Consider the following 55,177-nt stretch of genomic DNA (forward strand, 5'->3'; position numbering starts at 1 on the left):
GCACCGGGCTTCACCATGTCTGCGGTAACGAAACCGGGGCGGCCAATCGCTGCGACCAGAATGTCCGCTTCGCGCGTGAACTTTGCGAGGTCCTTCGTACGCGAGTGGCACACGGTGACCGTGGCGCTTGCGTTGATCAGCATCGCCGCCGCAGGCTTGCCCACGATGTTCGAGCGGCCAACGACGACCGCGTTCGCACCCGCAACGGGGATGCCGCTACGCTGCAGCACTTCCATGATGCCGGCGGGCGTGCACGGTGCCAGCAGGTCCTTCGGGTCGGTGCCGTTCATCAAGCGGCCCGCGTTCAGCGGATGAAAACCGTCGACGTCCTTTGACGCATGAACCGCGTCGAGCAGGCGCTGCGTGTCCACGTGCTTCGGCAAAGGAAGCTGAATGAGGATGCCGTCGATCTCAGGGCGCGCGTTCAGCTCTTCGACGAGCTTCAGCAGTTCCTCGGTCGTCACGCTCTCATCGGGCGTGTGCATCTCGGAGTAGATACCGAGCTCAGCGCAGGTCTTCACCTTGCTGCGCACGTAGATCTGCGAAGCAGCTACATTGCCGACAAGCACTACGGCCAGGCCCGGCGTATAGCCAGCAGCGACGGCGCGCTTTACTTCTTCGGCCACTTCGGCCTTGATTTCAGCGGCGATCTTTACGCCGTCCAACACGCGAGGCGAAGCCTTCGCATTCACATCAGCCACGGGCAGGGAAGCAGTCTCACTCATGCTTCTAGGGTATCCCAGCCGATGGTGGTCTTTGCGCAGGGCAAAACATTCTGCGCGGGCATCGCACAACCTCCTGATACCGCCCTGTTTCTAATCCTGAAACGCCGCAACCAGCGGAAGAGGCCGTCGCGATGACCCAGGAACGCAAGTCCGAGCACACCACGACCGATACCTGTGCGGTAGAGAAGTTCACGCCGTCTGATCTGATCGCCCTGCGCAGTGACCTGCTGCAGAGCGGCATCGACAGCTTTCAGGCGGCGGAAATCGTCGCCAATTTCCTTTCAGGCCGAGGCTACGGCGTCTCTTCGCATGAGGCGCGTGGAATCGCGACCGCCATCGAAAGCCCCGGCATCACGCCCGAGCGTATCCAGCTGGAGCTGGAGCGCGTCGCGCGTGTGATGTAGCTACTGAATCTCGCCTTCGGCTTGGTCGGTGGGCGAGTCGATCTCCGCGTCAAAGCCGTCCACAAGGCGGTCCAGAAAATCTTCGCGATCGAGATTCTTATCGCGCAGGGCTTCTGCATTCACGATATGGCGGGCAAGATCGGCGAGCACCACCCCCCAGGCTGCGGGGTCCTGCCACATGCCGGTGCGAAGGCTTACATGCTGGCCGGACTCAGCCACCCACACGCGCAGAAGCTCAAAAGCTGCGGAGTCGCGGTCGGCTGCAGGAGGGGGATTCAGGGACTTCGTGCTCATCGTGCGCTCGTTTCAGGCCACTCGGGCCACTGAAGTTGCAACATCCAAAAGTATTCGCAAAACGTTCATCTTGCATATCGCGAAAAGACCGCAAACTCACAGGCAAGGGACCCAAACGCATATGATCTTCGCCTACGTCGCGCTTAAGGTCGGTTTTCTGTCGATTGCGGTCTATCGCAAGGTCAACTGGTCGGATCTGCCAGGGCAGCTTCAATCGCTGCATTCACATCTGCTTGCGCAAACTCCGCAGCCACTCGAATCCCATTCATAATGGCGCGGTCGTTTGAGCTGCCGTGGCCGACGATGGCCACGCCGCGAACACCCAGCAGCGGTGCTCCACCGTACTCCGAGTAGTCGAGCCGCTTGCGGAAGGCCTTGAACGCCTTCTGGCTGAGCAGAGCTCCTACCGTAGAGGTCACCGTGGATTTCAGGCTGGCCTTCAGGCTCTCGTTTACCAGCTTCGCAATACCTTCCGACGTCTTCAGCGCGACGTTGCCCACAAAACCATCGCAGACGACCACATCGGCCGCGCCGTTGTAGAGGTCGCGTCCCTCGACGTTGCCGAGGAAGTTGATCACACCGCGCTCGCCGAGTTCGCGCAGCAACGGCAGCGTCTCCTTGGTCAGCGTATTGCCCTTGGAGTCCTCTTCGCCGATGGAGAGCAGGCCGACGCGCGGATTGTGCACGTGCAGCACGTTCTTCGCGTATTCGCTGCCCATTACGGCAAACTGCAGCAGATTCGTCGGATCGGAGTCCACGTTGGCGCCCACGTCGAGCAGGACGCATGGGCCACCACTGGAGGTGGGCAGAATGCTCGCCAGCGCCGGACGGTCAATGCCACCGAGCGAACCCAGCACCATCTTCGCCGTCGCCATCGCCGCGCCGGTGTTGCCCGCCGTCACAAAGCCCGCAGCCTTGCCTTCGCGGACCATCTTCAGGCCGACGCGCATAGAGGAATCGCGCTTGGAGCGCACCGCCAAAGCGGCCTTGTCCTCCATGGAGATCCATTCACTGGCTTGCGAAATGAAGATGGGCAGCTTGGCGCGCTTGGCCGGAACCCCCGGGAAGCTGGGGCCGGCGGCGTTCTTCAGCGCCTCGCGGAGCTTGGGGCGCAGAATCTCCTCCGGCCCAACGAGATGAACGCGAACGTCCAGCGTACGAGCTGCCAGGATTGCTCCCTTGATTTCTGGATCGGGAGCTTTATCGCTTCCCATCGCATCGAGCACGATGTCTATCGGCATAGTCAGGAGTAGTTTACCGGCAGTTCTCTAGGAGTTTTCCGCAAGACACGGAATTTTCACGACAAACAGGAATGGCACGGCCGAAGCCGTGCTGTTCCCAAGGAGTTCTTTGCAGGAAGGACTTAGGCTGCGGTTGCAGTCTTGTCCGGGCCGTACTGACGGCCCTTGTACTGTCCGCACGAAGCGCAAACAGTGTGGGGCACGCGCTTGGCGCCGCAGTTGGGGCAGTTGCCAACACCAGTGTTGGGCGTCAGGAAGTCGTGCGAGCGGCGCTTGGCGGTACGCTGCTTGGAGTGGCGGCGCTTAGGATTCGGCATGGTGTTCCTCTCAAACGTCTTTTGACCGCAGCTTGTCGCGTAACCACCGCAGACTTGAACTGGAAGTCATCAGTACGGGAAATTCAAAATTTGTTGCAGCCGCGTGTGCTGCTAAGCCTTGGGCGGAAGCGAAATTCCAGCCAACGCATTCCAGCGCTGATCGGAAGGAGCTTCGCTGCAATTGCATTCCGTGGTGTTGCGGTTCACGCCGCACGACGGGCAAAGGCCTTTGCAGTCTTCACGACATAGGATCCGTCCGGGCAGGCCTAAAAGCACCTGTTCACGCACGGCGTCCTCGAGTCGCAGGCCGCTTTCTTCATAATAACCGATTTCTGTCTCATCTTCAGTAATTGCGTGTTCGCCTGCTTCAGCGTCCACTCCGCCGGGGCGGAAGATGAGGTCGAACTTGCCCGAAAGCGTGTCGTCGATCGGCTCCAGACAGCGTCCGCAGGTCAGCTCGAACGGGCCTTCGAACTTGCCCCGAAGTCGAATGTCTTCAACGACTTCCTTGCCGCCGCGATGCTCTTCCAGCAGGTCGGCCTGGCCCTTTACGACCAGTGGTCCGGTCTGCTGCACGTCGGGCGCGTACTCAATTTCACCCGCCGCGATCGCCATATCAAAAAAATACGGTTCATCGGCAATCAACTCTGGCGTGATCAACATCGGTCTGCGCCCTCCTGGAAGTATTTTCTCACGCGAGGTCGGCAAAAAGGCGAATCCCGGCGATTCCCGCCGCTCCTGCCTGCAGACAGAGATGCTGATTCACGGCGTTTACCCCGCCCAGCGCGAGCACCGGAACGTCCGCCGCCATGCGGCAGGCTGCTGCGAGCATCGGCAGTCCTGTCCCGTTTTGTACCAGCGCGCCGTCGACCCGCTTCTCAAAGACCGGGCCAAAGACGATGAGATCGGCGCCACCGTTGATGGCGCGCTCGACCTCGGACAAAGAATGCGCGCTCGCGCTGACGAAAGCTCCGGGCATGAGCGCCCGGACCTGCGATGCGGTCAACTCCCCCTTGCGGGCCGTGAGGTGCACTCCATCTGCCCCCGAGGCCTTCGCGATATCGGCCCGGCCGTTCACCACAAGCCTGGTGGCCGACCCCCATAGCGCCTCGCGCCACAGCTCGGCGACCTGGAGGATCGCACCGGCGTCGAGCTCTTTCTCACGCAACTGCACTACATCGATACCAGCCGCAGACCAGCGTAAAACCTGATCAATCGTTGTCCTCGCGTCTGCGATGGCCATGCGTTTCATAGGCACTCAGTGTACGTGTCACGACTCTTCCACCGCCTCACTGGACAAAGAAGCATAGAATAGATAACGGTCCCGCCTGCGCGTTTCAAGGTTTGGGCGTTTGGGCCGATTGATTCCCGGGAGTGCTTTCTCGCAAGGTATGGCTACTGTTTACGATCTCATCGTCATCGGCTCGGGTCCTGCAGGACAACGTGCCGCCATCTACGCCGCCAAGCTCGGCAAGAAAGTCGCACTCGTTGAAAACCGCGAAGTCGTTGGCGGAGCCTGTATCAATACGGGAACCATTCCTTCCAAGACGATGCGCGAAGCGGTGCTGCACCTCTCCGGCTATAACTACAAGTCCATCTATGGCATGAATTACCGGGTGAAGGAACGCATCACGATGGCGGACCTCGCGTTCCGCATTCAGCACGTGATCAAGACCGAGATCGACGTGACCGAAGCGCAGCTTTCGCGCAACAACGTCGAGATGCTCACCGGCACGGCCTCCTTCGATGACCCCACCCACATTCGCGTGTCTAACTCCCGCGGCTCGACGGTGTACGAAGGCAAGAATGTTCTGATCGCCACCGGCACCAAGCCGGCAAGCAGCCCCAAGGTGCCGATCAACGGCACGACGATCATCAACTCCGACCTCATCCTGAACCTGACGAACCTGCCGCAGACGATGATCGTCGTCGGTGGCGGTGTCATCGGCGTTGAGTACTGCTGCATGTTTGCTGCGCTTGGCGTTCGCGTCACGCTCATCGAGCGCCGTCCGCGCCTGCTCGAGTTTGCCGACAGCGAAATCGTGGAAGCGCTGAGCTATCACCTGCGCGATGCGCGCGTGACCATGCGCCTGAACGAAGAAGTAGAGTCTGTCGAAGAGATCGACGGCAAGGTCGTCGCGAACCTCGAATCCAAGAAGAAGCTGCAGGGCGATGTGCTGCTCTACGCCGTCGGCCGCCAGGGCAACGTGGACGAGTTGAACCTCGCGAACGCTGGTGTTGAAGCCGATCCGCGCGGCCGTATCCCGGTCGACAAGGACTTCCGCACCAAGTGCCCGACGGTCTTCGCTGCAGGCGACGTTATCGGATTCCCGTCGCTGGCTTCGGTGTCGATGGAGCAGGGCCGCATCGCTGCGGCGCGCGCCTTTGGCGACGAGACGATCGTTTCCAACCCGAGCTTCTATCCCTACGGCATCTACACGATCCCCGAGATCAGCTTCATCGGCAAGACGGAAGAGCAGCTTACGGAAGAGGATGTGCCGTATGAAGTTGGCCTTGCGTACTACCGCGAGATCGCGCGCGGCCAGATCCGTGGCGATACGAGCGGTCGTCTGAAGCTCATCTTCCACCGCGAGACGCACTCAATTCTTGGCGTACACATCATCGGCGAAGGTGCCAGCGAGCTGCTGCACATCGGCCAGGCCGTGATGGCGCTCGGCGGCAAGATCGACTACTTCGTCGAGACGGTCTTCAACTATCCGACACTTGCAGAAGCGTATAAGGTTGCGGCCTTCAATGGTTTGAACCGCGTTTCCCGCCTCGATTAAGAGGGTGTAAGGGGTACGTTTTACGGTATAGCGCGCAGAGGCACCTAGAGATAGGTGCCTCTGCTAGTTGAGGTCGGTGTTGTTCCTAAACGCTACACCCTGAACGCTGGATCTCCGCTTCAGCGACATAGTGATTGACGACCGCAGTATTTATTCGCTAACGTCACAAAACCCCGCAGCTTCAGCGGTGTTTCCAGCGTCAAACTCAGCAAGCTCAGGGAAAGGAGATCGACCCCCATGTCGACTTCAACCGCATTTGCCGCCGAACCCTCTATTGCCACCGGCACCACCATTGGTGTCATCCTCAGCCAGCGCATCTACGCAGGGCTGCTCGAGGATGGTCGACTCTCCGGTGAACTGAAGGTTTTCCCCGCGACTCCGCTGCCCGACCCTGAGGACGAAGATGACGACATGAGCCTCGTCGAACTGCCGACCGAGTCGATCGTCGAAGCGATCTGCGACAGTGTGCTGTCGCTGGCGAAGTCGCACGAAGCGGAGCTCGCGGCGATAGGCGTGGCGATCCCCGGACTCGTGCGCAATGGCGTCATCGACGAAGCACCGAACTTTCCGCAGCTCAAGGGCGCGAACCTCGAAAGCCGCCTCGAAGGTGCGCTGGCGGAGCGTGGCATCAAGACGCGTGTCTGCATCGTGAACGACGCCGACGCGATGGCAGCGGGGCTTGCGTCGACGCATGGCAAGCTCGACAGCCACATTCGCGTCTGGACGCTCGGCACCGGTATCGGCTACGGCGTGTATCCCTTCATGAAGGGGGTTTGGGAGGCTGGGCACACGGTCGTCACGCTGGATGACCGCGAGAACTACTGCGGTTGCGGCGGACGTGGCCACCTGGAAGGCATCATGGGCCAGCGCGCCATGCGTCTGCGGTTCCTCGACATGGAGCCGGAAGAGGTTTTCGAAGCGGCGAATCGCAAGTCCGATCCTGATCCGCGCTGCCTTGAGTTCAAGAAGCTCTGGCACAAGGCACTGGCGGCGGCGACCTCGAATGCGCTGCATGTTTCTGGCCCCGGCAAGTTCTTCGTCACGGGCTTCAACACCCGCTTCCTCGACACGAATATGCTGCGCCACTACATCGGCGAGATGGTGAAGATGAGTTCGCTGCAGAGCTACTCGCTGGAGGTCGTTGACGACGACCAGTCCGTGCGCGTGATCGGGGCTGCGGTGGCCGCCATGCAGATGTGCGGCGCACAGTAGTTCTCTTCTTTCCAAGCAACAATGTTGGATGCCCACGGCACCCTTGCGCGTTCTGTTTTAGTGCATGGGAACGAAGTCGATGGGGGGACCCGCGTCGGGGTCGGACATCATCGTGCGGTCCATATGCCGTGCCCAGAAGACCATCAGCACCACGACGAACGCCACGAGTGCGCCTGCTGGTGCAAGCCTGCGGTAGTGCAGGCCTTCGCCCAGCAGTACGCCGCCGAGGCTCGCCCCGAGCGCGTTGCCGAGGTTGAACGCACCTTGATTCAGCGTGGAGGCGAGGTTCGGTGCGCGGCGCGCTTTCTCCACAATCCGAGCCTGCAGCGGAGCGCCCGCCGCGAAGTGCACCAGCCCCCAGACGAAGACACAGATCATCATGGGCACGCCGTAGGGGAGTACCACACCCATCACCAGCAGCGACGTGCCTACGGCCGCGTAGCCACCGACGAGCGTGGCGAGTTGACGCCAATCGCTGAGGCGTCCGCCGAGTAGATTGCCCACGGTGATGCCCGCGCCGAAGATGACGAGCACCCAGGTGATCGTGTTCTCTCTCATGTGTGTTTCGGCGGCGAGCATGGGCGCGATGTACGTGAAGACCGTGAAGAGCGAGACCGAGCTGAGCGTCGAGAGCGCGAGCACCAGCAGCACCTTCGGGTTCATCACGGCAGAGATTTCGTGGCGTAGTTCCACCGGTTCGGCGTCCTGCCTGGGCACGAGGAAGATCAGGCCGAGCATCGCGATGAGGCCGATGGGCAGCAGGAAAAGAAAGGTGGAACGCCAACCCAGCGCATGGCCGATGGCTGTGCCTGCGGGCACGCCCAGCACGTTCGCCAGCGTCAGCCCGGTGAACATCGTGGCGATGGCTTGCGCGCGCTTGTTCTTCGGCACGAGGTTTGCGGCGACGATCGCGCCGGTGCCGAAGAAGGCTCCGTGGCAGAGCGCGGTGAGCAGACGTGCAGCAATCATCAACTCAAAGTTCGGGGCAAACGCGCAGCAGAGATTGCCGACGAGGAAGATGCTCATCAGCAGAATGAGCGTGCGTTTGCGCTCGGTTTTGGAGAGCGCGATGGCCACCAGCGGCGAACCGAAGGTGACGCTCAGCGCGTAGGCGGAGACGATCACGCCCGCCTTGGGAATGCTGATGTTGAAGGAGTGCGCCAGGTCCGGCAGCAGGCCCATGATGACGAACTCGGACGTGCCGATGCCGAAGGCCGCAACCGTCAGCGCAAGAATTGCTTTCCGCATAAAGCTCATCGTAGCGCGAATGCGGCTACTTCTGGCACTTTGCGCAATACACCGTGGTTCGTCCGCCCACAACGATCTTCTTCAGCGTGGATCCGCAGTCCTTGCACGGCTCGCCGCTGCGCGAATACACCTTGTGCTCAAGCTGAAAGAAACCTCGTACACCGTCGGCATCTACGTAGTCGGAGACCGACGAGCCGCCGAGTTGGATGGCGTGCGCCAGCACCGCTTGCAGCGCGGCGTGAAGTTTGGCGAGCTCGACTTTTGTGAGTTTGCCTGCGGGCTTCGTCGGTCGAATGCCGGCGCGGAAGAGGCTCTCGTCCGCGTAGATGTTGCCCACGCCGTGCAGGATCGACTGATTGAGCAGTGCGGCTTTGATCGCGATCTTGCGGCCTTTGAAGAGCTGTGAAAACTCTTCCACGGACACGGTCGTCGGCTCGACGCCGGGGCCCTCATAGCCGGTCGCGAGTGACAGGCGACCGAAGCGACGCGGGTCGACGAAGCGCACCTCGCGGCCATCGCCGAGCGAGAGCACGGCGTGCGTGTGCGGAGGCAGCGGCACTTCCGCCTTGGAGACGAGCAGACGTCCGGTCATGCCGAGGTGCACGAGAAACTGGCCGGTGTGCTCGCTTTTGCGTGTGAGTTCAACCGCGATCGTCTTGCCGACGCGGTGCACTTTGTCGATGGTCGTTCCGGTGAGAGCTTCGGCAATCTCGTGCTCAGGCGTCTTGAAGGTTTGCGGCTTGCCGCTGGTCCATACTTTCGCGATGCGCTGCCCGCGCACGCGCTCATTCACGCCATTGGCTACGGTTTCGACTTCCGGTAGTTCGGGCATCGCTGTTTAGATGCTCGCAGATTCGCGGAGGCGCATAGCCGCCGCGCTATAGTGGAGGCACCCATGCATTCTCTGCGAGTCCTCAGCCTGTTTGTTGCGGCGACGTGCACGCCGTTGCTCAGCCGCGCGCAAAACGCCTCTCTTCCCGACGCCCCTTTGGCGCCAGCGCCCGCTGCTTCTTTCACACTTCCGTCTGCGAAGAGCATCCTGCAGCCGCCTTCGCCGGATAACGACGAGCCGGGCGCGAAGAAGCCGAAGCTCCTCTGCGGCGCGGAGATTGATGAGGTCTATCAGCAATCGAAGCCGGTGGAGGAGGCTTTTCGCGGGCCTTATGTCGAGTACCTGCGCAACGTCGGTGGCCGCGTTTCCGCGACATGGAACGCGCGGAAGAAGCACGACTTCTCCAACCATATAGGGCGCGAACATGGTGGGCGCGTGCGCATCCTCATCTTTCCGGACGGCACCTTCACGCCACCGCAGTTGACCAAAAGCAGCGGCAACGCCATGGACGATGAACGCTTCCTCGCGGCGATTCGGCACAATGCACCGCTACCGCCCTTGCCTGCGGGCATCCATCATCCCGTCACCTTCTGTCTGAACTTCGAATACAACGGCGATGCCACCGGGATGCAGATCGGAACCGGCGAAGACTGGCTGGACAAGGCCGCCAAGCGACCGGCGCAGCCGTAGCCTAGGCCTTTTTGGTGCGCATGGCGTAGAACGCGTAGCCGAGCGCGTTGACGGCGACGGTGGTGACGATGATCTTTACCGCAAATCCCCACGGGCTGCCGACCGAGACGAACGGGTACGCATTCAGCGCGATGGCGAAGAGCGTCGCCACGGTGCCGAGACCGCAGAGCAAGGCGGCCCAGCGCGGCATCGTGTAGCGTACGCTTGCTGCACCGCAGATGGGGATGAGGAACATCGCGAGGTAGGCGAGGTTGTAGAACTCGCTCGAGGCGTCGTTGAGGATATTGAATGCCTCCGCCGCATGCACGCCTGTGGAGGCGAGCAGCAGCAACGCGACGATGACGAGGCTCGTCAGCAGGATCGAGTTCGCCGGGATCTTGCGATCGTTCAGCTTGGCAAACCATGCGGGGATCAGGTGGTCCCAGCCTGCGGTCATGGGCAGGCGCGTGGCGCCGGTGAAGAGATAGCTCGATGCGCCGATGATGCGGATCTGCAGCAGCAGGATGATGAGTTTCGACACCCACGCCATCGGGCCGTGCTCGCCGAACGCCTGTGCGAGCGTCTGCGGAATGGGCGCGACGTAGTTGATCGGCTCATGCGGATGCAGGCCATGAAAGCTCAGCACCGATGCGGTGCCGAGCGTGAACATCAGGAAAACGATCGGCGTCGCGATGATGACCGAGCGGCTGATCGCACTTTCGGCGGCGTGCGTTTCGCCGGCCATGATGGCGATGTACTCGAGTCCCGCCGCGGCGAAGATCACCTGGCCGAAGAGCGAGAGCGAGGTGGGATCATGCGGCGGCAGATGCAGCGGCGCGGGGTGGTAAGTGATCGGCGCACCGTGCATCCACGCCCACAGCGGCGCGACAATGAGCAGCGCGAAGGCGGCGATCATCGCGGCACCGGAGAGATTGTGGAGCCACTTGCCGAAGCCAAGTCCGCGCAGCGCGGTCCACGTCAGCGCGAGCACGATGACCGCGAGGATCGCATAGACGAGCAGATGGTTTTCCGGCAGAGACGCGGCGCGCGGGCCAATCATGAAGGCCATCTCACTCGGAATCTGGAAGAGGATCGCGGCGATGGAGCTGATCGCATACGCCCAGACGTTGAACGCGACCATGAACCCCATCGCATCGCCGAACGCGCGCTTGGCCCACACGTAGAGGCCGCCTTCGAGCGGCATCGCGCGATTGAGGTAGAAGACCGCCACGGCCATCGGCGCATAGAACGCGGCGAAGGCGACGATCCATGCCACGAACGCGCCGCGCCCCAGGCCTGCGGCGATGCCGACCCACGCGCTGCCGACAACCGTGAGCACCTGCGCGAGCACAAGGTCGCGCATACTCATCTGGCGCTTCAGGCCGTGGTCGCTGGCTTCAGGGGCATGGGTCGCAGAGTCCATTGCCGATATCGTCGCACAGGCGGCGTACGATGGCTGCATGTCTGCGGATGCCAATGACCTTGCCCGAACCTTCATCGACTCTTCGCTTGCCAGCCTTGCACGCAGCGAAATGCAGATCGCGAAGTGCCTGCCACGCTTGAGCGAAGAGCAGATGCGCCATCGCGGCGGGGAACACGAGAACTCCGTGCTCAACCTGCTGCTGCATCTGGAAGGCAACATGCGACAGTGGTTCATCCACGGTGTGGGCGGGCAGCCTGACGTCCGCAAGCGCGACAGCGAATTCTCGCTGGAGCCGTCGATCAGCTCCGCGGAAGCATGGAGGCAACTGCAGCAGGTCATCGCGGAAAGCCGAGAAGTGCTGTCAGCCGTCGGCGCCGAGCGCCTGCTGGAGACGATCGACCCGCAGCCGACAGGAACGCTGCGCCACCCTACGGTGATGGCGGCGATCGTGAAGATCACCGAGCACCTGAGTCATCACGCGGGACAGATCATCCTGCTCACCAAGCAGATGGCCGCCACCGACCTCGACCTGAGCCTGCCCCGGAAACGTTAGGGGCGGATTCTTCGTCTGGCGCGGCTGAGGCGGTATAATGACACAAAGGCGCGGTGGTTTTTCCCGCGTACTTTGTCCCTCGGAGCCTATCCGCTCGTGATCACCAAAACTCTGCCGAAGTCCGCCGTTATCCTTGGAGCCCAGTGGGGCGACGAAGGCAAGGGCAAGATTGTCGACGTCCTCAGCGAGAAGTTCGACATCGTTGCCCGCTATGCGGGCGGCCATAACGCCGGACACACGGTCATCATCGAGGGCAAGAAGATTGTTCTCCAGCTCATCCCCTGCGGCGTGCTGCGCCCCAGCTGCGTGGGCGTTATCGGCAACGGCGTCGTGCTCGACCCCGCCGCCTTCCTCGCGGAAGTGAAGAAGCTGAAGGACGCTGGCCTGCCTGCGCATGACCCCGCAGCCAAGCAGCTCTTCATCTCGAACCGCGCACAGGTCATTCTGCCGTACCACCGCATGATCGAACTCGCTGCAGAGACCGCTCCCGGCCGCCAGACCATCGGCACCACGCGTCGCGGCATCGGCCCAGCGTACGAAGACAAGATTCACCGCAACGGCCTGCGCGTCGCTGACCTGCTGAACACCTCGCTGTTGCGCACGCACATCAACAACGCCTGCCACGAGAAGAACACCATTGCCGCGGCGCTCTTCGGCACGGAGCCGCTCGATCCGAAGCAGATGTACGAGGAGTACGTTCGCTACGCCGAGCAAATCGCTCCCTACGTGACCGACACCGCCGAGCTTCTCAACAAGGCACTCGACAACGGCAAGAGCGTGATGTTCGAAGGCGCACAGGGTGCACTGCTCGACATCGACCACGGTACGTATCCGTTCGTCACCAGCTCCAACTGCACCTCGGGCGGCGCGGTCACCGGTACGGGCGTTGGCCCGACGAAGATCGGCACCGTCATCGGCGTCAGCAAGGCGTACGTCACGCGCGTGGGCGAAGGCCCGTTCCCGACCGAAGACTTCGGTGCGGACGGCGAACTGCTTGCTCGTCGCGGTAATGAGTTCGGCGCTGTGACGGGTCGCCCGCGCCGCTGCGGCTGGCTGGATCTGCCGCTGCTGCGTTACTCGAACATGATCAACTCCACCGAGTGGCTCGTCGTCACGAAGATGGACGTCATGGACGAGCTGCAGGAGATCAAGGTCTGCACGCACTACAAGATCGACGGCAAGCTGACCGACACGATCCCCGGCGACATCCGCGGCTTCAAGACTATTGAGCCGGTTTACACGACCGTCAAGGGCTGGAACTCGTCGACCGCCGGCATCACCGAGTACGACAAGCTGCCGAAGCTCGCGCAGGAGTATCTGGAGTTCATCGCGAAGGAGTCGGGCGTGAAGATCGGCATGATCTCCACCGGTCCGGACCGCGCGGAGACCTTCTCGATGCCCGAGTTCGACGCAATGCTCGCCTAAACGATCCCCACGCATCCCGAGTCCACGTGGCTCGGGATGCGTTTTTCTTTTTGCAAGAAGGATTCCCCGATGATCAGCTTTACCGTCCAGCTCCGCTTCCGCCCTGAAGACCACGCGGAGATTCACAGCATCCTCGAGGAGCTGACGCGTCTTTCGCGCCAGGAGCCCGGCTGCGTTTCTTATATCCCGCACTGGGTCGAAGGCCAGCCCGATACTGTGCTGATCTACGAGCAGTATCAGGACGACGCGGCGACTGAGTTTCACCGCAGCACGGAGCACTTCAAGAAGTACGCGATCGGCGGCCTCTACCAGAAGATGCTCGATCGTCAGGTAGAAACGCTGCACGCCATCGCTTAAGGCGATGTGTAGCTCACCTCTCTGCGCGTTTTCAATCTAAGACTTTGACGCGAGGCCGCAGTTGGGGCTAACATCCGCGTACTGTTGATGGATTCGCCTATGTCCAACTCGCGCATTCGATCCTTCGTCCTGATAGCGATGCTGGTCTCGCTTTGTCTGCCTGCCAGCGCATGGTGGCAGCACGGCAAAAAGACCGGCAAGCGCGACTTGCGTGCCGAAGTTTCGGCGGCGGACACGCAGTGGCGCAACGCGATGCTGAACAGCGACGCGGTGGCGCTCGAGAAGATGCTCTCCGAGGACTACATCGGCATCACCAGCAACGGTCAGGTGATGACGAAGATCCAGTGGATGGACCGCATGCGCAGCCATGCCATGCAGGTGAAGAGCCTCACGGTCGATGACATGAAGGTGAAGCTCGTCGGTCAGCGCGTCGCGATCGTGACCTCGTCGCTCGACCTCGAAGGCGACTTTGATGACCACAAAGTGCATGGTCGCTTCCAGTCCACGCGCGTGTTTCAGCGCATCGACGGCACGTGGAAGATCACGAACTTCGAGTCCACTCGTCAGCGCCCCTACTCGCACAACCAGCAGACCGACTAATCTCGGCGTATGAAGCTTTCTCTGCGTTGGCTGGCTCCGTTCCTGCTCTTCTGCGGTGCCGCGCGCACGCAGTCCATGCCTGCCGCGCCGCAGCAGGTCATCGTCGACACGGATATCGGCGACGATCTGGACGATGCGTATGCGCTGGGCCTGTTGCTGCAGAGTCCTTCGATCCAGCTGCTCGGAGTCACCGCAGACTGGGGCGATACGAAGCTACGCGCGCGTATGCTCGACCGCTTCCTCGCCGAGACAGGGCACGCTGAAATCCCCGTTTTCATCGGGCCTGAGAAGACCTCGCTCGGTATGGCGAGCTTTACGCAAAGGGCCTGGGCGGAGCGTGGCCCGTCGCGTCCGCATGGCGATGCGATCGGCTTTATCATCGACACGGCAAAGCAGCATCCTGGTGAAGTAACGCTCATCGCGCTTGGGCCGATGACGAACCTTGCGGCTGCACTGAAGCGCGATCCGGAGAGCTTCCACAAGCTGCGCCGCATCGTGATGATGGGCGGCTCGGTGCGGCGTGGTTATGGAGAGCCGAGCTTTCTGCCACCAGTGAACCGGCCCTCCGCCGAGTACAACATCAAGATGGACATTGCCAGCGCGCAGGCGGTGTTCAAGAGCGGCGTGCCGATCGCCATGATGCCGCTCGACAGCACGCAGATCATGATGGATGAGACGAAGCGGTCGCTGATCTTCGCCGCCGGCACGCCGCTCACCGACGTTCTCGCTTCGCTGACCGCCGAGTGGTTCGCCAATCAATACTGGCCTGTACCGACCGCCTTCGACGCCGTCGCGGCCCTCTATGCGATCGACCCGGCAAGCTGCCCGGTGACTCCGCTGCGGATCGAGGTCAACGCAGACGGCTTCACGCGGGAGGTTGCCGGGAAGCCGAACGCCGATGTCTGCCTGTCAAACGACCCCGACCGCTTCTTCCAGAGCGCGCTTCCACTCTGGCTGCGGGAAATCCCCGCCAAGCGGTAGCGGCGAAGACGCTATCGGCCGATTTTGCGCAAAAAAGATGCGGCCCGAAGGCCGCCCTGCAAAACACTCGTTGGTTGTTCGCGTTAGGCGACGCGGCTGGCACGCGGAGTCAGCATCTGTACCGGAGCGATCTTCTTCGGCGCAGCGGGCGAGAGAACGTTCAAGCCCATCACGCGGCGGAAGAGCGAACGCGTCATGCCGGTGAGCGCGGCATCCTCCGGCTCCACCTGCTGGCTGCGGTCGTGCGGCTTCATGGTGACTACGGAGGCCTGCATGGCGCCATCCTGCGGCTGAATGTGGTTCGGCTCAGACGCGAAGGCCATGCTGCCGTGGCTGATGCGACGCGAAGCGTTGCGGCTGTTGAGGGGAAGAATCGCTGTGGCGCTCGTCATGGAAAGATCTCCTCATCAGGGTTGGAGCGCCAGGGAAGTCTGGCTGGCTCACTTGGGAAGGGATACCTCAGGTCTCGGCGGCTTGCGCTCGCAGTAGAGGTGATCACTAGTAACTCTGATGGAGAAACTTTCGGGGGAGTTGCACGCGGGGATACCTGAGACGCAGAAAAACCCGCGTGCGGATTACCAGAATCTACGCGGGTTTCATGCAATCAATGAGTCAAAGCTTTGACTGGTTGTAAAGCCGACTCGGTCGGGTCCACCGCGAGCGCGGCACGCAGCTTCCCCCAGCTTTCGGCGAGCATCTCGGGCAACACACGGGTCTCTCCGATCACGGTCATGAAGTTCGTATCGCCGCTCCAGCGGGGCAGCGCGTGCAGATGAATATGCTCGGCCACGCCCGCGCCGGCTGCTTCGCCGAGGTTCAGGCCCATATTGATGCCGTTGGGTCGATACACCGCGCGGAGCACCCGCTCGACGCGCCGTGCGAGGCGCATCATTTCTTCGGCGACCTCCAGCGGGACAGCCGCCAGCGACGAGGCGTGTTGGTAGGGCACGACCATCACGTGGCCGCCGTTGTAGGGATAGGCGTTCAGCACGACAAAGCAGTGTTCGCGGCGCTCGAGAATCCATACGGCTTTTTCTGCTTCGTCGGTGGGCATCCCATGCTCGATTGCCCAGTCGGCCGCGGCGAGCAGGTTGCAGAAGACGCAATGCTTGTCGCCGGGCCACGCGTCCAGCGCCTCGGGAACGCCGCGGCGAGAGGTCTTTTGTTCCGCGCCGGTGACGTACGCATAGCGCCAGGGAGTCCAAAGCCGATCCATCCCCTGAGTATAGAGACAGCGGTGTCGCGGGTATCGGGCGATTACCAGCAGAAATCTTTCGAACGGAAAATCGTTCTGCGACGAAATGGATATTGCTTGCGTCTAACGAAAAGGCAACCGAAAAACGCTGTTTTTCGCGGCAAAGCTCGTCGTCAAAGAGCTTGTCGGCCTGACCTGGAAAATTGACCGCATCATTTTGCGGCTGTACACTTGAGAAGTAGCCCATGCGTGCGGGATCCAATGACGCGATGGGTTTTTGAGCAACACCTTACTCCCGCCCTGACATCATCGACCTGCAGTGCCGGCCTTCGAGGCCGCGTGTCGTCACGCCGCCCGGAAAGCTCGCCCACTGTGAGCCGCGTTGTGCGAGCCCTCTCGCGCAGCAACGATGCGGAGGCCCGAGCGAGCAAACGGATCCCGGAGATATTCATCACTCATGTCCGACCACACTACATCCACCGAGAGCACAGCCCTGAACACCACACTTGAACCCACCTCTAACGACGCGACGACCGAGACCTCGGCGTCGACCGAAACCACCACCACCAACATTGCCGATGAGCAGACCAAGCCGGTCGCCGCTGTAGCCGTCGACGAAGAGCCCGAGTACGACGCGGATGATTTCGCGAAGGCCCTCGAGAACTTCGATCGCGAGCAGGCTGCCGAGAAGGACGCTGCGCAGGCCATGACGAGCGAAGAAGCGATCGTCATCGGTACCGTCGTCAAGATCACCGATAAGTACGTTGTCGTCGACATCGGCCTGAAGAGCGAGGGATTGATTCCCCTGGATCAGGTTGTCGACCACACCGGCGCGCCGAAGTTCAACGTCGGCGACACGGTGGAAGTGGTTGTGGAGCGTGAGGAGTCGGAAGGCGGCTATCTCGTTTCGCACGAGAAGGCACTGCGCCACAAGGTTTGGGACAAGCTGGAAGAGGCTTGCAACTCCAAGACGCCGGTAAAGGGCATGGTCCTTTCGCGCGTCAAGGGTGGCCTGACCGTGGACATCGGCATCAAGGCGTTCTTGCCTGGTTCGCAGGTTGAAGTTCGCCCCGTCCGCAACCTCGATGGCTACATCGGCCAGGAACTCGAAGTTCGCGTGATCAAGCTGAACAAGAAGCGCGGCAACGTCGTGATCTCGCGCAAGGAAATCCTCGAGGAAGAGCAGAACGCCAAGAAGGACGTGACGCTCCAGAACCTCGAAGAGGGCGCAGTCTTCACCGGCGTCGTCAAGAACCTGACCGACTACGGCGCATTCGTGGACATGGGCGGCCTTGATGGCCTGCTGCACATCACCGACATGAGCTGGGGTCGTCTCACCCACCCGCGTGACCTCGTCAACGTGGGCGATGAGATCCAGGTCAAGGTCCTCAAGTTCGACAAGGAAAAGCAGCGCGTATCGCTTGGCTTCAAGCAGCTCACGCCTGATCCGTGGCTCGATGCCGTGGAGCGTTACCCCGTGGGCGCTCAGGTTCGTGGCCGCGTTCTCTCGGTCACCGACTACGGTGCATTCGTGGAGCTCGAGCAGGGTATCGAAGGCCTCGTTCACGTCAGCGAAATGACGTGGTCGAAGCGCATGAAGCACCCGTCGAAGATGGTCAAGCCGGGCGACGAAGTCGACACGGTCATCATCTCGGTGAACCCGAACGATCGCCGCATCTCGCTGGGCATGAAGCAGCTCCAGGAAAACCCCTGGGAAGAGCTCGAAGGCAAGTATCCGGTGGGCATGGAAGTGGAAGGTCGCGTTCGCAACCTCACCGACTTCGGTGCGTTCATCGAGATCGAAGACGGCATCGACGGCCTGGTTCACGTTTCGAACCTGTCGTGGACCAAGCGCATCAAGCATCCGTCGGAAGTGCTCAAGAAGGGTGAGAAGGTCAAGGCTGTTGTTCTCGGCGTTGAGCCGGAGAACCGTCGCCTTTCGCTCGGCATCAAGCAGCTCCAGCCGGACGTTTGGGACACCTTCTTTGCACAGCACCGCGTTGGCGATGTGGTGAAGGGTAAGGTTCTGCGCACCGCTCAGTTTGGCGCATTCGTCGAGCTGGCTGAGGGCGTCGAAGGTCTCTGCCACGTGTCGGAAGCTGTGGACGAGAGCGGCCGTCAGGTCGAGCTCAACGCAGGCGACGAGCACGAGTTCAAGATCGTGAAGATGAGCCAGGACGAGAAGAAGGTTGGTCTGTCGATCAAGGCTGTTGGCGAAGAAGCATCGCGCCAGGAGATCGAGTCGTACAAGGCTGACAACCGTGGTTCGAAGAACCAGGGTGGATCGAACTCCTCCTCGAACGCATCGAACTCCGGTTCGACCACGCTGGGCGACCTGCTCAAGTGGAAGCAGAGCGAGAACGAGTAACTCTCGATCAAGCATCGAAAAAGGCCACCCTTCGGGGTGGCCTTTTCGTTGCTGCGAGGTCGGCGGAGCGAGGAAGTCGTTCGGCGGCGCGGACGGTGTTAGATTTGCAGGATTTCGCCGCGTGCGGAGCTTCGCGTTCAAGGAGCGAGCGGAGCCGCAGCAGAGCGATTGCGCTGAAGCAGCAGCAAGGTCGCGGCGACGATCACTGGCCCGAGGACGAAGCCCGAAATTCCAAACATCGCCAGCCCTCCAAAGATTGCCACGAAGATCACCGCAGTATGCAGTTCTGTCCGTCTGCCGACAAGCGCGGGGTAGAGCAGGTTATCGAGGTTGCTGACGATGACGCCACCCCAGATGGCCAGGATGATCGCGCGCGTCCAACTCTCTGCGAAGCCGAGGTAGATCGTCACCGGTACCCAGATGAGAAACGCCCCGAACGCCGGGATCAGGCAGAGGATCGCCGTAAGCGTACCCCACAGCAGCGCTCCGGGGACGCCGAGCAGCCAGTAGGCGATACCCGAGAGCGCGCCCTGTATTCCGGCGATGAGGAAGCGGCCCAGGAAGATCGCGTGCGTGACCTCGCCGAGCTTGCGCAGAAACGGCAGCGCATCTTCCTCTGGCATCGGCATCATCGACACCAGTGCGCGATGGGCTTTGTCGGAGTCCCGCAGCAGGAAGAAGAGCAGGAAGAGCATCAATACCATCTGCACGATGAACGTAATGAAGTGCCGCAGCCCGAGAGCCGCCCATCCTGCGGCCATTTCGGCCAGGCGCTTGCCCTCGGCATCGGGCGCAAGCTGATCGAGCCCCTGCTGCACCATGCCGCCGAGCTTCTGGTGCTTCACCGCGAAGAGTCGCACGTCGAAAGCGGCATCCCCGCTCACGATGTAGCGTGCGATGTGGATCACCTCGTGCACCAGCGTCTTCACGACGAGAAAGCTGGGCAGTACGACAGCGATGATCACTGCGGCCAGCAACAGCCACGCTGCCATCGTTGAGCTCATCCGCCGGCACAGCCATAGCCGCGCTCGGTGGAGCACTACAGCGAGCGCGACCGCGCCCGTGAGCGGGAAGATGAGCGTGTGCATAAAGCACAGGCACAGCACGACCCCGGTCAGCACCGCGAGATACAGGGTGATCGTCCGCCCGAGCGATTTCGTAGGTTCGGGTTGGAGGTCTGGAGTCAACATGCCTTCCTGCGTTGGATTGATTCGCGCGCGGTGGAGTTGGCTCCTGTGGCTAAAGCTCCGCGCTGCGCGGGCATTTGGAGCGACGACTCGCTGGCCGCTTCGTCATCACGGAAGATGTTGCCCTCGCTCGAGAATCTGTACAGAACGACGCGCTTGCCTGCGCGTGAGAGCTTCAGCGCCAGCAGCACGCCGACGGCTTCTGCGCCAACGATGCGAACATCCGTACGAGGCGGAGCGGGGACGACGGCGTCCTCGAAATCAGTAAGCACTCGCGCTGATGATAGCGGGTCGGTCGCCGCCTGCTCTGTGCGCTGCGTCATCGAGTCACGCCGCGCTCGCGCGCGAAGCAGCTTATGCTAGAGCTTACATGTCCGCTCAAACCCACTTCGTCTCTCGTGCTGGCTCGGTGCCCCTCTTCGCTTCGCATCTGGACGTCTTCGGGGGCGCAGAGCGTAGCTTGCTTGCGTTTGCTGCGTGGCTGCACGCGCAGGAACGTGCCGTGCACCTGGTTACCTATACGAACCGCGCAGAGTTTGCGCAGTACGCGAACTTCGATCTGCCGATTGACGTTCTGCATCCGCAAGGTGGCGGCCCCGCCAAGGTAAAGGCCCTGCGTGCGTACTTCCTGTCGAAGCCGGAAATGTTGCCGCCGCTGGTTTCGGGCTATCAGCCTGCGCTCCATGCGACCTATGCGCGCATCGGCAAGTTTCACTGCCTGATGCACGACACACCGGTGCTGTTCGAGACCGCAGAGCATCGCGACACGTCGCTGAAGACTCGCTTGCGCACAGCATTTTCGAACAAGGTTGTTGGCTTCGGCTTACGGCATGGCGAGACGATCGTCACCAGTGAGTTCCTGCAGCGCGACTGCCTGAAGGAGTTTGGCGTACACGCCAAGATCGCGCGCATGGGCGGTATGGTGAGTGCTGCCGGGTTCGTGCGACGCCGCTTTGAGGGCGAGTTGCGTTTGCTCTCCGTCTGCCGCATCGAGGCGAACAAGCGCATCGACTGGATGCTTAACGCATTGTCTACGCTGGAACAGAAAGGTCTCTCCTCGCAGATTCCGTGGCGTCTCGACATCGTCGGCAAAGGTTCGCAGTTGGACGAGATGCGTGAGCGCACGGCGGCGCTCGGCCTCAGCGATCGCATCGTCTTTCACGGCTTCGTCTCCGACGACGGACTCGCGGAGTTCTACGACCGCGCGCATCTCTTCGTGATGCCTGCGGTGCAGGGTTACGGCATTCCTGCAGTGGAGGCCCTTGCGCGCGGCATCCCCGTGCTGCTGCATCGCGACTCCGGTGTGTCGGACATTCTGCTCGATACGCCCTGGGCCTCGGTGCTGCACGGTGGCGAAGAAGAGCTCGCCCCGAAGCTCGAAGCGATGCTGCACTATCTCGCCGCGAACGAGCAGATGGCCGCTCCACCGCCGCCGGAGCTGCCGACCGAAGATGCCTGGGCTGCGCGAGTAGCGCGCATTTGTGGCTACGTTTAGCGCGACTCCACGCTATGCTTGCGACATGCGTATCGCCTGCACTGTTGCCGCTCTCATCGTCGCCGCTTCCACGCTTTCCGCACAAGCACAACTGTCTGAAAAGACCGCGCAACAGATCGCCGAGATCGCGCAGTAGACCCTGAAGGACACCGGCGTGCCCTCGGCTTCCATCGCCATTGCGAAGGACGGCAAGCTCGCTTACGCCGAGGCCTTCGGTCTGGCGAGAACGCAGCCCGCTCTGCCGGCCAAGGCGTCGATGGCCTACCCCATCGGCTCCATTTCGAAGCAGTTCACTGCGACGGCGATTCTGCTGTTGCAGCAGGACGGCAAGCTTTCGATCGACGACCCCATCGGCAAGTACTTCCCGAACTTCACGCGCGCCAACGACGTGAAGCTGCGCAACCTGCTCACGATGACCTCAGGGTATGAAGACTTCGCGCCGCAGGATTACATCATCCCCGCATGGCTGCAGCCGGTGAAGCCGCTCGAGCTCGCGACCGAGTGGGCGACCAAGCCGCTCGACTTTGAGCCCGGCACGGAGTGGCAATACTCGAACACGAATTTTGTGATCCTCGGTCTGGTCGTGGAGAAGGTCTCGGGCAAGACGCTCCCTGCGTTCCTCAAGGAGCGCGTACTGAAGCCGCTGGCGCTCGAGGGTGTGGTGAACACCTACGACGACCGCGACAAGCTGCCGGTGACTGGCTACGTCTCCTACGCGATGCAGCCGGTGCGCGTCTCCGCGCTGGAGGATGCGGGCTGGTACTTCGGCGACGGCGACCTTGCGATGCCTGCGTCGACGCTCGTGAAGTGGGACCTCACCATCGCGCAGCAAAAGCTGCTTTCGCCCGCGAGCTATAAGGAGATGACGACGGCCTTCACACTGAAGAATGGCAAGAGCGCAAACTACGGCCTCGGCGTCTTCTCGCGCGATGTCAACGGCCATCACATGATCGAGCATAGCGGTGAAGTCGGTGGTTTCGTGGCGGAAAACGTTCTCTTCCCGGATGATGGCGTCGCTATCGTCGTGCTGACGAACGAGGTCGCATCAAGCGCTGCTGGTGCTATCGCGCATCAGTTGTTTCCCTTGCTGATGCCCACGCCCGCGACGACTACGGATTCGCCCGTCGCTGCGGCGCTCAAGCAGTTGTTGCCGCAGTTGCAGCAAGGCAGCATCGATCGCGCGGCGCTGACCTCGAACGCTTCCTCTTACTTCACGGCAGACGCGCTCACCGACTTCCGCGCAACGCTCGCGCCGCTCGGCGCGCTGAAGGACGTGACGCAGCAGCGCACCGCGCTGCGTGGAGGCATGACCTTTGGCCTCTATACAGCGAAGTTCGAGAAGGGCAGCGTCCGCATCAGCACCTACTATACGAAGGACGGCAAGATCGAGCAGCTGCTCATCACCGGCAAGGAGTAGCGCCCGTCATGCACGAGGCCCAATGCTCTTACGCATTGGGCCTTCTGTGTTTTCAGCTTGTAGCGATCAACGGCCTCGCTTCGCATGCTTGGCCTTCTTTGCGCGCTTGTGTTCCTTGGTGCTCTTCTTCTGCTTCTCGGCCTTCTTACGTTCGCCGTACGCGCGTGGCGAGCGAGGGTTCACCGGACGCACTTCGCTCGCGTTGTCCTCGTTTACCTCTGCGTCGACCAAGGCAAATTGCAAGCGTCGCTGCACGCGGTCGATGCGGTCGAGAATCACGGTGACACGCTGCCCGGGTTTGAAGACGTGGCCGCTGTGTACACCGACGATCGTGCGGTCGGTGTCGCGGAAGTGCCACTCGTCTTCCGGGATCGTTGCAATCGGCACCATGCCTTCGATAAACAACTGATCGAGCTCAACGAAGAAACCGTACTTGGTCACCGACAGGATCATGCCACCGAAGTCGTCGCCGACCTTGTCGGCCATGAACTTCATCTTCTTCCACTCAACGAGTTCGCGCTCCGCATCGGAGGCGCGGCGCTCCGTCTTGGAGCATTCATCGGCGATGTCGTTCAACTCTTCCACCGTGATGGGACCGTCCGTCGGCTGCGGCGTGGCTTCATCGCTGCTCCACGGCTGCTTATCGCCGGAGTGGATCGCGCCGCCCCGCGGGGACGCACCTCCGCGTAGCATCGATCGCATCAGGCGATGCACGATGAGGTCCGGGTAGCGACGAATCGGAGAGGTGAAGTGTGTATACGTCGGCGAGGCCAGCGCGAAGTGGCCCTCGTTCTTTTCGGCGTAGCGCGCCTGCTTCAGCGAACGCAGCATCAGGTAGCTGAGGATGCGCTCTTCGGGGTGGCCGTCGATGCGGCGAATGAGCTTCTGATACATCTGCGGCGTGACCGGAATCTTCTCCGGCAACTCGCGCTTCTGCGCTTCGCGACTGTTGCGGCCGCGCGCCTGCAGAGAGCGGCGGTCGGACTTCATCGACAGCTTCTTCGTCGGAATCGCGCCGATGCCAAGCGTCTGGCCAAAGGTCGCCGCTGTCTCTTCGAACTCTACGATGCGCTTCGGATCGGGCATCTCGTGGATGCGGTAGATGGACGGGATCTCCTGCGAGGCGAGCCACGTGGCCACGCACTCGTTGGCGCTCAGCATGAACTCTTCGATGAGGCGATGCGCCCATCCGCGCTCGGTGCGCACGATCGCCTTCATGTTGCCATCGGGATCGAAGAGCACGAGTGGCTCGGGCAGATCAAAGTCGATGGAGCCGCGACGTACGCGCTTGCGGTTCAGGCGCAGCGCAAGCTCCAGCATGTCCTCGAAGCGCTTGGGCATCTCCGGCTGCTCGAGCGCTACGCGCTCGCACTCGGCGATGTCCTCTGCAGAGGCCGGCTTCAGGTGCTCGGGGTGCGACTGACCGACGTTCAGGCACGCCTGCACGCTGGTGTAGGTGCAGCGTCGCGCCGAGCGGATGATGCCCTCCGCAACGCGATAGCGAACGATCTCACCCTCGGCGTCGATCTCCATGATGCAGCTCATCACGAAGCGGTCTTCCTTCGGCAGCAGGGAACACATGCCGCTCGAAAGCGCGTGTGGCAGCATCGGCACGGCGCGGTCCGGGAAGTAGACGCTGTTGCCGCGCACGCGCGCTTCCGTATCTAGCGGCGAGCCGGGGATGACGTACGCGCTCACGTCGGCGATATGCACCTGGAGTTCGGTGTTGCCGTTCGGCAGCGTCTGCACCAGTACGGCATCGTCAAAGTCCTTCGCGGTTTCACCGTCGATGGTGACGACGGGAAGCTCGCGGAAGTCCTCGCGCAGAGCGAGTTCCTCGGCTTCCAGCGTCTCAGGGGTCACCTTGGATCGGTCCTCGGCCTCGACGAGCACGTCGGGTGGAAAGACGTGCGGGATATGGTGCTTGCGGATGACGATCTCAACGTCGACACCGAAATCATCAGGATGACCGAGCACCTCGATCACGCGACCCAGCGCAGGGCGTCCCGCTTGTGGGAAGCGAATGATCTCAACATCGACCGCCATGCCTTCGAGCGCGGGCGAAACCTCATGCGCAAGGCGGCGCTTGCGCTTCTTCGCCTCATCGCCCAGGGTACGGTTGGCGTCCTCGCCCTTCGGCGTGACGATCTCTTCTCCTGCAGGGATGCTGATGCTGCTGCCTATCCGCTCGTCCAGCGGCGTGACGTAGTTCGTCGAAAGCTCTGACTCGTTGTAGCCCGGGGAGCGCCGCGCGGTGCGCGCGTAGTGGAAGATGCCGACGATCGTCGGGTTGCGGCGCGTGAGCACCCGCGCAATGCGGCCGGAGCGGCGCCCGTCGCGGCCCGGCGGAAACTCATCCACCAGTACCAGATCGCCTCCCATGGCGCCGTTCAACTCATTGGGAGCAATGAAGATATCGCCCGTCGCCGCGGGGTGGTCCTTCGCCGCATCCGGCCGCACGAATCCGAAGCCGTCGCGGTGAAGATCCAGCTTTCCGCTGACGAGCCGGTCGCGTCCTGAGCGGGATTCCTGCTCCATGCCGTCCCACAAACCACCTCGCCGGGCAGGGCGCCGGGGCTTGTTGGCGTCTTCTGCAGGCCGGGGAACAGCCCAGAGTTCAGGGCTGAGCTTTACCAGTTCTCCGCGTGCCGCGATGCGGGAAAGCTGCTCGAGAAGCAGGCGGCGCTCGCGACCGCCGCCAAGCCCAAGCTCACGAATGAGTTGCTTGTATCCAGCCTTACCGCCGGGAGCCCGGCCGATCCGGTTGAGAAGGTCGCGATCACTGTGAGCGTACGGGCCACGGGACATGCGCCGAGCATAGCAGCCAGCCCGTCTCCGCTGCGAATCCGGGCGACTGATAACCACGAAGCGATGCATTGCGCGATGCCCCAAAGCGGGACGCTTTGCACATAAGAATGTGGGCAGCCGTTATAGAGGCTGAAAACGAAGTAATTGAAACGAAAGTCCTTATTGTGTCGCCCGCCGAAGTAACCCGTGTGTTACTTCGGTAATGTTTACTCAATCCTAAACACTCAACATATTGAATTTATTGGACTTACGTTTGGTTACACCTTACGTTGTAGACATCTGGTTGTCCAGAGAAATCTTTTAGTAACACGAACGACTTTAGCAGCAAACATTCGCAACACGAGATTGATACCTAAGGAGCTTTACCATGAAGAACTTCACCGTCCGCGCTTTCGTCCTGACCCTCGCCCTCACCGGAGCAGTTGCCTCCACCGTTTCGTCCAAGGCCGCGACGAAGTCGAACACCACCAAGGTGACGTTCCTCGATCCGAGCACCCCGGCTCCGATGTGCAGCCCGAAGAGCGCAAGCCTCTGCGGCATCGACTAAGCTTCGACTCCCCGAAGGTTGTAGAAAAAAGTTTGGCTCCGCGCTAGTCCCGGGGTAGCATAAAAGCTACTCCGGGAGTGCGTCCATGACTGCGAAAACCGCCCTTCAACTTGTCGACATCCTCATCGTTCTTCTTGGGGCGAGTAGCCTGATTACACTTTCCAAGAAGCAATTGACTCGTTCATTTGCCGCGCTGGCTGCACTCCTGCTCGTACGTTCGGCAAATGCTGCGGTGGCTATTGGCACCCTTTTCCATCGCCAGCAGCTTGGTCTTTCCCGTCAACTGGCATATTCAATCTATCTCTACAGCTTCTGGACCTCCCAGGCCTTGCAGGCAGCGCTGGAAGTGGTCGTGATCTATGCGATGTATCGCATCGCGATGAAGCCACTCGAGGGCCTTCGTAACATCGGCAGTATCATCTTTGCCTGGGTCTCGTGCGTTTCATTGGTTCTGTCATTCACCGTATTTCTCGGTCCACACACCGACACAATGTATTTCGCTTCGCTGCTCGGTAATCTTCAAGAGTGCATCAACGTACTCTCGATCTGCTTACTTCTCTTCGTTTGCTTTGCTGCGCGTCCGCTTGGGCTCACCTACCGCAGCCGTCCGTTTGGTGTGATGCTCGGGCTGGGAATCAGTTCCACGGCTTCCCTCGTGCTTTCCACATGGGAGCCCACCACGGCCGCCCAATCGGTTTACTCTCCTATTTTCGTAGTGGGAGCGATTGCAGGCGCGGCGTCCATGGTGACTTGGCTGTCGTACTTTGCTCTTCCGGAGCCGGAGCGCCAGATGGTCATGCTGCCGACGACTTCGCCGTACTTTACCTGGAACCGCATCTCTGCGGCGCTGGGTGATGCGCCGGGGATGGTGGTCATCGACGGATTCCGTCCTTCGATGCTGGCGAACGCAGAGGTTGCCGCTTTCAAGGCTGTCGGTGCTGGCGTGAGTGAGTTTGGTGGGCCTTCGGCGAAGGATCCGTCGCTTGCGGCAAGCCTCGCTATGACGGCGTAGCATCCCTCATTCTTCAGGAGCAGGGCCAGCATGGAACCGGTAACGCATGTTCTCACCGGGACTCTGCTGGCCCGTTCTGGTTTCAACCGCCGAGCAGCCTATGCCACCGCGGCCATGGCGATCGCCGCCGAGTTTCCAGACATCGACACGCTCTGGAGCTTGCGTGGGCCAGTTGAAAGCTTCACGCATCATCGTGGGATCACTCATACCTTGTTGGGGCTGCCGTTTGAAGCGGCGCTCATCGTCGCGGTGTTTTACGGCGTGCATCGTTTCCGTGCTGGTCGCAGAGCGGCGCCAGCTACGCGGTCGCTGACCCTGGCACCTGTGCGTTGGGGCACGCTGTATCTCTTGGTGTTGCTGGCGTTGTGCTCGCATCTTCTGCTCGACTTCACCAACAACTACGGCATTCGTCCGTTCGCGCCGTTTCATCCGCAGTGGTACGCGGCGTCCATTGTCTTCATTTTTGATCCGCTGCTGTTTGTCTTGCTCATTGCCGCGCTCCTGTTGCCATCGCTGATGCGGCTGGTGCAGCGCGAAGTTTCAAGCGGCCGCAGCTCGCGCGGCTTCGCGCCGAAGCGTCCAGCGCAGGTGGCGCTTGTGCTCATTGCGGCTTACTACGGTGTGCGCGCCTGGCAGCATGCGCAGGCGATAGTTCTCGCGAACGCGCAAAGCTTCACCTTGCCCCAAGTGACCGCGACATCCGTCGAGCGCGAGCAGCATCCGGCCTACTTCCGCGCGACGCGAAGCCTCGCCAGTCCAGATCCATTCAGCATTTTTCGCTGGCACGTCGTAACCGACTTTGGGCCTGCGTACCAGCTCCAGGAGATTGACACGCGCCAGAGCCTCGCCGCCCCCGCAGGCGAGCCGTTCCTCAAGTCAAACACCGGCGATCCGGCGATTCTGGCTGCGATTCAGTCGCCGCTGGGACGGGCCTATCTCGACTGGTCGCCGATGCCGTGGATTACGGTGGATCGTCCCGATCCTAACGTGATTCCGTTGCAGTCCACCGTGGTTACTCTGCGGGATCCTCGCTTTATGGGCGAGGTCCCGTTGATGAACTCGAACGGTCGAAGCCCACTGACCGCGATCGTCGAGTTGGGGCCGCAGCATGAAGTGGTGATGCAGACGATGGACGGGCGCGAAGAGCGCTAGTTTTCGTCTGCTGCTAGAAAGCTTCGCACTGTGTCGAGAGCTGCCTGTTGCACCGCGTCGTCGTCTCCCGGTCCGTTGAGAAAGTGCATCTCCCCGTCGCGTCGAAACCATGTCATCTGTCGCTTCGCGTAGTTGCGATGCCCTTGCTGCACCTGCGCAATGGCTTCAGGCAGGTCCAACGAACCTTGCAGCACCGCCAACGCCTGTAGGTATCCCAGCGTAGTGAGCGCGCGTGCGTCCGCGCCGTACTGCGCACGGATAGCATCGGTCTCTTGCAACAAACCACGGTCAAACATTTGGGCGGCCCGCACGTTGATGCGCTCGTAGAGCAACGGCCTTGGCGGGTTCAAGCCAAGCTTCAGCACACGAAAACCTTGAAGGGCATCGCGGCCGCTCAACCACTGCTCGGTTTGCGGCGCGCGGCCTGCCAGCGTGACCTCGATGGAGCGAATGATCTTCGGCGTGTCATTCGCGTGGATGGCTGCGGCAGCGCGAGCGTCCAGACGTTGCAGCACGCGATGGATGTAGGCGCTGCCGTGCTTCTCTGCGCGTGCGCGCAACTTGTCGCGCAGCGGCTCGTTGCGCAACGGCGCAGGAGCAAGACCCTCGAGGGTCGCGCGCAGATAGAGCCCGGTGCCACCCGCTATGATCGGCAGTTTTCCGCGCCGGGTGATGTCATCCAGCGTCGCGCGTGCATGACGGGCGTAATCACCTGCCGTAGGGTGCTCGTTGGGGTCGTAGAGATCGAGACCGTGATGCGGCACGCGCGCGCGCTCGGCGGCCGAGGGCTTTGCTGAGCCGACATCCAGCATCCGATAGACCGCCACGGAGTCGCACGAGACGATCTCGCCGCCGAAGGTCTCGGCAAGGAGGAGGCTCAACGCAGTTTTGCCGCTGGCCGTGGGGCCGGCGAGGACGATCAGCGGTTTCACCATTGCCTCCACCAGCCTGCAGGGAAGACCCGCTCGCGGCCAGCGATGAGCGCCAGCCCAACGAGCATGAGCAGCGCGACATAGAGCAAGCCGCGTGTCGCAGCTGTGCGCTCCCGCGTTTGCGCGGCGAACAGGCGCGCCTCCTCGGCGGCGAGTCTTCGCGCGAGCTCAGGCTGTGCCTCTTTCAGCGGTTTGGAGCGAGCATCCAACGCTTACGAGAGTAGCTTATTGCTGCTCGTTTACGGTGTAGTAGAAGCGGACGACGAGGTTCGGTCCATGGAACTCAGAGGGTAGCGGTTGCAGTTTGCCCTGCGTCACTACGGACCCCCATGCCGACTTGTTGATGGCGTCGTCATGCGTCGAACTCTCCAGCTTCCATCCACCGATCGTGCCGTCCGGCAGAATGGTGAGAATCCAGACCGAATGGCCGGACTTGGAAAGCGGCGGATAGATTTCCTCGGGTAGCAGCGGTCCCCAGGCGTTCTTGGTATCGCGGACCAGGCGGGCCATGTACTTGCTGAAATCCACACCCTGCGTGTCGGAGAGGATCTCTGCACCGGAACCGGCAGAGCCTCCACCACGAATGGGGCTTTCAATGCCGCCGCGCGGCAAGCCGCCACCGCCGCGTGAGGGATTACGCGTAATCTCGCTCATCGCAGAGCTGGGGTTGGTCGACGGCTTCGGCAGCAAGCCGTGCGAGCCCGGCTGCGGCGAAGGCGCATCGGCCAGGGCCGGCGACGGATGCGTCGATGGCTGCGGTGTGGGATTGTTCGGCGTCGGCTGCACATGCGGTTGTGGTGCATTGGGCATGTTTGGCGCGTTGTTCGCGGCCATCGTAGGTTGCGGCGTCGGCTGGTCGTGAGGCGGCTGCGTCGTCGGCGGCCGCTCGACGCGGAGCTTGTCGAGCAATTCCTTCGGCGGAAGCTGATTGCGCGGAATTTCCTTCAGGCGCGGCGTCGGCGGCGTGAGCTGTGGCGCGACGAGCATGGTGAGTTCATGCTGCTTCATCGCCTCGCTGGGGAGCACCAGACGCGGCGCATGCCAAAGGACACGCGGGCCGTAGAAGACGAACCATGCGATCGCGAGCCAGACGAAGACCGAGATGTAGATGGATTCGCGGAAACGACCGCGGGCGCGCTCGTCCTCGATGGTGTCCAGCATTCGAACGAGTTCATGGGCTTCCATCTCGCCATACTTGGACGTGCGGATGCGCGTCGCTGCGGACGTGGAGTCGTTCGGTTCCTGCGGGGGAGGAGGTGGCTGCTGCGGATCGAGGAGAGGCATCTATCGTGTCTGTATCTTCTGACGGACGAACCACCTACAAGTTGCGGTGGAAGATCATTTGCCGTGCGTTTTTCGCCGCAGCGCGCGTCCTCTCTATTCTCGCATTTATGCTTGGCAGCATGAGCCTTCAAGGAGTTCGTGCCGTTGTCGTCACTGTCAGCGATCGCTGTTTCGCAGGGACGCAGCAGGATGTTTCCGGCCCAACGCTGGTGCGTTTACTGACCGAGGCCGGCGCAGAAGTCTCGCCCGCAACGGTCGTTGCCGATGACCGCGCTGAGATCGCGGCGATATTGCGTGAGGCATCACAGCAAGCGGAGATCATCCTGACCACTGGCGGCACGGGCGTAGCGGCGCGGGACATCACGCCCGAGGCCACGCTGGATGTTTGCGATCGACTGGTGCCCGGGCTTGCCGAGCATATCCGCCGCGAGGGTTTGGCGGAAACTCCATTTGCGGTGCTGGGCAGAGGCGTTTCAGGCATTTGCGGCGATTGCCTGATTGTGAACCTGCCTGGGTCGCCACGCGGCGCGGAGAGCGGTCTGCGCGCAGTTCTGCCGTTACTGCCTCATGCGGTGGCTTTGCTGCGCGGCGACACCCAACATGCTGAGCCCGCGTAAAATAGAGCGTAGTGAAACTGCATCCTGTTGTTCTCCTCCACAAGTTTTCCGGATTCCTGCTGGCCGTCCTGAAGCCGCTCGGCATTTGGGGCGTTGGCGCGCTGTCGCTCATCGACTCGGCGCTCATTCCGATTCCCGTTTCGATGGACGGCGTGCTCATCGGCTACGTCGCCACCGACCACTCGCGCTTCCTCGCGTACAGCCTGATCGCGGCCGTGGCGTCGGCGATCGGCTCGTTGGTGCCGTATTACATCGGCCGCGCGGGCGGTGAACTGGTGCTGCTGAAGCGCGTGAACCGCGAGCGCTATGAACGCATTCGCGATCGCTTCGAGAAGCAGGAGTTCCTCGCCATCATGATTCCGGCGATGCTGCCGCCGCCCACACCGATGAAGCTCTTCGAGTTCGCTGCTGGTGTGTTTGAAATGAAGCCGGTCACCTATGTGCTGGCTGTCTTCACAGGCAAGCTGATCCAGTTCCTCGTCTGCTCGCTCCTCACCATCTGGTTTGGACCGACGCTGGTACACACGCTCAAGGCGGGCTTCCATGAACACATGGGTCTCACGATCGGCGGCATCTGCGCGGTGCTCTTCCTCATCGTGTTCTGGGTCGTGCGTAAGACCTTTGATAAGAAACGCGGCGCAGAGTCGCTGCCGATCGAAGACTAATCGTCAGGCATCGGGCAAGACAAAGGGAGTCGGCAAAGCAAAGCGCGCGGCGCTAAGCGATGCCTACTCCCTTGTTGTTCTTGCGTTGATTGTGGCTTACTTTCTGGCTTTTACGCGAACCGGTACCGGCTCTTCCGCAGTCGTGATCTCGATCAGTGCAGGAAGCCCGAAGAAAGCCGCTGCGAAGATTGCGGTGGAGATCAGATCGTTGACATAGAAGGGAACCGCAGCCGCGTAGCAATCACCAAGACCCGCTGCGGTGTGAGCGTACATGCCGCTGCTGACCCATACGACAAAGTTGGAGAGCAGGAAGAAACCCGTAGCGGAGGCGAGCACGCCGGCGACCACACGCAGTGCAGTGACCTTGCGCAGCAGCGCGCTGCCGATCAGGCAGACCGCAGCGTACCAGCACCACGTCACAATGTATCCGCGGATGTGAAACGGATACTCGTAGACGACGCGCGTGAGGATGGCATCAGTAACCGCCATGACGGCGACCGCCACGATGGCTTCCCAACGAGGGCGGCGTGAGCCAAAGAAAAGCAGACCTGCGCCGACGGCGGTGAAGTTGACGGCCGTGCCGTGTGCCGAGTGCGGCAGGAAACGGCTAAGCGCAGCGAGAAACAGAATGATAAATGCGAGCATAGGCCTCGCTCTCGTTGAAGATATCGGCGAGCAAACGCCTTCCTTCATTCTATTCCTGTGCGCAAAGAGAAAGAAGGCCAGCCATCGAATGGCTGGCCTTCTCTGCGTTTGCGGCGCAATTAGTGTTGGACGACGAGGTCGTCGGCGAGGCGGAAGTGCTGAATCGACTCTGCCGGGATGACGATGTCGCGGTTGCCGGTGGTACCAGCGATGAGCGTGCCTGCACCTGCGCCCGAAGCTGCACCGATCGCAAGGCCAACGCCGCCCGATGCGATGCCACCGATGAGCATACCGGCGCCGGTCATGCCGCCGATCCAGCCAGCGGTGCGCTTACCCTTGCCCTTCTTGGTGTGCACGTTGTCATGCGTGTCGAGCGCGTACTCGTTGCCGCCGAGCGTCATCGAGGTCAAGCGAAGTTCCAGCACCGAAGCGCCCTTGAAGTGACCGCGGCGATGCGATGCATCGACACGACCGCGCACCGGAACGCCACGCGGAATGACGACGTTGCCGTTCAGGACGACGGGCTCGGCAACCTCACCGGTGAAGTGCGAACCGGCAGGCGTGTGCTTCACATCAATGCGTTCGTTGATGCGGATCGCAAGCGAGGTGCCTGCAGGAACCGTTGCGTTGAACGCTGCGGGCGCCGTAACGGGTGCTGCGCCGTTCGTGGCGGCAGGAGCCACAGTGGTTGTGGTCTGCGAGCCGTCAGTCGGCACAGGGCCAGCTGCGTTCGCAGCGTTCGCTGCCAGCGGAGCTGCACCATACGGCGTTACTACCGGATTGGTCTTCGCGGGCTTGGGGCCGGGCGCGGGAGGCGTTGTGGTCGTCGTGATCTGCTGCGTCTGTCCTGCGACAGGCGGCTGCACGACGGTGGTCACGGTGTCACCGTTGCCATCCACGTACTGGATCTGCTGCGCGGTGTTCGTCGAAGCTGCCGCAGCCTTGGCTTGCTCGAGCGCCTTCTCCTGATCGCTCTTGCAACCAGTGGCCATACCCAGAGCCAGCAATGCTGCGCATGCAGCGAATTGAATCTTTGTCTTGAACATCCGAGCTTCTCCTTGTGGTGCGCCGCGCCAGGTCAGTGGCCACGCGCGTTGCGCAGTGTGTGCGAACAGGGAGTACGATGCCGCGATTTCACGCGGTGCTGCCTAGAGTCTCAAAAAGTTTCATGAACTGGACTTCACTTTCGGTCGCTCCGAAGACGGTGTTGGCGTGTCCGAAAGATAGGGATGCGCTGCGTGTTCGCTATGGAATACTCACGCCAGATGAGCAGAGGACGCGGCCCACAGAGGCCTTGCCAGACGCGCATCGTGCAGTAGGCTCCATCGTTTTTGCAGGTAGTCATGCTGTTGCGGAGTTGGGTCGCAAACGCTGTTCCGCAGCAACATGCAGAACTCCTAAGAGATCGCATGAGGAAAGCAACGATGATTTCATTCCGCCGAGAGAACGACAGAAACGCCTCGGGCAAAGGTTTCTGGCAAGCACAGCTTCCGGTGTTTGCTGCGCTCTTCGTCATGCTGCTCACGCTGAGCATGGGCATTGCAGAGTCTTCGCACAGAGCTTTGAGCGAAGGCGTCGCTGCCGGAGCTGCGGGCAGCGTATTTGCTGCCGCACTGCTCACCTCTAACCCGCGCCGCATGGTGTCACGCCTGCGAACTGCGGCTGCAAGAAAGCAAGCGCCGCTGACCGCAGAGGCGGTCAAAGGCTAGGCCAAACAAGTTTCCGCGCGGCGCGATGTTTGCATCGACACTGCGCGAACCAAGGTTGTCTCTTATAGGGTCGCTACCAACGCCACAGGTAGCGGCCCTCTTTTTTTGAGGGAGGATTCGCTCTTAGATCTTCTGCACGCGCAGCACATCGCGTACGCCTTCGACCTTGCGGAGGTTTTGCGTGAGGCGAGTGAGATGGCGCACATCGACGGTTTCAATCACGAACTCCACATTGACGACGCCGTCCCTGGGAGGCTGCGAGTCGACGGAGCGGATGTTCGTGTTGTCGTCGGAGATGATAGCCGTGAACTCTTTGAGCAGGCCGGAGCGGTCGTCGCAAACGATGACCAGCTTGACCGGATAGGTCGTGGGTTTGGGGCCGCCGGTCTTGCCGGTGGATTCGGGCGTGGCGGACCAGTCCACATCGATGCGGCGATCGGCCTCGTAGAGCAGGTTCTGCACGTTGCTACAGCTTCGTGCGTGGACCGCGACACCCTTGCCGCGCGTGACGTAGCCGATGATGGCTTCGCCGCGAATCGGGTTACAACAGCGCGCGCGGTAGACGAGCAGATCGTCCTGGCCTTCCACCTGCAGCGACTCCGAGCCCTTGCCGAAGAAGACGCGCTTCACGGCGTCGGACATCTGCGACATCGTGTTGCCGACGGGCGTCTCTGCGTGCGGTGCTTCAGCAAGCTGCGTGGAGCCCGGCTCGAGCTTGTTCAGCACCTGACGCGTCGAGTACTTGCCGAAGCCGATGCCGGCGAGCAGGTCTTCTTCACCGCCGAGCCCGTACTCGTGCGCAACGCGGTCGAAGTCCGTAGTGGAGTGCTTGGAGAGGCTGACCTTGTACTTACGGGCTTCGCGGTCCAGCAGCTTCTTGCCGATTTCAATCGCACGCGCGCGCTGGTTCTCGTTCAGCCAGTGCTTGATCTTGTTGCGTGCGCGCGAGCTCTTTGTGAAGCTGAGCCAGTCACGCGAAGGCGCATGGCCGCTCTGCGTGGTGATCTCGACGATGTCGCCGTTGCGCAGGCGCGAGCGCAGCGGAACGATGCGTCCGTTCACCTTGGCGCCGGTGGTGGCGTGGCCCACGTCCGTGTGGATCGCATAGGCGAAGTCCACGGGGCTCGCGTCCTTGGGCAGCACGATCACCTTGCCCTTGGGCGTGAAGGTGTAGACCTCCTCGGGATACATGTCCATCTTCAGCGTGGACATGAACTCGTTGGGGTCGTTCATTTCGCGTTGCCACTCGATGAGCTGACGCAGCCAGGCGAGCCGTTCTTCGTCCTTCGCGCTGACGTTGTCGGTGGCCTTGTACTTCCAGTGCGCGGCGATGCCTTCTTCGGCAACGCGATGCATGTCGTCGGTGCGGATCTGCACCTCGAACTGGTGTCCGCCCTCGGCGATCAGCGTGGTGTGCAGCGACTGATAGAGGTTCGGGCGCGGCATCGCGATGAAGTCTTTGAAGCGTCCGGGCACCGGGCGCCAGGTGGCGTGCAGCAGACCCAGCGCGGCGTAGCAGTCCTGCTCGGTCTGGGTGATGACGCGGACGGCGAAGAGGTCGAAGACCTGATCGACGGGCACGTTGTGCGCGTTCAGCTTCTGCTGAATGGAGTAGAGGCGCTTGATGCGGCTTTCGACGCGCGCCACAATGCCTGAGTCACGCAGCTTGGTTTCCAGCGTGGTGACGATGCGGTTCAGGAAGGCTTCGCCTTCGCCGCGCAGTGCGTCGACTTCCGCAGTGAGCTGCGTATACGTAAAGGGATCGGTGTAGCGGAAGGCGAGGTCTTCGAGCTCGCCGCGCAGCTTACCCATGCCGAGGCGATGCGCGAGCGGGGCATAGACCTCGAGCGTTTCGCGCGCGATGCGTTCCTGCTTCTCGGGCTTCAGGTGCTCGAGCGTGCGCATGTTGTGCAGGCGGTCGGCGAGCTTGATGATGACGACGCGCACGTCGGTGACCATGGCGAGCAGCATCTTGCGGATGTTTTCGGCCTGGTGGTCTTCGCGGTTGGCGAACTTGATCTTGTCGAGCTTGGTGACGCCTTCCACGATGTGTGCGACCTGCTCGCCGAAGCGTTGAGCGATGTCGTCGGGTGTGACGTCGGTATCTTCGACGGCGTCGTGCAGCAGGCCGGCGGCGATGGCGGTCGAGTCCATCTTCAGCTCGGCGAGCACCTGCGCGACTTCGAGCGGATGGATGACGTACGGCTCACCGGAGGCGCGCTTCTGGCCGGCGTGATGCTGCAGGCAGAAGAGCCATGCCCAGCGGATGAGGTTCAGGTCATCGTTCGGGCGGTTGGCGCGAACGGTGGTGAGCAGATGCTCGAAGGTCTGCTCGAGCGGGTCGCCTTCCGGATAGTGCTTGCGCAGATCGACCGGCGGCATGGTGGTCTCTTCATGCGGCTGCGCGGTCTCCAGCGCGAACTCGCCGGCAGGCTCATCGAGCGCCGTCTTGATGGGCACAACAGGAATGGCATGGGGGATAGAGGGCGCCGCGGCTTCAGCGACGAGGCCGCTTTCGCTGGGAGAAAGGGTAGACACGCCAAGCACGGCGTCGGCTTGCAAGCCGAGGGTGCTCGCTGCGTGCGTCTCCGGGTTCGATCCCGCACCAGAGATCGTCATCTCCGGCTTGTTAGAGGCCATAGGCCATTATAAGCGGCGCACGCAATACGCGCGTGAACGGCAACGGGCGGGAACCTTGAGATTTACTGCTTGCCTGCGGCACCGGGTTCCTTCACGCCGGGCTGCAGCGGCTGGTTCTTGGGCAGGTCCTTCACACCGGGCACCGAGAGCGGCGTTTTCGTGGGTTCCTTGCTGGCGGGTGTCAGCAGCTTCAGCAGGCCGGGCTGAGGGCGCGCGCCGTGGTGAACCCATTCGACGAGTTCGTCGAAGGCGCGCAGCTCTTCTGCACCGTTGATGTTGCAGTGGCCCTCGCTGCGCACGTACTGCTGCACGAGGTTGTCACCGAAGCCTTCGAGCTCGACCTGCTGGTTGTACAGCATCAGCGTGCTGGCAGGGATGATCGGGTCGTAGACGGTGTGGACGGCGAGCATCGGCTTGGTGAGACGTCCGCTGGGCGTGTAGTGGCGCAGCAGGTACTCGCGCGCCTTCGGCTCGGCGGCATAGCGCTTCACGCCGTCGTTCAACGCGTAGTCCATGTGCGAGTCGCCGGGAGTGGTGCCGGTGTAGATGTAGTTGCGATTGTCGAAGGGATTGCCACCGCTGCGGCGGATCATGTCCGCAACAACATAGGTGAAGTACGCGATATTTGAGGCCACGCCGGTGTCCGTATGCACGGTGAGCAGGTGGCGCATGATCTCGGCGGACTTCGGGTCCTTCTTCAGCGCGGCCATCACCTTGTCACGCTCGGCGTTGTTGGCGATGTAGTCGTCGGGCACGTTCAGCAGCGACGGCATGACGTTGGGGAAGTAGAAGTCAAAGGCCGCGCGCATGGCGAAGCGGCGATCGAACGAAACGTACGTCGGGCCGACGGCGCCGCAGAGATCGAGCCCACCCATGTAGGGCTTGGGGTTCAACTCCAGCGTCACCATTGTGAGCGCTCCGCCCATCGATCCACCGGAGACGTAGGTTTCCTTCGGCTGGCCGTAGCGCTTCACGAAGTATCGACGCAGCGCTTCGGTTTCGGGGTATGCCTGCGGCAGCGCCCAGCCGGGCTGCGAGTATCCGCTCTGGATCACCGCGTAGTGGCGCTCGAGGAACGGTGCCTGCTGGCCGCCGAGGCGCTCGGCGATGTGGAAGGTCACGTTCGTCATGGAATAGCCGTGGTAGAAGACGACCAGCGAGCCGTTCCAGTCGGCCGGGATGTCGATGCGGTACGGCGCGCCGGTCAGCACACCCACCTCGGTAAGCCCGAGCGGGCCGCGAAGCGTGTCGGTGCTGCTGGGACGTAGCTCTGAAGAGCTTTTGCCGCCGCCAGCGGCGTGCGCCGCGGGCAGGCAGAACAGGGTGGCAACCAGGGGAAGGGCAGCGCAGCGCTTCAACGCGCGTAAGTACGATCGCATGACGGTGTACCGCTGATTCTACTCAACCTGCGAGGTTGCCGCTATCGCTCCCAGCGGCTGGAGTGAAACGCCCACGAAAATCCGACGGTGATGACCGGGTAGAAACGCAGCGGGCTGATGTCGTTGTTGATGTTCTGCACCTGCTGCGCCAGGCTGGTCTGCGCGTCGGGGTCGGTGGCGATGTCACTGCAGCCGTAGCTGCCGTTCTGCGAGCCGCAGGCGCTGCCGGCGAGCACCATCGTCAGCTTTGGCTGCGAGAGGTATTCAAAGCCGATATCGACGGGGATGCTCCAATGACGGCCGCTGCGCGGAATCATGTTGCTGGTGCCGAAGGTGAGGCTGGGGCCGTAGTTTCGCGCGAAGTTCATATGCGCTACGCCGTGTACGGGGTTCGTCGGGTCAGAGGTATAGTCGTCGTCGCCAAGCGAAAACTTGCCCCCGCCGGGCACGTAGGTGGTGGCGTGCAGCGAGTTGCCGCTGTAGATCGTCATGCCGGGCGTGATGCGGAACCAGTTGTTGAACGGCATGATGTCTACGCCAACCGTGCCTGAGCGCAGGAAGAACGCACCGTTGATCTGCATGCCATCGACGTTGAAGTCGCTCGCATAGGAGAAGTACGTGCCGCCGACGCGCAGGTTGAAGCGCTTGGCGAGCGGCGTGGCGAACTCGAGTCCCGTACCCTGCGAACCAGCTTTCATCTGCACGGCCAAGGCGCTGAAGGGGCGCACGCCTTCGCGGTGCACAATCGGCGCGGGCGGAAGGTCGTCTCCTCGCTGTGGCGGTTGCTCGCCGAGAACGCGGCCCTGCAGCGGGGGCTCGCCCACACCCACAGACTGCGGCTGGGGAGCATAGCTCACACCCGGCGGCAGCACGCCGATGGGCATTCCGGTCTGCGGATCAGGCTGCCCCGGTTGCGCATACTGGGTCGGCGGCAGGGGTGACGCGGCCGGAGCTGCGTCCTTCGGCTTGGCGGGAACCGTGTACTGATACGTCGACGGCTGGCCCGGCTGAGCGTACACCGGCGTGCCTGGAGCGGGCTGATCGGCAGCCGCAGCCGTCTTCGGCGCGGGGTAGATTTCATTGCCCAGACCGGGAATGTGGTCGTTGCCTGCGGTCGGGGGCGGAGCCGACTCGTAGACCCCAGTGGGAGTGTGTTGCAGCGGAGCGAGCGTCTCGTTGCTCGGCGCGGGCACGGCGGTCTTCGGATAGATCTCAGTCCCGAGTGGGACGACGTTCTCGCTACCCGCAGGCGCCTGCGCAACATCGTCTGTGCGCGTCGCCGGCTCAGGAATACTGTCCATCGGCGCGAGCGTGCCTTGCGGACGGGCTGGAACCTGCGTTGCGGGCACGATTTCGGTCCCCAGGGGGACGACGGTTTCGCTGCCGGCGGCTCCAGTTGCGGCGTGGTCCTCCGGAGGAAGCGCACGTGCCGGAAGGCGCTGCGTGCGAACCGCCGTGGATCGCGTTCTGACGCGCGTTGTGGGAGCCTGTGTCGTCGCCGCCGCCCCGTTCAGGTCGATGGGGTGGATCTGGTCCTCAGGAACCGGCGGCACGTCAGCCGAATTCACGACGGCAGGCCCGGCCACCTTGCGGCGCACGGGCTTTCGACGCGCATGCGTCACCGGCGTCGTACTGGCCTGAGCGGTGGTTGCATCGGGAGTGATGACGTACGGGGTGCTCGCCTGCGCGAGAGCAAACTCAGGAGCCAAAGCCAGCACACCTGCCAGCGAAACGGAACGAACGAGCTTATTTGTCATGAATAGGCGAGCTGCGACTAGCTCTTCTCCGAGAGTACGACTCTGTCATCACGGGTACATGACACAACGGTACGGTGGAACCACGCGTGGTTCCTCCTTGAAGGCGGTTTAGGATGGAGGCGCGAGACGACGAAGGGTGGAGTTCATGGTTCTGAAGGCGATGGGTTGGGTAGCGCAGGCGGCATTGCTTGCGGGTGCAGTAGCGGCAGGAGCGCAGACCAGGGCGCAGCACAAAGTGGTGGTGATCAGCCTCGATGCCTTCGGCGCAGAAAGCCTGCACGACCCGATGCTGCCCGCGCCGACGCTGCACGCCATGATGCGTGATGGAGCCTACGCTCGCGCCATGAATCCGATCAACCCTTCAGTGACCTGGCCAAACCACACGGCGATGGTGACGGGCGTGAACGCCAGCAAACATCACCTGCTGGTGAACGGCCTGATCGTCGACCAGCGCACGGACAAAGCGCCGAGCAGCGTCGCGCACACACCGAAGAGTGTGCTCGTCGCGGTGCCGACGGTGTATGACGCCGCGCACGCTGCGGGACTGACGACCGCAGAGGTTGACTGGGTCGCCATCGAGAAGGCCGATGGCATCACCTGGCGTTTCACCGAGTACACCGAACCGCATGGCGAGATTGAGCAGGACCTCGTGCAACAGGGCACGATCACCGAAGGCGAGCTCGCACACTGGCACAAAGGCTCGCAGGCCTGGCGCGATCGCATGTACACCGCCGCAGCCAGGGACATCATCCGCAAGCATCACCCGGACCTGCTGCTCGTCCATCTGCTGTCGCTCGACAGCATTGAGCACAAGACCGGCTGGGGCAATGACTCGGGCATCAACACGATCGCGTTTCTCGATGATCGTGTGAAGGAGATCGTCGACGCCGTGCGCGATGCAGGGGATCTCGCCCATACGACCTTCCTGGTGGTTTCCGATCACGGTCAGATGAGTGTGCAGAAGTTCGTCGATCCGAACGACGTGCTGATCAAGGCCGGACTGCAAGGCCCCGGCGTCGCAAACCCCGCGTTCGCGTTGAACGACGGAGGTTTCGCGCTGGTCTACCAGAAGCACGCCACGCCCGACTCCGCAGCGCAACTCAAGAAGCTCTTCACCGGGAGCGAAGGCATTCGTTCCGCCCTGCTGCCGGAAGAGGCAGCGAAGGAAGGCTGGCCCACGCCCGCGCAGACGGACCAGGCAGGTGACCTTCTGCTGTATGCGGCCAACGGCTTCGCTTTTGGCCCTGCGCGTGAGAAGAACAAGGGCGCGCACGGCTACCCCAATACAGAGCCGTTGATGAAGTCGATTTTCATCGCCTCCGGGGCAGGCGTTGCGAAACGCGGAGAGATCCCTGAGTTCAACAACATCGACATCGCGCCGACGATCGCGCGTCTGCTCGGTATCGAGATGAAGAACGTCGATGGCAAGCCTGTCGACGCGATCTTCAGCGGGAGGTAAGCGGTCGAGCGCCTTCAAGGGGGCGGTATACTGGGGCACACCCAAACCCATGAAGCTGCGCTCGCTGGTCCTGTTCACGCTGCTGTTTTTGTCTTCGCTTTCGGCTCTGGCCACGGAGACGTTCTCGAATTCTCGCAAGGTCCCAACGCCGGGCGATCCCGCGTTCCTTATCGTCGGTAACATCAACGGTGACGGCTTGCCGGACATCGCCTGGTCGCTCTCCGTGGCCCCGCCGATTCACGTTCTGTTGCACCGCTAGCTGCTCCACGCTCACCACCGTTTCCACGGGCGGCCAGTCCATGCTGGTGACAGGCACGGATGCAGCCGGACACACGCAGACTGCCACGCTGAATTTGAAGGTGACTCAATGATGCTTCTCCCTCGCAGCCGATCGATGATGGCCGCGGCTCTGCTCTTCGTTTTCGCGGCTCGGTTTTCAGCGGTCAAGGCCCATGCACAAGCCGAGGTCACGGCGGCGCGCGCTATCAGCTTTACGCTCTTTGCAGGCGCCACAGGAACGCGCACCGGCTTTGGCAATACGCGCAATCTGTCTGTGACGGCAGGGTGCGATCTCGACTTTCAGCCCGCGAACCGTCTCGCGTTTTCGCTGGAGTTGCGGGGCACCTACCCGGTCGATCGCGGCTCGTTGGTCGCGCAGAAGAACATCCTGATCGGGCCACGCGTCCGCTATCAATATCGTCGCTTTGAGCCTTACGCGAACGTTCTCGTCGGCAGGGGCTCGCTGGATTTTGGTCCCGACGGCTATCTCGATCCAAACCATCGCTTGACGTATTACACGATTACCGATGGCAATGTATTTGTCGGTGGCGGAGGCCTGCGCTATCGCATGAGCGACGAATGGCGCGTCGTGGTCGATCTCCAGGAGCAGCGTTACGCGACTCCGGTGGCAGCATCCGGTCACGTGATGGCCACCGCAGGAACGATTGGCCTCGCGTATACCTTCCCGCCGCGCAAGCGTGCTTGCTTCTTCTGTCGATAGCCTCGAAAGAAGGGGATACGCCTCACAAAATGTAAGAAGGAAAAAATGGTCGGGACGACTAGATTCGAACTAGCGACCTCACCCACCCCAAGGGTGCGCTCTACCAGGCTGAGCCACGTCCCGACTTGTTACGGAGCGCCAGTTTGTTCAACTCGCGCGGGGTTTCTCTAGTGTAACGCAAAACGGCTTCGCGCGGTGGCGAAGCCGTTTCTGCTGTAGCCACGCAGGTTTAGTGCGTCGGCGCTACGAATTCCTTGGGCAACTCGCCGCCGGAGCCGAAGAAGAACTCGTTCATCTGCTCGACGAGGAACTCCTGCGCTTCACGCGTCCAGGGCTGCAGACGATACTCGTTCAGCAGCATCTTCTGGCGCTCGAGCCACTCGCCCCAGGCCTGCTTGGAAACATTCTTAAAAATCTTCTGTCCGAAATCCGAGTCGAACGGCGGCTCATCGAGCCCTTCCATCTCCTGCTTGTACTTCGTGCAGAACACCATGTGCGCCATGTGCGGAAAATCTCCTTTATTCGCTCTCCAGTTTACAGTGTCGCGGCGGGAATTTCTTCAACGACCGCACGCACGGCCCGGCGACCTATACTGCTTCTTGCCATGTCGAGCGCCCACCAGCAGATCGAAGCCCTCCGCGAAGAACTCCGCCACCACGAGCATCTCTACTACGTGCTCGACGCACCGACCTGGGAAGATTGGCAGTACGACGAGGCGATGAATCGCCTGAAGGCGCTCGAGGCCGAGCATCCTGAACTGGTGACGCCGGACTCGCCGACGCAGCGCGTGGGTGGCAAGCCGAAGGAGGGCTTTGCCAAGGTCGCGCACTCGCGGCCGATGCTTTCGCTCGATAACGCCTATAACGCCGACGAACTTCGTGCCTGGGCTGAGCGGGTGCAGGCTGGGCTCGCGGCTGGCGAGAAGGCAGGCTACGTTTGCGAACTGAAGCTCGACGGCCTTTCGTTGGCCGTGAATTATGTTCCCGGCAGCGGAGGCGAGGCTGTGCTTTCGACCGGCATCACGCGTGGTGATGGAAGCATCGGCGAAGATGTGACGACGAACGTGCGCACGATCCGCTCGGTGCCGTTGCACATCAGCGCGAAGAAGTTGAAGGAAGCGGGCCTGCCGCAGTCCTTCGAGGTGCGTGGTGAAGTCGTGCTGCCGCAGAAGGCTTTTGCAAAGATGAACGAGGAGCGCGTGGCTGCAGGCATGGCCCCTGCGGCGAACCCGCGCAATGCGGCTGCGGGAACGATCCGCACGCTGGAACCGAACATCGTGGCGCAGCGGCGCTTGGAGTACTTCTCTTACTTCCTGCTGCGCGACGGCGAGTCGTTCATCGCGGAGCAGAGTGAGGCGTTGGCGTCGTTGCGTACCGCTGGCTTCCTGGTGAACAAGCAGACGCGCAGCGCGAAGACGATCGACGAAGTGTTGAAGTTCATCGACGACGCCGATGCCGTGCGTGACTCGCTGCCGTATGACATCGACGGCGTCGTGATCAAGGTGGACTCGATTGCGCAACAGCGTCGGCTTGGCTTCACTGGCAAAGCCCCGCGCTGGGCGATCGCTTACAAGTTTCCCGCGCGCGCAGCGAACACTGTGCTCGAAGATGTGTTGTTTCAGGTCGGGCGCACCGGCAAGATCACGCCTGTCGCTGCGTTGAAGCCGGTCTTCATCGGCGGCACGACAGTCGCGCGCGCGACGCTGCATAACGCCGACGAGATTGCGCGCCTCGGTGTAAAGATCGGCGATACAGTTGCCGTCGAACGCGGTGGCGATGTGATCCCGAAGATCACGCATGTGGTCTCTGCTGCGCCGCACGGCCGCTCGGTGGAGTTCCCGCAGATCTGTCCTATCTGCGAAAGCCCGCTGGTGAAGGAGGAGAGCGAGGTTGATTGGCGTTGCGTGAATGAAAGCTGCCCCGCGCGCATTGCGGGCGCGATGCTGCACTGGTCATCGCGTGGCGTGATGAACATTGAAGGCCTCGGCGAGTCGATGGTCGCGCAGTTGCTGGGACAGGCTCTTGAATCGATCACGGAAGACGATGCGGAACTCGAGTCCGAAGCCGTGAGCGAGACCGGCGAGCCGGTACAGGTGCGCGAGCCGCTGGTAACAACGATCGCCGACCTCTATGATCCGGCAAAGGTGAATGTCGCCAAGCTCGTCGAACTCGAGCGCGTCGGCGAAAAGACCGCGCAGGCGTTGGTCGATGAGATCGAACGCAGCAAGCAGCGCGGACTTGCGCGCGTGCTGATGGGGCTTGGCATTCGCTTCGTGGGCGAGCGCACGGCACAGTTGCTTGCACAGCACTTCGGCGATGTGAGCGCGTTGATCGCGGCCTCACGCGAGGAGTTGGAGGCGGTCAACGAAGTCGGGCCCAAGGTCGCCGAGGCGATCGCCGAGTTTTTCGCGGTGGACCGCAACGCAGAGCTCGTGGCGCGTCTGCGCGAACTGGGCGTGGACATGACTGCGGAGAAGCGTGAGATCGGCACGAAGTTTGCAGGACTTACGTTTGTGCTCACGGGCACGCTGCCCACGATGACCCGCGATGATGCGAAGGCGTTGATCGAAGCCGCGGGTGGCAAGGTCTCAGGTTCTGTGTCGAAGAAGACGAGCTATGTCGTCGCTGGCGAAGAAGCGGGATCGAAGCTCGAGAAGGCGCAACAGCTTGGCGTGCCTGTCGTAGATGAAGCAGGCCTGCAGCAACTTCTGTCCGAGTAGCGCACAAAAGTCCTCGCGCCACTGTTGCTCGTGGGTTACAGTCACAGTCAGAGCACCTCTGAACAACCCATAAAGACAACGTGGTTCCAACACCCGAGAGGACAGGTGTACGCGGATGAGCGTGACGCGCCGGCAGTTTCTGGCACGTGTAGGGCAGGCTGGTGGATATTCAGCGGCCGTTGTGGCGATGCAAGGCCTTGGACTTTTTCCCACCTATGCGGAGGCGAGTATCGGCGCTCCCGAGGTGGCTGCGGGCCACGGCAAGGGTGTGAAGGTCGTTGTTCTCGGCGGCGGCATCGCAGGGTTGGTGGCGGCGTATGAACTGCGCGCACGTGGCTACGAGGTGACGCTGCTCGAAGCGCGCTCGCGGCCGGGCGGACGCAACTGGAGCGTGCGTCGCGGCGATAAGATCGAGTTCCTCGACGGCACCGTGCAGCACTGTACATGGGACGAAGGGCACTACCAGAACTTCGGTCCCGCGCGTCTGCCCTCCGTCCACAAACTGATGCTCGGCTATGCGAAGACCTTCGGCGTAGAGCTGCAGGTAGAAGTGAACACCACGCGCTCGAGCTTTCTGCAGAACGACAACGCCAACGGCGGCAAGCCTGTGGTGCAGCGTCAGGCGATCAACGACACGCGTGGCCATGTTTCGGAGTTGCTGTCGAAGTCGATCCTCGGCGGCTCGCTCGATCAGGAGTTCACTGGCCAGGACAAGCAGCGCATGTTGGACTTCCTGCGGCTCTACGGTCCGCTGGATGATGCAGGTAAGTACGCTGGCTCCGACCGCGCAGGTTATGACGTGATGCCCGGCGCAGGTGAACAGACAGGCTCGCTCACCAAGCCGCTTGATATGCATACGTTGCTCGACGCGGAGTTCTGGAACGGCTTGCTGTACGAAGAGACCTTCGATTGGCAGGCAACGATGTTCCAGCCGGTCGGCGGCATGGACCGCATCCCGTATGCGTTTGCGAAGTCGCTCGGCTCGATCATCAAGTATGAGTCGCCAGTGACGGAGATGCGCCGCACGTCCAAGGGCGTTCGCATTGGCTACAAGCACAAGGGTGTCGAAGAGCACCTCGAGGCGGACTACTGCATCTGCGCGATGCCGTTGACGCAGTTGAAGAAGATTCCGAATGACCTCAGCGCGCCGACGCAGAAGATCATCGGCGAATCCGTCTACGGCGACGCCTATAAGATCGCGTGGGAAAGCCGCCGTTTCTGGGAACAGGATTACAACATCTACGGGGGCCTCGAGTTCGTGAACGTAGGCTGCTCGCCGGTGTGGTTCCCCTCGGACAAATTCTTCTCGGAGCGCGGAGTCTTTGTTTCGGGATACACCGAAGAGCACATGACGCCGCTGGCGAAGATGACGCTCGAGCAGAAGTTTGCGGAGAGCCGCAAGACGATCGAGCGGCTGCATCCCGGCAAGGGCAAAGAACTCGAGAAGCCGCTCTACGTGAACTGGGGCAAGATCCCGTTCAACGAGGGCTCGTGGATCGACACCTACGGCGCGGGGCAGGAGCGCAACGCGTCGGCGGTTTCGCAGGGCTCCGCGCGCGCGTCGGCGCGGCCCATCGGATCGAACCAGGCGAACTACGAAGAGCTGCTGCAGCAGGACGGCCCGTTCTTCCTCTCCGGCGACCACATGAGCCACATCGTCGGCTGGCAGGAGGGCGCGGCGGAGAGCAGCCACCGCGTCGTCGGCATGCTCGACAACGTGGTGAAGCACGCTCGACTCGCTACAGCTACCAGGAATGTGAACGCATAACCGAAGGAGATTGCGATGAAGATGAAGTTTGCTCTTGCTGTAACCGTGTTGTGCTCGAGCGCTGCGTTTGCGCAAACCGAAGTGAAGCATATTCAGCCGAGCGAGAAGATGCCGATCGCGAACGCGGTGTGGGCGGGCGATACGCTCTACTGCTCTGGCCAGCTTGCTGATCCGATTACGCCTGCTGATCCAGCGAAGGGAACCGCTGCGGTGTATGGCAACACGGAACAGCAGTCGCTGAGCGCGCTGATGAAGATTCAGGCGTTGCTGAAGTCGCAGGGGCTCGACATGAAGGATGTCGTGAAGATGACGGTCTTCCTCGCAGGCGATCCGGCGAAGGGCGGCAAGCTTGATTTCCCCGGTCTGCAGGCGAGCTACACGAAGTTCTTCGGCACAAAGGAGCAGCCGAACAAGCCTGCGCGTTCGGCGGTGCAGGTTGCCGCGCTCGCAGCGCCGTGGGGGCTGGTGGAGATTGAAGTGATTGCTGTTAGAAGCAAGTAGATAGCGGTTAGCCGTTCGCACGTGACGACAAAGCCTGCGCTGAAGCGCAGGCTTTTGTCTTGCATATGCTGCCCCCAAGCGCTGCCTACTTCGCGCCTCGCGTCACCACATACGCGCTTGCTTGCGCGGTCGGGCAGAGCACCATCGTCTGGATCGACACGTGCGCGGGGCGAGTTGCGGCCCACACGATCGCGTCGGCGATGTCTTCAGCGAGCAGGGGTTCGATGTTCGCGTAGACCTTCGCGGCCTTTTCCTCGTCGCCGCGATAGCGCACGACGCTGAACTCGGTCTCCACCATCCCAGGGTCGATCGTCGTCACGCGCAGGTCGGTGCCGTTCACGTCGATACGCAGGCCGTCGGTGATGTAGCGCTCAGCGACCTTCGTCGCGCAGTAGACCGCGCCGCCGGGATATGCTGCAAGGCCCGCGATGGAGCCGAGGTTGATGACGTGTCCGCTGTTGCGCGCCACCATGCCCGGTACGACCGCACGCGTCACGTAGAGCAAGCCCTTCACGTTCGTGTCGATCATCTCTTCCCAGTTGTCGACGTCATCCTCGTAGAGCTTGTTGAGTCCGCGCGACAAGCCGGCGTTGTTGACGAGGATGTCGATCTCGCGCCACTCGGCGGGCAGCGTTGCGATGGTGCCCTGCACCTCGTCGCGATCGGTGACGTCGAGCTGAAAGCTGAAAACTTCAGGCGCGCCCAGCTCTTTCAGCTCGGCTTCGAGCTTCGTCAGGCGTTCGAGACGACGTGCGCAGATCAGCACGTTTGCGCCCTGCTTGGCGAACTCCTTTGCGGTCGCTTCGCCGATGCCCGCGCTTGCGCCGGTTACAAATACACGCTTGCCCTTGAGAGAAAGTGCCACAGTGTTGCTCCTCGATTCAGTCGTTCGAGCGCGCGGAGTGGCGCACAGTTGTTCTATAGATGGGACGGCGTAAGCCCTTCCCAGGATGCAGGATTGCACGGATCGCCGCTGGAACGCGCTTTCGCCACGTCAATTCCAGTTCAGCGGCGGTTATCGACCGTGGTTCCTGCGCTGCGGAACCCGCACCCTGCTATGGAAGAATTGATTTGCTCTGGTGGTGCTCGGCCTGCCTCCGTGGCGCACCAGCGCTGGCGATGACGTGGCCTGCCCGCGTCTCGTTTCTGTTTTTGAAGGGGACCACGACATGCGACCACAGAGACTCGTTTACGCGCCCACGCGCAGCCGCCGATTGAATGAAATGTTCGGCCTCTGCGTGCTTGCTGGCGCCGGCCTCCTTCTGCTTGCGCTGTTGACCTATACGCCGTCGGATCCCTCCTTCAACACCGTCGCCGCTGTTACCTCAACGCGCCCCGCGCATAACTGGACCGGCGTGGTTGGCGCCTACACCAGCGATCTATTGCTGCAACTCTTCGGCGTGGCGATCTTCGTGCTTCCGCTTGTGCTGATTCGCACTGGCGTCTGCTGGATGCGCTCGCGCGCTGTCGGCGCGCCTGTGGCGAAGTCCATCGGCCTTGTGCTGTGGATGCTTTTCGCACCTGCTGTGATCGCGTTGCTGCCCGTGCATCTCCTGTGGGCCCATGCGCTTCCCATCGCTGGGGTCGAAGGCCGCATCGTGGCGGATGGTCTCGTCCGCTTTGTCAATCTGCCCGGTGCTGCGACGATCGCTGGCCTCATGGTCGCGCTGTCGATCTATCTGTCCACCACCTTCCTCATCGCGATGGCTCGCGAATGGTTCGCCGAACATACCGCATTCGTTGGCAAGACGAAGGTGCGCATCGCATCCTGGCGTTCGGACAAGGAAGAGAATGTTGAACCTGCTGAAGCTGATCTGAACGAGCGCCACTCGCGCGTGGCAGCTCGCCTGAAGTTCGAACCGATGCAGGATGAGGTCGCCGAAGAGCAGCGCAAGAACTCATTGGTCGCAGGCTTCCTCTCGCTCTTCCGTCGCAAGCGTGCTGTGGCTGAGACCGCAGCCGACGACGACCACGATCGTGCTCACTTTGGTGGTGAAACACCCTCGGTGTGGGATTCGCTGCCACGTACCGATGTCGAAGCCATTGGCGCGACCTCGATTGCAAAGGCCGCGGCTGCGGCTGCGCCGTTTGCTGCCGAACTCGCCGCGGCCGCAGCGCCCATTCGCGAAGCGGTGATGCCGATGCACATGGAAGAGCCGACTGTGGCTCGCGCCGAGTCGTATGAGCCGATCGAAGACGATGGTTGGCTGGACGCGCCGGAGCGCGCGACCTTCGGCCGCGCCTCGTTTGAGAGCGTGGACATGCCCGAGCCTCCTCCTGCGCGCATCCCTGTGGCCGAGCCGATGCGTCCGCAGCTCGTGCAGCGTGCGGAGCCGCAGGCCGCGCCAGAGTCGCCGCGTCGCATTCAGCCCGTGCCGCCTCCTCCGCCAATGCCCTCGCCGATGGCAGACCTGCGCGATCAGAACATCGCCTTCGGGCGCCGTGCCGATGCGGACATCAGGTCCATCGCGATCACACCGAAGTCGATCCGCGGCTATAAGCTGCCGCCGTCTTCGCTGCTCTATCGCAGCGAAGAGCAGACCACCGTTCGCGAAGATCAACTTCGCGATGAAGCTCGCATGTTGGTCGAGAAGTGCGCTGAGTTCGGTGTGCAGGGCAAAGTCGAGCAGATCAATCCCGGCCCCGTTGTTACGACGTTTGAATTCAAGCCCGACTCGGGTGTGAAGTACTCCAAGGTGACCGGCCTGGCCGATGATCTTTGCCTCGCGATGGCTGCGGAAAGCGTGCTGATCGAGCGCATGCAAGGCAAGTCCACGGTGGGCATTCAGGTGCCGAACAGCGAGCGCGAAACGATCTGGCTGCGAGATGTGGTCGAGTGCGAATCGTTTGCGCAGTCGAAGTCGCGTCTGGCGATCGCGCTTGGCAAAGACATCAACGGCGCTATCGTGACAGCGGATCTTGCGTCGATGCCCCACGTGCTCATCGCGGGTTCGACGGGCTCCGGCAAGTCCGTGGCGATCAACGCGATGATCATGAGCGTGCTCTTCAAGTCCACGCCCGAGCAGGTGCGCATGATCCTCGTGGATCCGAAGCGCGTGGAACTCGGCATGTACGAGGGCATCCCGCATCTCTTCACGCCGATCATCACCGAAGCCAAACAGGCGGCGAATGCGCTGCGTAACGCGGTGAAGGAGATGGAGCGCCGCCTCAAGCTGCTCGCTGCAAACCACGTTCGCAACATCGACCAGTTCAACAAACTCTTCGACAACGGCAGCGACTATCTCTTCGAGGACGTAAACCAGGAACCGCTGCCGTACATCATGATCATCATCGACGAGCTTGCCGACTTGATGATGCTTGACCGTGCAAACGTCGAAGAGGCGATCACGCGCATCGCGCAGATGGCCCGCGCTGTCGGCATCCATCTTGTGCTCGCAACGCAGCGCCCGTCGGTAGACGTCATCACTGGCTTGCTTAAGGCGAACGTGCCGACGCGTATGAGCTTCCGTCTTGCGACGAAGGTCGACTCGCGCACCATCATCGATTCCAACGGCGCTGAGAGTCTGCTGGGTCGCGGCGACATGCTTTATCTCCCGCCGGGCACCTCGCGTTTGCAGCGTGTTCATGCGCCTTTTGTGACCGAGAAGGAAATCTCCGCCGTGACGGAATTCTGGCGCGCACAGGGTGAGGCCGAGTACGCCGAAGGCTTCCTCGAAGGTCCGAAGGACGAGAACGGGAATCCTGAAGGCGGCTCCGGCGGCGATCGCGAAGACAACGACCCGATGTTCGACGACGCGGTTCGTCTTGTCTTCGAGTTTGGCAAGGCATCGACGTCGTTGCTGCAGCGTCGTTTGCGCATCGGCTATGGGCGCGCGGCAAGCCTGATCGACATGATGGAGCAGGACGGCCTCGTAGGTCCGGCAGATGGCTCGAAGCCACGTGAGATCCTCAAACGTCCGGACTTCTACAGCGAAGTCGATGCGGCGATGCGGTAAACGCGGACCGCGCACCTCGCGAAAAGCCGAGCCTCTGGCTCGGCTTTCTTACTTGTGCGCTGCTCGCGCTCGCAGCCAGCGCATGGTGTCAGCGCGCAGGGTGCGATAGCTCGGCTCCTGCTTGTAGTGACGAATCGTCCCGTGACCCGAACCTGTGTACCAGTTCAGCGCGAACTCTCCGGGTGCGGCGGGGATGTCGTCTTTGCCGATCACCACCTGCGGCGCGCGCTCCAGGGCTGTCTTCGCCGCGTCCGCGCGCTCGAGCGAGATGTACTCGCTGGCCTTGCCTTCAGGGGTGAAGTGTTCGAAGTTATAGCGTGCTTCGGAGCGGCCCATAGGGACGAAGTACTCGCGCACCAGCCACGGCTTACCCGCAACCTCGAAGCTATCGATGAGGTCAGACTCCTTCGCGGAGATGTTGTCTGCACCGCGCACGCGCGCATCATGCAGGAGTTTGCGCTCGCTTTCGAAGTCATCCCAACGACCGAGCTTGGCTTCGACGAGCACGAGGCTCTTGTGCGCGGGCCATAGGTTCGGATCAATCATCACAGCGCGGCGATAGTCGAGTTCCGCAGCTTCGTACTGATGCATCATCAGTTCGGCGTCGCCCATCCCCTGCGGCGCGCGCGCGTCAGTGGGATGTGCCTTGGCGAACTCTTCATAGCGCGTCTTCGCGAGCGCTGGGTTCCGGGCCGTCAGCGCCTCGCGCGCGGAGACCAGAGCAGGAGGCTGCACGTTCTGCGCGTTGGCTGCGATGAACGACGTGAAGACTATGGCTGAGAGGAGAACACGCACCACAACAGAGTAGACGCTTTCGCCGCGAGAAGGTGAGGCACCGAAAGCTGACGTCCTAGCGGTGTCCGCTGCGGTGCTTCATCTGGCTGATGGAGGTCGCTCCGAGGATGGCCACCACTGCGAGCAGGGCGATCCAGAGGAGCTCCGGATGACGCTCGGTAAACGGGCGATGGTCTTCACGCGGCTTGTAGGCGGGGTTCAACTGCTCTGGTCCGAGCAGCGCGGAGCTAGCCGCATCGTTTGCCTGGAAGAGCCGAGCATAGTCGTACACCGGCGCGGTTAGCGAGTTGTCGCCGTACATCAGCTTGTAGTGCGCTTCACTCTCCGCGTGGAAGCAGAGGCGTCGCTCTCGCATCTCCAGCACGGCGCCTGAGAGCGGGAGTGGTTGATCGTTGCCGTTTGCGATGCGCAGTTCGATCGTCGCCGGCTCACGAAGGTTGGCGGCCATGACTGCGTCGACCGTCAGGTGCTCGGAGTGGATGGGCGCAGCTCCGGCGTAGGGCGCGGGCAGATCGACGCGCGATATCTCTCCGTTGAGTTCATCGCCGTGTGCGCCATCGCTGTGCTGCGTCACGTCGCGCAAGCTCACGTTGCGCAGAAAGTTGCCATGGAAGCTCGGAGGCAGCAGCACGCGCAAACGCTCGAGCGGCACATGCGCCGGAACCTGCAAGCGCGCCACGGAGTCATGCCCGTCTTGCTGAAAGCTGCTGGCGCTCGCAACTGCTGTGTACAGCGTTTGTGCCTCACGGCTGGGAGGAACCGTTGCGGACTGCACCGTGCTCGCGGGCAACGTACGCGGTGTGCCGTCGAGCGCGGTGAACCGCAGCACGATGTGGAGACGCGGAAAGGTCTCTTCCGCCAGCGGCAGCGTCGTTGCGCGCCCCAGGTGTTGGGAGGAGAGATCGAAAAGCGTGAAGACGCCGAGCTTGACCGGTGCAGAGCCTGGCACCACGCCAAGGCCGCTGACTTCGGCGGTCGCGACGAAGTCTTTCGCATCGAGTTGCAGGTCGACGGCCGAGTAAGGGCGCGCAGGCATCATGAGGTCGAAGCTCACGCCGTGGTCTGTCGTACCAAGGTTCTGCACGGTGGCGGTGTCAGCGTCGCGCGTGCTGGCGGAACTTTCCGTCAACGCATAGGGCGTCTCGATGTTGCCGTCACGATAGAGTCGCAGATCGCTGCCTGCGCGATCTCGCCCATGCGCAAGCAGCTCCGCGTCCAGCACAATGCAGGATGTTTCCGCATGCGGCGCGCTGACGTTGACGGCGCGTTCAAAACGAAGATGCTGAGGCTCTGCAGAAGGAGCATCGAACTCGGTGGCCTGAAAGAGGAACGCTGAGAGCAAAATGATGGCAGATTTCATGCGGGGTCCTCATCGTCCTGGAGCACCCCGCCAAGATTCAAGAAGCCCTTCTGATAGGCGAAGCTGACAGCCAGTAGCAGCGCCCCAAGCGCGAGGTAGCTGACGATGCGAAAGCCTGTGCTCAGCGTGCGCATGTCGTAGAAGACGACCTTCAGCAGCGTCGCTGCGAGCAGCAGCAGTCCCGTCCAGCGCGCAAGAGCGACACGCTTCATAAATCCTGCCACGAGCATGGCGGTGCCTTGCACGGCGAGCCAGCCAGAATAAGCGAAGCTGCGCAACTCCTGGATGTGGCCGTCATCGCCAGCGCGGTACTGCAGCATATGGTTGATCTGCCGAAATGCCGCGATGCACAGCACGATGTTGAAGAGTGCAAAGGCGAGTATCCCGATGAACGCAGGGTCAGGTGCGCGACGTAATGCGCGTGCCATGCGTGGTGCAAGCATCATCACCGCAGCGAGGACGATCAGCGCGCCTATTTCGGTGCCGAATCCGTGGTGAAAGATCGACTTCGTCGTGGAGCCGAAGATCTCCGGCGCGAAGGTCGCTCCGCCGACTCCGAGCAGCATGGCAACGACGCCCATCCAGCGCACCGCAGCGGATGCGCGCGGCTCCAGCGTGGGCATGGTAGCGATCCATAGCAGGGCTACGGACTCTGCCAGCCATGCGAGCGAGATGCCATGGCCCGTCAGCTTCAGCGGGATCGCGATGGTGATGAACGCAATCGCTATGGAGAGATGGATCGCCGAGGCTGCTGCTCGCGAGCGCCAGCGGGTAGCTACAAGATAGGCGGCCGCGAAAAGCAGCGCTGCCCACGGCTCCCACTGCCTGGCGTGTCCGACTTCGAGAAAGCCGTAGACGGCGAGCCCCCCGAAGAACGCGGTGAGCAAGGGCAACACCACTTGCACCAGTGCGGACTCGTCATCGGCCGCGAGCAGCGGAACTGCCGCGAAGATCGCCCAAAGTATCAGCGTGAGGCACAGGGTTTCGCTCAGCGGGCTCTCCTGGGACCACGAAAACCCCCACATCGTGACATATAGGACCGTTGCAGGCAGAGGCCCCAGCAGCAGTAACGGCCAGCGGCGAGCGCGTTGCAGCGCCAGCACTGCAGCAGCCACAGCCGCAAGATAGCCGAAGAGAAAGGCCTCGTGGTTGCCGCCGCTGGAAAGCAGCGCAGGCGTGAGGTACGCGCCCGTAAGCGCATACGCGGCCAGCAGCGGCGACTCCTGCAGCACAGCCATCGTGGCGTTCCACGCGGTCACCAGCACCATGCCCAGCAGCGCCACCGGCGCAGGGACGAGATGGAAGAGTTGGAAGCTTGCCCACAGCGAGAGATAGAGTACGCCTGTGCCCACAGCCTTCAGCGCGTAGCTGAACGACGGTGTGCCGGTGCGGCGAAAACGCTCAGACCAAACGATGAGACCGCTCCCCGCTGCGAGCCCGATCAACACGCGGCCAGCTGGCCCTACCCAGCGATTGTCAAAGGCCCACTTGAGAAACCATGCTGATCCCACAAGCAGCAGCAGGATCGCGATCTTGCTCAACACTTCAGAGCCGAGTCGTGACTCGAGGTCACGTTTCGGTGCTGCGGGCTCGATGCTGGCGAAGGCGACCGTAGGCGGCGGAGGTGCGGCCGCCACCACACGCTTCACGGGCAGCGTTTGCCCGGCGAGCGCTCGCTGTAGGGCCGCAACCTGAGTCTCCAAACGGGCCACGCGCTCGGCGAGCGCAGCTTCGTTCGACGCA

The 55,177-nt window shown here is 62.0% G+C and carries 52 protein-coding genes and 1 tRNA gene (2 of these 53 only partly in view); 26 read left to right on the top strand and 27 right to left on the bottom strand.

Annotation, left to right across the window (positions count from 1 at the left end; all coding sequences use genetic code 11):
- On the bottom strand, positions 1-725 hold the 5' portion of the coding sequence (locus OHL11_RS04735; protein ID WP_263370322.1) for a bifunctional 5,10-methylenetetrahydrofolate dehydrogenase/5,10-methenyltetrahydrofolate cyclohydrolase. It extends 259 nt beyond the left edge of the window; only the first 725 of its 984 coding nucleotides appear in the window; the start codon lies at positions 723-725; its stop codon lies beyond the left edge, outside the window.
- Between the two features lie 131 nt (positions 726-856).
- Here OHL11_RS04735 and OHL11_RS04740 point away from each other — a divergent pair, with 131 nt between their 5' ends.
- Positions 857-1,129, top strand: a complete 273-nt coding sequence (locus OHL11_RS04740; protein ID WP_263370323.1) for a hypothetical protein — start codon at positions 857-859, stop codon at positions 1,127-1,129.
- On the opposite strand, the gene OHL11_RS04745 is transcribed toward OHL11_RS04740, so the two are convergent.
- The 5 genes from OHL11_RS04745 to OHL11_RS04765 form a co-directional block, all read right to left on the bottom strand.
- The gene (locus OHL11_RS04745) at positions 1,130-1,423 is read right to left on the bottom strand and encodes a DUF5076 domain-containing protein (RefSeq protein ID WP_263370324.1); all 294 of its coding nucleotides are present in this window, start codon (positions 1,421-1,423) and stop codon (positions 1,130-1,132) included. It abuts the gene before it with no gap.
- Positions 1,424-1,605: 182 nt separating this feature from the next.
- On the bottom strand, positions 1,606-2,664 hold the full coding sequence (gene plsX, locus OHL11_RS04750; RefSeq protein ID WP_263370325.1) for a phosphate acyltransferase PlsX: 1,059 nt from the start codon (positions 2,662-2,664) through the stop codon (positions 1,606-1,608).
- A 122-nt stretch (positions 2,665-2,786) separates the two neighbouring features.
- On the bottom strand, positions 2,787-2,981 hold the full coding sequence (gene rpmF / locus OHL11_RS04755; RefSeq protein WP_263370326.1) for a 50S ribosomal protein L32: 195 nt from the start codon (positions 2,979-2,981) through the stop codon (positions 2,787-2,789).
- A gap of 111 nt (positions 2,982-3,092) precedes the next feature.
- Positions 3,093-3,644, bottom strand: a complete 552-nt coding sequence (locus OHL11_RS04760) for a YceD family protein (RefSeq protein ID WP_263370327.1) — start codon at positions 3,642-3,644, stop codon at positions 3,093-3,095.
- Positions 3,645-3,672: 28 nt separating this feature from the next.
- Positions 3,673-4,233 (bottom strand): thiamine phosphate synthase, encoded by a 561-nt coding sequence (locus OHL11_RS04765; protein WP_263370328.1) that lies wholly within the window; start codon positions 4,231-4,233, stop codon positions 3,673-3,675.
- 139 nt (positions 4,234-4,372) lie between these two features.
- On the opposite strand from OHL11_RS04765, the gene sthA reads away from it, so the two are divergent.
- Positions 4,373-5,767, top strand: coding sequence for a Si-specific NAD(P)(+) transhydrogenase (gene sthA, locus OHL11_RS04770; RefSeq protein ID WP_263370329.1), 1,395 nt, complete (start codon positions 4,373-4,375; stop codon positions 5,765-5,767).
- 237 nt (positions 5,768-6,004) lie between these two features.
- A complete protein-coding gene (locus tag OHL11_RS04775) occupies positions 6,005-6,979 on the top strand; it encodes an ROK family protein (protein ID WP_263370330.1) in 975 nt (324 codons plus the stop codon).
- Positions 6,980-7,036: 57 nt separating this feature from the next.
- On the opposite strand, the gene OHL11_RS04780 is transcribed toward OHL11_RS04775, so the two are convergent.
- Positions 7,037-8,227 carry an MFS transporter gene (locus tag OHL11_RS04780; protein ID WP_263370331.1) on the bottom strand — a complete coding sequence of 397 codons (1,191 nt, stop codon included), beginning with the start codon at positions 8,225-8,227 and terminating at the stop codon, positions 7,037-7,039.
- A gap of 25 nt (positions 8,228-8,252) precedes the next feature.
- Complete coding sequence (gene mutM, locus OHL11_RS04785; RefSeq protein ID WP_263370332.1) at positions 8,253-9,059, bottom strand: bifunctional DNA-formamidopyrimidine glycosylase/DNA-(apurinic or apyrimidinic site) lyase; 807 nt, start codon at positions 9,057-9,059, stop codon at positions 8,253-8,255.
- A 63-nt stretch (positions 9,060-9,122) separates the two neighbouring features.
- Between mutM and OHL11_RS04790 the strand changes: the two genes are divergently transcribed.
- Positions 9,123-9,749 (top strand): TonB C-terminal domain-containing protein, encoded by a 627-nt coding sequence (locus OHL11_RS04790; RefSeq protein ID WP_263370333.1) that lies wholly within the window; start codon positions 9,123-9,125, stop codon positions 9,747-9,749.
- A gap of 1 nt (position 9,750) precedes the next feature.
- On the opposite strand, the gene OHL11_RS04795 is transcribed toward OHL11_RS04790, so the two are convergent.
- The gene (locus OHL11_RS04795; protein WP_263370334.1) at positions 9,751-11,151 is read right to left on the bottom strand and encodes an APC family permease; all 1,401 of its coding nucleotides are present in this window, start codon (positions 11,149-11,151) and stop codon (positions 9,751-9,753) included.
- Positions 11,152-11,188: 37 nt separating this feature from the next.
- Here OHL11_RS04795 and OHL11_RS04800 point away from each other — a divergent pair, with 37 nt between their 5' ends.
- The 5 genes from OHL11_RS04800 to OHL11_RS04820 all read left to right on the top strand — a co-directional run bounded on the left by OHL11_RS04800 (position 11,189) and on the right by OHL11_RS04820 (position 15,067).
- A complete protein-coding gene (locus OHL11_RS04800) occupies positions 11,189-11,704 on the top strand; it encodes a DUF1572 domain-containing protein (RefSeq protein WP_263370335.1) in 516 nt (171 codons plus the stop codon).
- Positions 11,705-11,800: 96 nt separating this feature from the next.
- Positions 11,801-13,129, top strand: coding sequence for an adenylosuccinate synthase (locus OHL11_RS04805; protein ID WP_263370336.1), 1,329 nt, complete (start codon positions 11,801-11,803; stop codon positions 13,127-13,129).
- 69 nt (positions 13,130-13,198) lie between these two features.
- Positions 13,199-13,486, top strand: a complete 288-nt coding sequence (locus OHL11_RS04810; RefSeq protein ID WP_263370337.1) for a putative quinol monooxygenase — start codon at positions 13,199-13,201, stop codon at positions 13,484-13,486.
- A gap of 99 nt (positions 13,487-13,585) precedes the next feature.
- Positions 13,586-14,086, top strand: coding sequence for a nuclear transport factor 2 family protein (locus OHL11_RS04815; protein ID WP_263370338.1), 501 nt, complete (start codon positions 13,586-13,588; stop codon positions 14,084-14,086).
- Between the two features lie 9 nt (positions 14,087-14,095).
- Complete coding sequence (locus OHL11_RS04820) at positions 14,096-15,067, top strand: nucleoside hydrolase (RefSeq protein ID WP_263370339.1); 972 nt, start codon at positions 14,096-14,098, stop codon at positions 15,065-15,067.
- Positions 15,068-15,150: 83 nt separating this feature from the next.
- Here OHL11_RS04820 and OHL11_RS04825 read toward each other — a convergent pair whose 3' ends face one another.
- Positions 15,151-15,459: a hypothetical protein gene (locus OHL11_RS04825; RefSeq protein ID WP_263370340.1), complete on the bottom strand. Its 309-nt coding sequence runs from the start codon at positions 15,457-15,459 to the stop codon at positions 15,151-15,153.
- Positions 15,460-15,671: 212 nt separating this feature from the next.
- Entirely contained in the window at positions 15,672-16,283 is a 612-nt protein-coding gene (locus OHL11_RS04830) for an HIT family protein (protein ID WP_263370341.1), read from the bottom strand.
- 436 nt (positions 16,284-16,719) lie between these two features.
- On the opposite strand from OHL11_RS04830, the gene OHL11_RS04835 reads away from it, so the two are divergent.
- On the top strand, positions 16,720-18,630 hold the full coding sequence (locus tag OHL11_RS04835; protein ID WP_263370342.1) for a 30S ribosomal protein S1: 1,911 nt from the start codon (positions 16,720-16,722) through the stop codon (positions 18,628-18,630).
- Between the two features lie 137 nt (positions 18,631-18,767).
- On the opposite strand, the gene OHL11_RS04840 is transcribed toward OHL11_RS04835, so the two are convergent.
- Both OHL11_RS04840 and OHL11_RS04845 read right to left on the bottom strand, forming a co-directional pair.
- A complete protein-coding gene (locus tag OHL11_RS04840) occupies positions 18,768-19,820 on the bottom strand; it encodes an AI-2E family transporter (RefSeq protein ID WP_263370343.1) in 1,053 nt (350 codons plus the stop codon).
- A complete protein-coding gene (locus tag OHL11_RS04845; RefSeq protein ID WP_263370344.1) occupies positions 19,814-20,140 on the bottom strand; it encodes an FAD-dependent monooxygenase in 327 nt (108 codons plus the stop codon). Before OHL11_RS04845 ends, OHL11_RS04840 begins: the two co-directional genes overlap by 7 nt.
- A gap of 47 nt (positions 20,141-20,187) precedes the next feature.
- Between OHL11_RS04845 and OHL11_RS04850 the strand changes: the two genes are divergently transcribed.
- Genes OHL11_RS04850 through OHL11_RS04860 form a run of 3 tightly spaced genes read left to right on the top strand, consistent with a single transcriptional unit; the run spans position 20,188 to position 22,729 of the window.
- Positions 20,188-21,312: a glycosyltransferase family 4 protein gene (locus OHL11_RS04850; RefSeq protein ID WP_263370345.1), complete on the top strand. Its 1,125-nt coding sequence runs from the start codon at positions 20,188-20,190 to the stop codon at positions 21,310-21,312.
- Positions 21,299-21,448 (top strand): hypothetical protein, encoded by a 150-nt coding sequence (locus tag OHL11_RS04855; RefSeq protein WP_263370346.1) that lies wholly within the window; start codon positions 21,299-21,301, stop codon positions 21,446-21,448. Before OHL11_RS04850 ends, OHL11_RS04855 begins: the two co-directional genes overlap by 14 nt.
- 18 nt (positions 21,449-21,466) lie before the next feature.
- Positions 21,467-22,729: a serine hydrolase domain-containing protein gene (locus OHL11_RS04860; protein ID WP_263370347.1), complete on the top strand. Its 1,263-nt coding sequence runs from the start codon at positions 21,467-21,469 to the stop codon at positions 22,727-22,729.
- A 66-nt stretch (positions 22,730-22,795) separates the two neighbouring features.
- Here OHL11_RS04860 and OHL11_RS04865 read toward each other — a convergent pair whose 3' ends face one another.
- Positions 22,796-25,537 (bottom strand): ribonuclease R family protein, encoded by a 2,742-nt coding sequence (locus OHL11_RS04865; RefSeq protein WP_263370348.1) that lies wholly within the window; start codon positions 25,535-25,537, stop codon positions 22,796-22,798.
- A 367-nt stretch (positions 25,538-25,904) separates the two neighbouring features.
- Between OHL11_RS04865 and OHL11_RS04870 the strand changes: the two genes are divergently transcribed.
- The 3 genes from OHL11_RS04870 to OHL11_RS04880 all read left to right on the top strand — a co-directional run bounded on the left by OHL11_RS04870 (position 25,905) and on the right by OHL11_RS04880 (position 28,248).
- Positions 25,905-26,084 (top strand): hypothetical protein, encoded by a 180-nt coding sequence (locus tag OHL11_RS04870; RefSeq protein ID WP_263370349.1) that lies wholly within the window; start codon positions 25,905-25,907, stop codon positions 26,082-26,084.
- Positions 26,085-26,169: 85 nt separating this feature from the next.
- Complete coding sequence (locus OHL11_RS04875) at positions 26,170-27,096, top strand: hypothetical protein (protein WP_263370350.1); 927 nt, start codon at positions 26,170-26,172, stop codon at positions 27,094-27,096.
- A gap of 30 nt (positions 27,097-27,126) precedes the next feature.
- On the top strand, positions 27,127-28,248 hold the full coding sequence (locus tag OHL11_RS04880) for a metal-dependent hydrolase (RefSeq protein ID WP_263370351.1): 1,122 nt from the start codon (positions 27,127-27,129) through the stop codon (positions 28,246-28,248).
- On the opposite strand, the gene miaA is transcribed toward OHL11_RS04880, so the two are convergent.
- Positions 28,245-29,183: a tRNA (adenosine(37)-N6)-dimethylallyltransferase MiaA gene (miaA, locus tag OHL11_RS04885; RefSeq protein ID WP_263370352.1), complete on the bottom strand. Its 939-nt coding sequence runs from the start codon at positions 29,181-29,183 to the stop codon at positions 28,245-28,247. The two genes, OHL11_RS04880 and miaA, sit on opposite strands and share 4 nt — an antisense overlap.
- 222 nt (positions 29,184-29,405) lie before the next feature.
- A complete protein-coding gene (locus tag OHL11_RS04890; RefSeq protein WP_263370353.1) occupies positions 29,406-30,464 on the bottom strand; it encodes an energy transducer TonB in 1,059 nt (352 codons plus the stop codon).
- Between the two features lie 119 nt (positions 30,465-30,583).
- Between OHL11_RS04890 and OHL11_RS04895 the strand changes: the two genes are divergently transcribed.
- Entirely contained in the window at positions 30,584-31,081 is a 498-nt protein-coding gene (locus tag OHL11_RS04895) for a MogA/MoaB family molybdenum cofactor biosynthesis protein (protein WP_263370354.1), read from the top strand.
- Positions 31,082-31,092: 11 nt separating this feature from the next.
- A complete protein-coding gene (locus OHL11_RS04900) occupies positions 31,093-31,746 on the top strand; it encodes a YqaA family protein (RefSeq protein WP_263370355.1) in 654 nt (217 codons plus the stop codon).
- 96 nt (positions 31,747-31,842) lie between these two features.
- Here OHL11_RS04900 and OHL11_RS04905 read toward each other — a convergent pair whose 3' ends face one another.
- Both OHL11_RS04905 and OHL11_RS04910 read right to left on the bottom strand, forming a co-directional pair.
- Positions 31,843-32,391: a DUF6580 family putative transport protein gene (locus OHL11_RS04905; RefSeq protein ID WP_263370356.1), complete on the bottom strand. Its 549-nt coding sequence runs from the start codon at positions 32,389-32,391 to the stop codon at positions 31,843-31,845.
- Positions 32,392-32,510: 119 nt separating this feature from the next.
- Complete coding sequence (locus OHL11_RS04910) at positions 32,511-33,437, bottom strand: hypothetical protein (protein WP_263370357.1); 927 nt, start codon at positions 33,435-33,437, stop codon at positions 32,511-32,513.
- A 378-nt stretch (positions 33,438-33,815) separates the two neighbouring features.
- Here OHL11_RS04910 and OHL11_RS04915 point away from each other — a divergent pair, with 378 nt between their 5' ends.
- Complete coding sequence (locus tag OHL11_RS04915) at positions 33,816-34,100, top strand: hypothetical protein (RefSeq protein WP_263370358.1); 285 nt, start codon at positions 33,816-33,818, stop codon at positions 34,098-34,100.
- 123 nt (positions 34,101-34,223) lie between these two features.
- Here OHL11_RS04915 and OHL11_RS04920 read toward each other — a convergent pair whose 3' ends face one another.
- The 3 genes from OHL11_RS04920 to OHL11_RS04930 form a co-directional block, all read right to left on the bottom strand.
- Positions 34,224-36,482 carry a RelA/SpoT family protein gene (locus tag OHL11_RS04920; RefSeq protein ID WP_390236504.1) on the bottom strand — a complete coding sequence of 753 codons (2,259 nt, stop codon included), beginning with the start codon at positions 36,480-36,482 and terminating at the stop codon, positions 34,224-34,226.
- 320 nt (positions 36,483-36,802) lie between these two features.
- Positions 36,803-38,119: an alpha/beta fold hydrolase gene (locus OHL11_RS04925; RefSeq protein ID WP_263370360.1), complete on the bottom strand. Its 1,317-nt coding sequence runs from the start codon at positions 38,117-38,119 to the stop codon at positions 36,803-36,805.
- Between the two features lie 41 nt (positions 38,120-38,160).
- On the bottom strand, positions 38,161-39,876 hold the full coding sequence (locus OHL11_RS04930; protein ID WP_263370361.1) for a hypothetical protein: 1,716 nt from the start codon (positions 39,874-39,876) through the stop codon (positions 38,161-38,163).
- 145 nt (positions 39,877-40,021) lie between these two features.
- On the opposite strand from OHL11_RS04930, the gene OHL11_RS04935 reads away from it, so the two are divergent.
- The 3 genes from OHL11_RS04935 (at position 40,022) to OHL11_RS04945 (ending at position 42,335) form a co-directional block, all read left to right on the top strand.
- Positions 40,022-41,335 carry an alkaline phosphatase family protein gene (locus OHL11_RS04935; RefSeq protein WP_263370362.1) on the top strand — a complete coding sequence of 438 codons (1,314 nt, stop codon included), beginning with the start codon at positions 40,022-40,024 and terminating at the stop codon, positions 41,333-41,335.
- 49 nt (positions 41,336-41,384) lie between these two features.
- Positions 41,385-41,594, top strand: coding sequence for a hypothetical protein (locus tag OHL11_RS04940; protein WP_263370363.1), 210 nt, complete (start codon positions 41,385-41,387; stop codon positions 41,592-41,594).
- Between the two features lie 108 nt (positions 41,595-41,702).
- A complete protein-coding gene (locus OHL11_RS04945) occupies positions 41,703-42,335 on the top strand; it encodes an outer membrane beta-barrel protein (RefSeq protein ID WP_263370364.1) in 633 nt (210 codons plus the stop codon).
- A gap of 46 nt (positions 42,336-42,381) precedes the next feature.
- Here OHL11_RS04945 and OHL11_RS04950 read toward each other — a convergent pair.
- A tRNA-Pro gene (locus OHL11_RS04950) sits at positions 42,382-42,458 on the bottom strand.
- A 106-nt stretch (positions 42,459-42,564) separates the two neighbouring features.
- On the bottom strand, positions 42,565-42,837 hold the full coding sequence (locus OHL11_RS04955; RefSeq protein WP_263370365.1) for an oxidative damage protection protein: 273 nt from the start codon (positions 42,835-42,837) through the stop codon (positions 42,565-42,567).
- 102 nt (positions 42,838-42,939) lie between these two features.
- On the opposite strand from OHL11_RS04955, the gene ligA reads away from it, so the two are divergent.
- From ligA to OHL11_RS04970, 3 genes are all read left to right on the top strand, one after another.
- Positions 42,940-45,054 (top strand): NAD-dependent DNA ligase LigA, encoded by a 2,115-nt coding sequence (gene ligA, locus OHL11_RS04960; RefSeq protein WP_263370366.1) that lies wholly within the window; start codon positions 42,940-42,942, stop codon positions 45,052-45,054.
- A gap of 115 nt (positions 45,055-45,169) precedes the next feature.
- A complete protein-coding gene (locus OHL11_RS04965) occupies positions 45,170-46,822 on the top strand; it encodes a flavin monoamine oxidase family protein (RefSeq protein ID WP_263370367.1) in 1,653 nt (550 codons plus the stop codon).
- Positions 46,823-46,837: 15 nt separating this feature from the next.
- Positions 46,838-47,323 (top strand): RidA family protein, encoded by a 486-nt coding sequence (locus OHL11_RS04970; RefSeq protein ID WP_263370368.1) that lies wholly within the window; start codon positions 46,838-46,840, stop codon positions 47,321-47,323.
- Between the two features lie 85 nt (positions 47,324-47,408).
- Here the strand turns inward: OHL11_RS04970 and OHL11_RS04975 are convergent, their stop codons facing one another.
- The gene (locus OHL11_RS04975) at positions 47,409-48,188 is read right to left on the bottom strand and encodes an SDR family NAD(P)-dependent oxidoreductase (protein WP_263370369.1); all 780 of its coding nucleotides are present in this window, start codon (positions 48,186-48,188) and stop codon (positions 47,409-47,411) included.
- A gap of 304 nt (positions 48,189-48,492) precedes the next feature.
- Here OHL11_RS04975 and OHL11_RS04980 point away from each other — a divergent pair, with 304 nt between their 5' ends.
- Positions 48,493-51,279, top strand: coding sequence for a DNA translocase FtsK (locus OHL11_RS04980; RefSeq protein ID WP_263370370.1), 2,787 nt, complete (start codon positions 48,493-48,495; stop codon positions 51,277-51,279).
- A gap of 48 nt (positions 51,280-51,327) precedes the next feature.
- Here OHL11_RS04980 and OHL11_RS04985 read toward each other — a convergent pair whose 3' ends face one another.
- The 3 genes in view from OHL11_RS04985 to OHL11_RS04995 are tightly spaced (at most 55 nt apart) and all read right to left on the bottom strand, a layout consistent with a single transcriptional unit that may run on beyond the window.
- Positions 51,328-52,074 (bottom strand): tetratricopeptide repeat protein, encoded by a 747-nt coding sequence (locus OHL11_RS04985; RefSeq protein ID WP_263370371.1) that lies wholly within the window; start codon positions 52,072-52,074, stop codon positions 51,328-51,330.
- Positions 52,075-52,129: 55 nt separating this feature from the next.
- The gene (locus OHL11_RS04990; RefSeq protein ID WP_263370372.1) at positions 52,130-53,434 is read right to left on the bottom strand and encodes a DUF3999 domain-containing protein; all 1,305 of its coding nucleotides are present in this window, start codon (positions 53,432-53,434) and stop codon (positions 52,130-52,132) included.
- Positions 53,431-55,177, bottom strand: partial view of a DUF2339 domain-containing protein gene (locus OHL11_RS04995; RefSeq protein WP_263370373.1) — the 3' portion only. 23 nt of this gene lie beyond the right edge of the window; only the last 1,747 of its 1,770 coding nucleotides appear in the window; its start codon lies beyond the right edge, outside the window; it ends in the stop codon at positions 53,431-53,433. Before OHL11_RS04995 ends, OHL11_RS04990 begins: the two co-directional genes overlap by 4 nt.

The sequence above is a fragment of the Granulicella cerasi genome (genome assembly GCF_025685575.1).
GTDB classification, from domain to species: Bacteria; Acidobacteriota; Terriglobia; order Terriglobales; family Acidobacteriaceae; genus Granulicella; species Granulicella cerasi.

Excerpts from the sequence above, each read along its gene's own strand:
- OHL11_RS04825 (WP_263370340.1), bottom strand. The coding sequence starts at position 15,459 with ATGACGAGCGCCACAGCGATTCTTCCCCTCAACAGCCGCAACGCTTCG.
- OHL11_RS04895 (WP_263370354.1), top strand. The coding sequence starts at position 30,584 with ATGAGCCTTCAAGGAGTTCGTGCCGTTGTCGTCACTGTCAGCGATCGC.
- OHL11_RS04820 (WP_263370339.1), top strand. The coding sequence starts at position 14,096 with ATGAAGCTTTCTCTGCGTTGGCTGGCTCCGTTCCTGCTCTTCTGCGGT.
- OHL11_RS04870 (WP_263370349.1), top strand. The coding sequence starts at position 25,905 with ATGAAGAACTTCACCGTCCGCGCTTTCGTCCTGACCCTCGCCCTCACC.
- OHL11_RS04740 (WP_263370323.1), top strand. The coding sequence starts at position 857 with ATGACCCAGGAACGCAAGTCCGAGCACACCACGACCGATACCTGTGCG.
- OHL11_RS04920 (WP_390236504.1), bottom strand. The coding sequence starts at position 36,482 with ATGCCGCCGGTCGATCTGCGCAAGCACTATCCGGAAGGCGACCCGCTC.
- OHL11_RS04915 (WP_263370358.1), top strand. The coding sequence starts at position 33,816 with ATGATTTCATTCCGCCGAGAGAACGACAGAAACGCCTCGGGCAAAGGT.
- OHL11_RS04865 (WP_263370348.1), bottom strand. The coding sequence starts at position 25,537 with ATGTCCCGTGGCCCGTACGCTCACAGTGATCGCGACCTTCTCAACCGG.
- OHL11_RS04990 (WP_263370372.1), bottom strand. The coding sequence starts at position 53,434 with ATGAAATCTGCCATCATTTTGCTCTCAGCGTTCCTCTTTCAGGCCACC.
- OHL11_RS04910 (WP_263370357.1), bottom strand. The coding sequence starts at position 33,437 with ATGTTCAAGACAAAGATTCAATTCGCTGCATGCGCAGCATTGCTGGCT.
- OHL11_RS04970 (WP_263370368.1), top strand. The coding sequence starts at position 46,838 with ATGAAGATGAAGTTTGCTCTTGCTGTAACCGTGTTGTGCTCGAGCGCT.
- OHL11_RS04905 (WP_263370356.1), bottom strand. The coding sequence starts at position 32,391 with ATGCTCGCATTTATCATTCTGTTTCTCGCTGCGCTTAGCCGTTTCCTG.
- OHL11_RS04890 (WP_263370353.1), bottom strand. The coding sequence starts at position 30,464 with ATGCCTCTCCTCGATCCGCAGCAGCCACCTCCTCCCCCGCAGGAACCG.
- OHL11_RS04790 (WP_263370333.1), top strand. The coding sequence starts at position 9,123 with ATGCATTCTCTGCGAGTCCTCAGCCTGTTTGTTGCGGCGACGTGCACG.
- OHL11_RS04815 (WP_263370338.1), top strand. The coding sequence starts at position 13,586 with ATGTCCAACTCGCGCATTCGATCCTTCGTCCTGATAGCGATGCTGGTC.
- OHL11_RS04795 (WP_263370334.1), bottom strand. The coding sequence starts at position 11,151 with ATGGACTCTGCGACCCATGCCCCTGAAGCCAGCGACCACGGCCTGAAG.
- OHL11_RS04830 (WP_263370341.1), bottom strand. The coding sequence starts at position 16,283 with ATGGATCGGCTTTGGACTCCCTGGCGCTATGCGTACGTCACCGGCGCG.
- OHL11_RS04810 (WP_263370337.1), top strand. The coding sequence starts at position 13,199 with ATGATCAGCTTTACCGTCCAGCTCCGCTTCCGCCCTGAAGACCACGCG.
- rpmF (WP_263370326.1), bottom strand. The coding sequence starts at position 2,981 with ATGCCGAATCCTAAGCGCCGCCACTCCAAGCAGCGTACCGCCAAGCGC.
- OHL11_RS04880 (WP_263370351.1), top strand. The coding sequence starts at position 27,127 with ATGGAACCGGTAACGCATGTTCTCACCGGGACTCTGCTGGCCCGTTCT.
- plsX (WP_263370325.1), bottom strand. The coding sequence starts at position 2,664 with ATGCCGATAGACATCGTGCTCGATGCGATGGGAAGCGATAAAGCTCCC.
- OHL11_RS04935 (WP_263370362.1), top strand. The coding sequence starts at position 40,022 with ATGGTTCTGAAGGCGATGGGTTGGGTAGCGCAGGCGGCATTGCTTGCG.
- OHL11_RS04955 (WP_263370365.1), bottom strand. The coding sequence starts at position 42,837 with ATGGCGCACATGGTGTTCTGCACGAAGTACAAGCAGGAGATGGAAGGG.
- OHL11_RS04930 (WP_263370361.1), bottom strand. The coding sequence starts at position 39,876 with ATGACAAATAAGCTCGTTCGTTCCGTTTCGCTGGCAGGTGTGCTGGCT.
- OHL11_RS04835 (WP_263370342.1), top strand. The coding sequence starts at position 16,720 with ATGTCCGACCACACTACATCCACCGAGAGCACAGCCCTGAACACCACA.
- OHL11_RS04925 (WP_263370360.1), bottom strand. The coding sequence starts at position 38,119 with ATGCGATCGTACTTACGCGCGTTGAAGCGCTGCGCTGCCCTTCCCCTG.
- OHL11_RS04940 (WP_263370363.1), top strand. The coding sequence starts at position 41,385 with ATGAAGCTGCGCTCGCTGGTCCTGTTCACGCTGCTGTTTTTGTCTTCG.
- OHL11_RS04780 (WP_263370331.1), bottom strand. The coding sequence starts at position 8,227 with ATGCGGAAAGCAATTCTTGCGCTGACGGTTGCGGCCTTCGGCATCGGC.
- OHL11_RS04850 (WP_263370345.1), top strand. The coding sequence starts at position 20,188 with ATGTCCGCTCAAACCCACTTCGTCTCTCGTGCTGGCTCGGTGCCCCTC.
- sthA (WP_263370329.1), top strand. The coding sequence starts at position 4,373 with ATGGCTACTGTTTACGATCTCATCGTCATCGGCTCGGGTCCTGCAGGA.
- ligA (WP_263370366.1), top strand. The coding sequence starts at position 42,940 with ATGTCGAGCGCCCACCAGCAGATCGAAGCCCTCCGCGAAGAACTCCGC.
- OHL11_RS04845 (WP_263370344.1), bottom strand. The coding sequence starts at position 20,140 with ATGACGCAGCGCACAGAGCAGGCGGCGACCGACCCGCTATCATCAGCG.
- OHL11_RS04840 (WP_263370343.1), bottom strand. The coding sequence starts at position 19,820 with ATGTTGACTCCAGACCTCCAACCCGAACCTACGAAATCGCTCGGGCGG.
- OHL11_RS04765 (WP_263370328.1), bottom strand. The coding sequence starts at position 4,233 with ATGAAACGCATGGCCATCGCAGACGCGAGGACAACGATTGATCAGGTT.
- OHL11_RS04945 (WP_263370364.1), top strand. The coding sequence starts at position 41,703 with ATGATGCTTCTCCCTCGCAGCCGATCGATGATGGCCGCGGCTCTGCTC.
- OHL11_RS04965 (WP_263370367.1), top strand. The coding sequence starts at position 45,170 with ATGAGCGTGACGCGCCGGCAGTTTCTGGCACGTGTAGGGCAGGCTGGT.
- OHL11_RS04745 (WP_263370324.1), bottom strand. The coding sequence starts at position 1,423 with ATGAGCACGAAGTCCCTGAATCCCCCTCCTGCAGCCGACCGCGACTCC.
- OHL11_RS04875 (WP_263370350.1), top strand. The coding sequence starts at position 26,170 with ATGACTGCGAAAACCGCCCTTCAACTTGTCGACATCCTCATCGTTCTT.
- OHL11_RS04800 (WP_263370335.1), top strand. The coding sequence starts at position 11,189 with ATGTCTGCGGATGCCAATGACCTTGCCCGAACCTTCATCGACTCTTCG.
- OHL11_RS04980 (WP_263370370.1), top strand. The coding sequence starts at position 48,493 with ATGCGACCACAGAGACTCGTTTACGCGCCCACGCGCAGCCGCCGATTG.
- miaA (WP_263370352.1), bottom strand. The coding sequence starts at position 29,183 with ATGGTGAAACCGCTGATCGTCCTCGCCGGCCCCACGGCCAGCGGCAAA.
- mutM (WP_263370332.1), bottom strand. The coding sequence starts at position 9,059 with ATGCCCGAACTACCGGAAGTCGAAACCGTAGCCAATGGCGTGAATGAG.
- OHL11_RS04775 (WP_263370330.1), top strand. The coding sequence starts at position 6,005 with ATGTCGACTTCAACCGCATTTGCCGCCGAACCCTCTATTGCCACCGGC.
- OHL11_RS04760 (WP_263370327.1), bottom strand. The coding sequence starts at position 3,644 with ATGTTGATCACGCCAGAGTTGATTGCCGATGAACCGTATTTTTTTGAT.